The organism is Pseudomonas abieticivorans, from assembly GCF_023509015.1.
In the GTDB taxonomy this organism is placed as follows: domain Bacteria; phylum Pseudomonadota; class Gammaproteobacteria; order Pseudomonadales; family Pseudomonadaceae; genus Aquipseudomonas; species Aquipseudomonas abieticivorans.
The window spans coordinates 2777407-2834220 of the sequence record NZ_CP094975.1 but is presented as its reverse complement, the minus strand read 5'-3'; the positions used below and the strand labels follow the sequence as shown (position 1 = coordinate 2834220).

53 protein-coding genes and 3 pseudogenes (1 of these 56 only partly in view) are annotated in these 56814 nt (G+C 61.4%); 27 read left to right on the top strand and 29 right to left on the bottom strand.

Annotated features, from left to right (window positions below; all coding sequences use genetic code 11):
- Window positions 1-148: 148 nt before the first annotated feature.
- The 3 genes from L9B60_RS12785 to L9B60_RS12775 form a co-directional block, all read right to left on the bottom strand.
- Window positions 149-1246, bottom strand: coding sequence for a polyamine ABC transporter substrate-binding protein (locus L9B60_RS12785; protein WP_249679152.1), 1098 nt, complete (start codon window positions 1244-1246; stop codon window positions 149-151).
- 156 nt (window positions 1247-1402) lie between these two features.
- Complete coding sequence (locus L9B60_RS12780; RefSeq protein WP_249679151.1) at window positions 1403-2767, bottom strand: aspartate aminotransferase family protein; 1365 nt, start codon at window positions 2765-2767, stop codon at window positions 1403-1405.
- A gap of 42 nt (window positions 2768-2809) precedes the next feature.
- Window positions 2810-4168, bottom strand: a complete 1359-nt coding sequence (locus tag L9B60_RS12775; protein ID WP_249679149.1) for a glutamine synthetase family protein — start codon at window positions 4166-4168, stop codon at window positions 2810-2812.
- Between the two features lie 663 nt (window positions 4169-4831).
- Between L9B60_RS12775 and L9B60_RS12770 the strand changes: the two genes are divergently transcribed.
- The 3 genes from L9B60_RS12770 to L9B60_RS12760 all read left to right on the top strand — a co-directional run bounded on the left by L9B60_RS12770 (window position 4832) and on the right by L9B60_RS12760 (window position 7610).
- Complete coding sequence (locus L9B60_RS12770; protein WP_249679147.1) at window positions 4832-6208, top strand: glutamine synthetase family protein; 1377 nt, start codon at window positions 4832-4834, stop codon at window positions 6206-6208.
- 172 nt (window positions 6209-6380) lie between these two features.
- Window positions 6381-6872 carry a hypothetical protein gene (locus L9B60_RS12765; RefSeq protein WP_249679146.1) on the top strand — a complete coding sequence of 164 codons (492 nt, stop codon included), beginning with the start codon at window positions 6381-6383 and terminating at the stop codon, window positions 6870-6872.
- Between the two features lie 111 nt (window positions 6873-6983).
- Window positions 6984-7610 carry a TetR/AcrR family transcriptional regulator gene (locus L9B60_RS12760; protein ID WP_249679144.1) on the top strand — a complete coding sequence of 209 codons (627 nt, stop codon included), beginning with the start codon at window positions 6984-6986 and terminating at the stop codon, window positions 7608-7610.
- Between the two features lie 55 nt (window positions 7611-7665).
- Here L9B60_RS12760 and L9B60_RS12755 read toward each other — a convergent pair whose 3' ends face one another.
- From L9B60_RS12755 to L9B60_RS12690, 14 genes are all read right to left on the bottom strand, one after another.
- Window positions 7666-8820, bottom strand: coding sequence for a glutathionylspermidine synthase family protein (locus L9B60_RS12755; RefSeq protein ID WP_249679143.1), 1155 nt, complete (start codon window positions 8818-8820; stop codon window positions 7666-7668).
- A 4-nt stretch (window positions 8821-8824) separates the two neighbouring features.
- A complete protein-coding gene (locus L9B60_RS12750) occupies window positions 8825-9538 on the bottom strand; it encodes a DUF1190 domain-containing protein (protein ID WP_249679141.1) in 714 nt (237 codons plus the stop codon).
- 19 nt (window positions 9539-9557) lie between these two features.
- The gene (locus tag L9B60_RS12745; RefSeq protein WP_249679138.1) at window positions 9558-9986 is read right to left on the bottom strand and encodes a DUF350 domain-containing protein; all 429 of its coding nucleotides are present in this window, start codon (window positions 9984-9986) and stop codon (window positions 9558-9560) included.
- A 15-nt stretch (window positions 9987-10001) separates the two neighbouring features.
- The gene (locus L9B60_RS12740) at window positions 10002-10652 is read right to left on the bottom strand and encodes a DUF2491 family protein (RefSeq protein ID WP_249679731.1); all 651 of its coding nucleotides are present in this window, start codon (window positions 10650-10652) and stop codon (window positions 10002-10004) included.
- Between the two features lie 3 nt (window positions 10653-10655).
- Entirely contained in the window at window positions 10656-11201 is a 546-nt protein-coding gene (locus L9B60_RS12735; protein ID WP_249679137.1) for a rhomboid family intramembrane serine protease, read from the bottom strand.
- A 96-nt stretch (window positions 11202-11297) separates the two neighbouring features.
- The gene (locus L9B60_RS12730) at window positions 11298-11999 is read right to left on the bottom strand and encodes a PspA/IM30 family protein (RefSeq protein ID WP_249679136.1); all 702 of its coding nucleotides are present in this window, start codon (window positions 11997-11999) and stop codon (window positions 11298-11300) included.
- Window positions 12000-12017: 18 nt separating this feature from the next.
- Window positions 12018-12674: a YjfI family protein gene (locus L9B60_RS12725; protein WP_249679135.1), complete on the bottom strand. Its 657-nt coding sequence runs from the start codon at window positions 12672-12674 to the stop codon at window positions 12018-12020.
- A 150-nt stretch (window positions 12675-12824) separates the two neighbouring features.
- On the bottom strand, window positions 12825-13040 hold the full coding sequence (locus L9B60_RS12720) for a TOBE domain-containing protein (RefSeq protein ID WP_249679134.1): 216 nt from the start codon (window positions 13038-13040) through the stop codon (window positions 12825-12827).
- A gap of 29 nt (window positions 13041-13069) precedes the next feature.
- The gene (gene ssuB, locus L9B60_RS12715) at window positions 13070-13882 is read right to left on the bottom strand and encodes an aliphatic sulfonates ABC transporter ATP-binding protein (protein WP_249679132.1); all 813 of its coding nucleotides are present in this window, start codon (window positions 13880-13882) and stop codon (window positions 13070-13072) included.
- A complete protein-coding gene (gene ssuC, locus L9B60_RS12710) occupies window positions 13879-14673 on the bottom strand; it encodes an aliphatic sulfonate ABC transporter permease SsuC (protein WP_249679130.1) in 795 nt (264 codons plus the stop codon). The genes ssuB and ssuC overlap by 4 nt, the downstream gene beginning before the upstream one ends.
- A gap of 11 nt (window positions 14674-14684) precedes the next feature.
- The gene (ssuD, locus tag L9B60_RS12705) at window positions 14685-15833 is read right to left on the bottom strand and encodes an FMNH2-dependent alkanesulfonate monooxygenase (RefSeq protein WP_249679128.1); all 1149 of its coding nucleotides are present in this window, start codon (window positions 15831-15833) and stop codon (window positions 14685-14687) included.
- 57 nt (window positions 15834-15890) lie between these two features.
- Window positions 15891-16856 (bottom strand): sulfonate ABC transporter substrate-binding protein, encoded by a 966-nt coding sequence (locus tag L9B60_RS12700; RefSeq protein ID WP_249679127.1) that lies wholly within the window; start codon window positions 16854-16856, stop codon window positions 15891-15893.
- 84 nt (window positions 16857-16940) lie between these two features.
- The gene (ssuE, locus tag L9B60_RS12695; RefSeq protein ID WP_249679124.1) at window positions 16941-17534 is read right to left on the bottom strand and encodes an NADPH-dependent FMN reductase; all 594 of its coding nucleotides are present in this window, start codon (window positions 17532-17534) and stop codon (window positions 16941-16943) included.
- Between the two features lie 181 nt (window positions 17535-17715).
- Complete coding sequence (locus L9B60_RS12690; RefSeq protein WP_249679119.1) at window positions 17716-18357, bottom strand: peroxiredoxin; 642 nt, start codon at window positions 18355-18357, stop codon at window positions 17716-17718.
- A 265-nt stretch (window positions 18358-18622) separates the two neighbouring features.
- Here L9B60_RS12690 and pmrG point away from each other — a divergent pair, with 265 nt between their 5' ends.
- Both pmrG and L9B60_RS12680 read left to right on the top strand, forming a co-directional pair.
- Entirely contained in the window at window positions 18623-19303 is a 681-nt protein-coding gene (gene pmrG, locus L9B60_RS12685) for a lipopolysaccharide core heptose(II)-phosphate phosphatase PmrG (protein ID WP_249679107.1), read from the top strand.
- A complete protein-coding gene (locus L9B60_RS12680) occupies window positions 19300-20124 on the top strand; it encodes a phosphatase PAP2 family protein (protein WP_249679104.1) in 825 nt (274 codons plus the stop codon). Before pmrG ends, L9B60_RS12680 begins: the two co-directional genes overlap by 4 nt.
- A gap of 65 nt (window positions 20125-20189) precedes the next feature.
- Here L9B60_RS12680 and L9B60_RS12675 read toward each other — a convergent pair whose 3' ends face one another.
- Entirely contained in the window at window positions 20190-21527 is a 1338-nt protein-coding gene (locus tag L9B60_RS12675) for an OprD family porin (protein WP_249679103.1), read from the bottom strand.
- Between the two features lie 396 nt (window positions 21528-21923).
- On the opposite strand from L9B60_RS12675, the gene L9B60_RS12670 reads away from it, so the two are divergent.
- From L9B60_RS12670 to tauD, 6 genes and pseudogenes are all read left to right on the top strand, one after another.
- Entirely contained in the window at window positions 21924-22886 is a 963-nt protein-coding gene (locus L9B60_RS12670) for an aliphatic sulfonate ABC transporter substrate-binding protein (protein WP_438866104.1), read from the top strand.
- A 102-nt stretch (window positions 22887-22988) separates the two neighbouring features.
- Window positions 22989-23111: pseudogene (gene tauA / locus L9B60_RS12665) on the top strand (taurine ABC transporter substrate-binding protein); the annotation flags it as partial.
- Window positions 23112-23302: 191 nt separating this feature from the next.
- The gene (tauA, locus tag L9B60_RS12660; RefSeq protein WP_249679100.1) at window positions 23303-24277 is read left to right on the top strand and encodes a taurine ABC transporter substrate-binding protein; all 975 of its coding nucleotides are present in this window, start codon (window positions 23303-23305) and stop codon (window positions 24275-24277) included.
- Window positions 24278-24404: 127 nt separating this feature from the next.
- Window positions 24405-25196, top strand: a complete 792-nt coding sequence (gene tauB, locus L9B60_RS12655; protein ID WP_249679098.1) for a taurine ABC transporter ATP-binding subunit — start codon at window positions 24405-24407, stop codon at window positions 25194-25196.
- Entirely contained in the window at window positions 25193-26026 is an 834-nt protein-coding gene (tauC, locus tag L9B60_RS12650) for a taurine ABC transporter permease TauC (RefSeq protein ID WP_249679097.1), read from the top strand. Before tauB ends, tauC begins: the two co-directional genes overlap by 4 nt.
- A gap of 14 nt (window positions 26027-26040) precedes the next feature.
- Window positions 26041-26874, top strand: coding sequence for a taurine dioxygenase (tauD, locus tag L9B60_RS12645; RefSeq protein ID WP_249679096.1), 834 nt, complete (start codon window positions 26041-26043; stop codon window positions 26872-26874).
- Window positions 26875-26950: 76 nt separating this feature from the next.
- Here the strand turns inward: tauD and L9B60_RS12640 are convergent, their stop codons facing one another.
- From L9B60_RS12640 to L9B60_RS12610, 7 genes and pseudogenes are all read right to left on the bottom strand, one after another.
- A complete protein-coding gene (locus tag L9B60_RS12640; protein ID WP_249679094.1) occupies window positions 26951-27190 on the bottom strand; it encodes a hypothetical protein in 240 nt (79 codons plus the stop codon).
- A 295-nt stretch (window positions 27191-27485) separates the two neighbouring features.
- A complete protein-coding gene (locus tag L9B60_RS12635) occupies window positions 27486-28775 on the bottom strand; it encodes a HipA domain-containing protein (protein ID WP_249679093.1) in 1290 nt (429 codons plus the stop codon).
- An 8-nt stretch (window positions 28776-28783) separates the two neighbouring features.
- Window positions 28784-29083 carry a helix-turn-helix domain-containing protein gene (locus L9B60_RS12630; protein WP_249679091.1) on the bottom strand — a complete coding sequence of 100 codons (300 nt, stop codon included), beginning with the start codon at window positions 29081-29083 and terminating at the stop codon, window positions 28784-28786.
- Between the two features lie 187 nt (window positions 29084-29270).
- A pseudogene (locus L9B60_RS12625) lies at window positions 29271-29410 on the bottom strand (aliphatic sulfonate ABC transporter substrate-binding protein); the annotation flags it as partial.
- A gap of 59 nt (window positions 29411-29469) precedes the next feature.
- On the bottom strand, window positions 29470-30507 hold the full coding sequence (gene mgrA / locus L9B60_RS12620) for an L-glyceraldehyde 3-phosphate reductase (RefSeq protein ID WP_249679090.1): 1038 nt from the start codon (window positions 30505-30507) through the stop codon (window positions 29470-29472).
- A gap of 96 nt (window positions 30508-30603) precedes the next feature.
- Window positions 30604-31941: an LLM class flavin-dependent oxidoreductase gene (locus L9B60_RS12615; RefSeq protein ID WP_249679089.1), complete on the bottom strand. Its 1338-nt coding sequence runs from the start codon at window positions 31939-31941 to the stop codon at window positions 30604-30606.
- A 2-nt stretch (window positions 31942-31943) separates the two neighbouring features.
- Window positions 31944-34094, bottom strand: a complete 2151-nt coding sequence (locus L9B60_RS12610; protein WP_249679730.1) for a TonB-dependent receptor — start codon at window positions 34092-34094, stop codon at window positions 31944-31946.
- Between the two features lie 285 nt (window positions 34095-34379).
- Between L9B60_RS12610 and L9B60_RS12605 the strand changes: the two genes are divergently transcribed.
- From L9B60_RS12605 to dsbG, 3 genes are all read left to right on the top strand, one after another.
- Window positions 34380-35408 (top strand): LacI family DNA-binding transcriptional regulator, encoded by a 1029-nt coding sequence (locus L9B60_RS12605; RefSeq protein ID WP_249679088.1) that lies wholly within the window; start codon window positions 34380-34382, stop codon window positions 35406-35408.
- A gap of 387 nt (window positions 35409-35795) precedes the next feature.
- Window positions 35796-37499 carry a protein-disulfide reductase DsbD gene (gene dsbD, locus L9B60_RS12600; RefSeq protein ID WP_249679086.1) on the top strand — a complete coding sequence of 568 codons (1704 nt, stop codon included), beginning with the start codon at window positions 35796-35798 and terminating at the stop codon, window positions 37497-37499.
- Window positions 37499-38248: a thiol:disulfide interchange protein DsbG gene (dsbG, locus tag L9B60_RS12595; RefSeq protein WP_249679084.1), complete on the top strand. Its 750-nt coding sequence runs from the start codon at window positions 37499-37501 to the stop codon at window positions 38246-38248. Before dsbD ends, dsbG begins: the two co-directional genes overlap by 1 nt.
- A 2-nt stretch (window positions 38249-38250) precedes the next feature.
- On the opposite strand, the gene L9B60_RS12590 is transcribed toward dsbG, so the two are convergent.
- Window positions 38251-39138, bottom strand: a complete 888-nt coding sequence (locus L9B60_RS12590) for a LysR family transcriptional regulator (protein WP_249679083.1) — start codon at window positions 39136-39138, stop codon at window positions 38251-38253.
- Between the two features lie 114 nt (window positions 39139-39252).
- Here L9B60_RS12590 and L9B60_RS12585 point away from each other — a divergent pair, with 114 nt between their 5' ends.
- On the top strand, window positions 39253-39981 hold the full coding sequence (locus L9B60_RS12585; protein ID WP_249679081.1) for an SDR family oxidoreductase: 729 nt from the start codon (window positions 39253-39255) through the stop codon (window positions 39979-39981).
- Window positions 39982-40091: 110 nt separating this feature from the next.
- Here the strand turns inward: L9B60_RS12585 and betT are convergent, their stop codons facing one another.
- Together betT and epsC are read right to left on the bottom strand one after the other, a co-directional pair.
- Window positions 40092-42056: a choline transporter BetT gene (gene betT, locus L9B60_RS12580; protein WP_249679729.1), complete on the bottom strand. Its 1965-nt coding sequence runs from the start codon at window positions 42054-42056 to the stop codon at window positions 40092-40094.
- Window positions 42057-42322: 266 nt separating this feature from the next.
- Window positions 42323-43262, bottom strand: a pseudogene (gene epsC / locus L9B60_RS12575) (serine O-acetyltransferase EpsC).
- Between the two features lie 212 nt (window positions 43263-43474).
- On the opposite strand from epsC, the gene L9B60_RS12570 reads away from it, so the two are divergent.
- The 12 genes from L9B60_RS12570 (at window position 43475) to L9B60_RS12515 (ending at window position 55057) form a co-directional block, all read left to right on the top strand.
- The gene (locus L9B60_RS12570) at window positions 43475-44473 is read left to right on the top strand and encodes a D-cysteine desulfhydrase (protein WP_249679079.1); all 999 of its coding nucleotides are present in this window, start codon (window positions 43475-43477) and stop codon (window positions 44471-44473) included.
- A 44-nt stretch (window positions 44474-44517) separates the two neighbouring features.
- Window positions 44518-45315 (top strand): cystine ABC transporter substrate-binding protein, encoded by a 798-nt coding sequence (gene tcyJ / locus L9B60_RS12565; RefSeq protein ID WP_249679077.1) that lies wholly within the window; start codon window positions 44518-44520, stop codon window positions 45313-45315.
- Window positions 45315-45980 carry a cystine ABC transporter permease gene (tcyL, locus tag L9B60_RS12560; protein WP_249679728.1) on the top strand — a complete coding sequence of 222 codons (666 nt, stop codon included), beginning with the start codon at window positions 45315-45317 and terminating at the stop codon, window positions 45978-45980. Before tcyJ ends, tcyL begins: the two co-directional genes overlap by 1 nt.
- A 4-nt stretch (window positions 45981-45984) precedes the next feature.
- Window positions 45985-46734, top strand: a complete 750-nt coding sequence (tcyN, locus tag L9B60_RS12555; protein WP_249679075.1) for an L-cystine ABC transporter ATP-binding protein TcyN — start codon at window positions 45985-45987, stop codon at window positions 46732-46734.
- 316 nt (window positions 46735-47050) lie between these two features.
- Window positions 47051-47770: a hypothetical protein gene (locus tag L9B60_RS12550; protein ID WP_249679074.1), complete on the top strand. Its 720-nt coding sequence runs from the start codon at window positions 47051-47053 to the stop codon at window positions 47768-47770.
- 200 nt (window positions 47771-47970) lie between these two features.
- The gene (locus L9B60_RS12545; RefSeq protein ID WP_249679060.1) at window positions 47971-49212 is read left to right on the top strand and encodes an SfnB family sulfur acquisition oxidoreductase; all 1242 of its coding nucleotides are present in this window, start codon (window positions 47971-47973) and stop codon (window positions 49210-49212) included.
- Window positions 49213-49231: 19 nt separating this feature from the next.
- Window positions 49232-50437: an SfnB family sulfur acquisition oxidoreductase gene (locus L9B60_RS12540; protein ID WP_249679059.1), complete on the top strand. Its 1206-nt coding sequence runs from the start codon at window positions 49232-49234 to the stop codon at window positions 50435-50437.
- A complete protein-coding gene (locus L9B60_RS12535; RefSeq protein ID WP_249679058.1) occupies window positions 50437-51801 on the top strand; it encodes an LLM class flavin-dependent oxidoreductase in 1365 nt (454 codons plus the stop codon). The genes L9B60_RS12540 and L9B60_RS12535 overlap by 1 nt, the downstream gene beginning before the upstream one ends.
- 39 nt (window positions 51802-51840) lie before the next feature.
- Entirely contained in the window at window positions 51841-52629 is a 789-nt protein-coding gene (locus L9B60_RS12530) for a MetQ/NlpA family ABC transporter substrate-binding protein (RefSeq protein WP_249679057.1), read from the top strand.
- A gap of 2 nt (window positions 52630-52631) precedes the next feature.
- Window positions 52632-53759, top strand: coding sequence for a methionine ABC transporter ATP-binding protein (locus L9B60_RS12525; protein WP_249679056.1), 1128 nt, complete (start codon window positions 52632-52634; stop codon window positions 53757-53759).
- Window positions 53749-54393 carry a methionine ABC transporter permease gene (locus L9B60_RS12520; protein WP_249679055.1) on the top strand — a complete coding sequence of 215 codons (645 nt, stop codon included), beginning with the start codon at window positions 53749-53751 and terminating at the stop codon, window positions 54391-54393. The genes L9B60_RS12525 and L9B60_RS12520 overlap by 11 nt, the downstream gene beginning before the upstream one ends.
- A gap of 37 nt (window positions 54394-54430) precedes the next feature.
- Entirely contained in the window at window positions 54431-55057 is a 627-nt protein-coding gene (locus L9B60_RS12515; protein WP_249679054.1) for a class I SAM-dependent methyltransferase, read from the top strand.
- Between the two features lie 22 nt (window positions 55058-55079).
- Here L9B60_RS12515 and L9B60_RS12510 read toward each other — a convergent pair whose 3' ends face one another.
- A protein-coding gene (locus L9B60_RS12510; RefSeq protein WP_249679053.1) for an efflux RND transporter permease subunit crosses the window boundary here: on the bottom strand, window positions 55080-56814 show its 3' portion. It continues 1331 nt past the right edge of the window; 1735 of the gene's 3066 nt are visible here — the last part of the coding sequence; the start codon falls outside the window, past its right edge — the gene reads right to left on this strand; its stop codon occupies window positions 55080-55082.

The window sequence follows — 56814 nt, the reverse complement described above, 5'->3', positions numbered from 1 at the left end:
CGTAGTGCCCGTGTCGGACGGCCCGGTTGGCTACCGGATGACTAAACCGGCGCGCAACTTACCTTCGATACACTCATCCGGCAAAAAGAATTTCAAAATCAGCGGGTTGGAGGGCTGTTCGAACAGCCCTCCAAACCTTAACCAGGCGTTATTTGCCCGATTTGATGGTGGTCCAGCTGCGGGTCAGGATGCGCTGGGTCGCGGCCGGCAAGTCGGCGATCGCGTACAGCTTGGCCAGCACGTCTTTGGGCGGGTACACGCCTGGGTCGCTGGTGATGTCCTTGTTCACGAGCGGCGTCGAAGCTTCGTTGCCGTTCGGGAAGCCCACGGCGTCGGTGATGTCGGCCATCACTTTTGGCTGCAGCAGGAAGTTCATGAACTTGTAGGCGCCTTCGACGTTTTCGGCATCTTTAGGGATGGCGACCATGTCGTAGAAGCTGCCAGCACCTTCTTTCGGAATGCTGTAGCTGACGTGCACCTTGTCACCGGCTTCCTTGGCGCGGGCAGCGGCTTGGTGGATGTCACCCGAGTAACCCACGGCCACACAGATGTTGCCGTTGGCAAGGTCCGAGATGTACTTGGAGGAGTGGAAGTAGGCGATCGAAGGACGCACTTTCAGGAACAACGCCTGGGCTTCGGCCAATTGCTTCTTGTCTTGCGAATCGGTGGGGTAGCCCAGGTAATGCAGCGCGGCCGGGATCATCTCGGTTGGCGAGTCGAGGAAGCTGATGCCACAGCCTTTCAGCTTGGCAGCGTTTTCCGGCTTGAATACCAGGTCCCACGAGTTGACCGGTGCATCGGCGCCCAGGGCGGCCTTGACCTTCTCTGGGTTGTAGCCGATACCGATGGTGCCCCACATGTAGGGGAAAGCGTGCGCATTGTTCGGGTCGCTGATCGACACAGCCTTGAGCAGGTCTTTGTTCAGGTTGCCGTAGTTGCTCAGCTTGGACTTGTCCAGCTCCAGGTAAACGCCGGCCTTGATCTGCTTGGCCAGGAAGTTGTTGGACGGCACCACGATGTCATAGCCCGACTTGCCGGCGAGCAATTTGGCTTCCAGGGTTTCGTTGCTGTCAAAGACGTCATAGACGACCTTGATCCCCGATTCCTTCTCGAAATCCTTGATAGTGTCTGGCGCGATGTAATCGGACCAGTTGTAGACGTGCAGCACTTTGTCGTCTGCGTGAACAACACCGGCCATCACACCCATCAGGGACATGGCGAGGAGGGTCTTGCCAAATAGCTTCATGCGTAATGCTCCAATTTTTTTTTGATTCCATCGTTCAGTAGCTGGCACATCGCTTGTAACCACACGAACCGCCCCTAGTCTGGCAAGGTCCAAGGTGCTCTTTCAATTAAAAGAACACCCGGCTGTGCATCCCCCTGCGACCACGAAGCCTAGCACTTAGCTGTTCAAAGCCTGCAACGTCAGGTCCAGGCATTTGCGCGCCTTGGTGATCAGCTCATCGATCTCCTCATGAGTGATCACCAGCGACGGTGCGATGATCATAGTGTCGCCCACGGCACGCATGATCAGGCCATTGTCGAAGCAGAACTGCCGGCAAATCATGCCAACGCCCCGCCCTTCGTAACGCGTACGCGTGGCCTTGTCTTTCACCAGTTCAATGGCGCCCAACAGCCCCAGGCCGCGAACTTCACCCACCAACGGATGATCGTTCAGCTCACGCAGACGTTTCTGCAAATACGGTGCCGTTTCTGCTTTCACTCGCTCGATAATTTTTTCGTCGCGCAGGATACGGATGTTTTCCAGGCCCACCGCAGCCGCCACCGGATGGCCGGAATAGGTGAAGCCGTGGTTGAAATCGCCGCCCTCGTTAAGCACCTTGACCACTTCGTCACGTACGATCACGCCGCCCATGGGGATGTAACCGGAGGTCAGGCCCTTGGCGATGGTCATCAGGTCGGGCTTGAGGTCGTAATAATCGCTGCCGAACCATTCGCCGGTGCGGCCGAAGCCACAAATCACTTCGTCGGCGACGAACAGAATGTCGTACTTGGCCAGGATTTCCTTGACCTTCGGCCAGTAGCTATCGGGCGGGATAATCACGCCGCCCGCGCCCTGGATCGGCTCGGCAATGAAAGCGGCAACGTTGTCCTCGCCCACTTCCAGAATCTTTTTCTCCAACTGTTCGGCCGCCCACACGCCGAAGTCGTCCGGGCTCATCTCGCCGCCTTCACCGAACCAGTACGGTTGCGGGATGTGGACGATGCCAGGGATCGGCAGGTCGCCCTGCTCGTGCATGCCCACCATGCCGCCCAGGCTGGCGCCGGCCACGGTGGAGCCGTGGTAACCGTTGATACGGCTGATGATGACTTTCTTTTGCGGCTGGCCCTTTACCGCCCAGTAGTGGCGGACCATGCGCAGCACCGTGTCGTTGCCTTCGGAGCCGGAGCCGGTGAAGAACACGTGGCTCATGCCGGCCGGCGCCAAGGTGGTGATTTCCTTGGCCAGTTCCAGCGCCGGCGGGTGGGCGGTCTGGAAAAACAGGTTGTAGTACGGCAGCTCGCGCATCTGCTTGGCGGCCACGTCAGCCAATTCATCGCGACCATAGCCCACGGCCACGCACCAGAGCCCGGCCATGCCGTCGAGGATCTTGTTGCCTTCGCTGTCCCACAGGTGCACGCCCTTGGCCTTGGTGATGATGCGCGGGCCGTTTTGCTTGAGCTGCTTGTAGTCGCTGAACGGCGCCAGGTGGTGCTCGTTGCTCAGGGCTTGCCACTGCAGGGTTTGCGAATTCTTGACGCTCATGACGCTCTCCTATCCAGGGGGCTGGCTGCAGCCCCTCGTTAATCAGACCGCGAACAGCAGGAACTCCCGTTCCCAGGAGCTGATGACGCGTTTGAAGTTCTCGTGCTCGGCGCGTTTGACCGCGACGTAGCCGATGATGAATTTCTTGCCCAGGTACTTCTCGACTGTCTTGCAGTTTTCCATGCGCTCCAAGGCATCTTCGATGGTCAGCGGCAGGCGCAGGTTGCGCCGCTCATAGCCACGGCCTTGCACGGGGGCGCTGGGGTTGATGCCCTCGACCATGCCGATGTAGCCGCACAACAGGCTCGCGGCAATGGCCAGGTAAGGGTTGGCGTCGGCGCCGGGCAGGCGGTTTTCGACGCGGCGGTTCTGCGGCCCGGCGTCCGGTACGCGCAGGCCTACGGTACGGTTCTCTTCGCCCCACTCCACGTTCACCGGCGCCGAGGTATCAGGCAGGAAGCGGCGGAACGAGTTGACGTTGGGTGCGAACAGGGGCAGCAGCTCGGGGATGAACTTCTGCAAGCCGCCGACATGGTTGAGGAACAGCTGGCTCATGCTGCCGTCTTCATTGGAGAAGATGTTCTTGCCGGTCTCGATATCGATGATGCTCTGGTGCAGGTGCATCGCGCTGCCAGGCTCGCCGGTCATGGGCTTGGCCATGAAGGTGGCGGCCACGTTGTGCTTGAGTGCGGCCTCGCGCATGGTGCGCTTGAACACCAGGATCTGGTCGGCCAGGTGCAGCGCGTTGCCGTGACGGAAATTGATCTCCATCTGCGCCGTGCCGTCTTCGTGGATCAGCGTGTCCAGGTCCAGGTGCTGCAATTCGCACCAGTCATAGACATCCTCGAACAGCGGGTCGAATTCGTTGGCCGCTTCGATAGAGAACGACTGCCGGCCGGTTTCCGGGCGCCCGGAGCGGCCAATCGGCGGCTGCAGGGGAAAATCGGGGTCTTCGCAGCGCTTGGTCAGGTAGAACTCCATCTCCGGCGCCACGATCGGCTGCCAGCCGCGGTCGGCATAGAGCTTGAGTACCTTCTTGAGCACGTTGCGCGGCGACAGCTCGATCGGGTTGCCCTGCTTGTCGTAGGTGTCGTGGATCACCTGGGCGGTTGGCTCGATGGCCCACGGCACCAGGAACACCGCGTGCTCGTCGGGGCGGCAAATCATGTCGATGTCGGCCGGGTCCAGCAGTTCGTAGTAGATATCGTCTTCTACATAGTCACCGGTAACTGTTTGCAACAAAACGCTTTCGGGCAAGCGCATGCCTTTCTCGGCGATGAACTTGTTGGTCGGTGAAATCTTGCCCCGCGTGATGCCGGTGAGGTCACCGATCATGCATTCCACTTCGGTGATCTTGTGCTCTTTCAACCAATCGGTAAGCCGGTCGAGGTTGGTGCTCATAAATACCTCAGGGGGTCTTCACGCCGCCCTTCAGGGGTCAGACGCGGGGGGTGGCTGGAGTTCCATGGTGACGATGATGCGCATAACCGAGCATAGGCGCACACGCCGGCACAGCCGCACGAATTGGCGATAAGGTGGTATGGTCATGTAGAAGGGCAAAAGCAGTGCTGGGCGCACCGAAGGGGCTATCGCTAAAGAGTTGGCCGCCCGACCCGTTAATTATATCGGTCGGACCAAGCCCATCCGACAAGGCTGGCAAGACCACTGGCATGCCTGGCGCGGCGGTGGCCACGACCCTGGCATACGTGTCGCCAATGATGTGTTCAGTCGGCAGACCGACGCGCGCGGCGCAGGCGGTCGAGCCGATTATCGGCAAGCGTGGCATGTCATCCCCCGGTATTATTGCTGTTTTGGGTTCCAATCGAGCTTAGCGTTGTTCATTTTATTACACAACACCTGCGTAAAAAATAGAACACGCCCCGCTCAAACCCGGTATTGCACAGGCTTCACACCGTACATAAATGCCCTAAAAAGCAGCAAAAATGCCTTTACGGCGCCTTTTCAGGGCAAAACCGGCCTCGCTTGACTTCAGCAATGCTTTCGGATTGACTGAAACAGCGAAAGCCCATTGATTGAAATTTTTAACAACAAAGGTGTTGCATCATGTCGGTACCCCCGCGTGCCGTTCAGCTTAATGAAGCGAACGCATTCCTTAAGGAACATCCTGAGGTTCTGTACGTCGACCTTCTGATTGCAGATATGAACGGTGTCGTTCGTGGCAAACGAATCGAACGCACCAGCCTCCATAAGGTTTACGAGAAAGGCATCAACCTGCCTGCCTCCCTTTTCGCCCTGGATATCAACGGCTCGACGGTGGAAAGCACCGGCCTTGGCCTGGACATCGGCGATGCCGACCGCATCTGCTATCCAATCCCCGACACCCTGTGCAACGAGCCTTGGCAGAAGCGCCCTACCGCGCAACTGTTGATGACCATGCACGAACTCGAAGGCGAGCCGTTCTTCGCCGACCCGCGTGAAGTACTGCGCCAGGTGGTGAGCAAGTTCGACGACCTGGGCCTGACCATTTGCGCGGCCTTCGAACTCGAGTTCTACCTGATCGACCAGGAGAACGTGAACGGCCGCCCGCAGCCGCCGCGCTCGCCTATCTCCGGCAAACGCCCGATGTCGACCCAGGTTTACCTGATCGACGACCTGGACGAATACGTCGACTGCCTGCAGGACATCCTGGAAGGCGCGAAGGAGCAAGGCATCCCGGCCGACGCCATCGTCAAGGAAAGTGCCCCGGCGCAGTTCGAAGTGAACCTGCACCACGTCGCCGACCCGATGAAGGCTTGCGATTACGCGCTGCTGCTCAAGCGCCTGATCAAAAACATCGCCTACGACCATGAGATGGACACCACCTTCATGGCCAAGCCTTACCCAGGCCAGGCGGGCAACGGGCTGCACGTGCACATCTCGATCCTGGACAAAGACGGCAAGAACATTTTCACCAGTGAGGATCCCGAGCAGAACGCCGCATTGCGTCACGCAATCGGCGGTGTGCTCGAGACCCTACCCGCGTCGATGGCGTTCTTGTGTCCCAACGTCAACTCGTACCGCCGTTTTGGCGCACAGTTCTACGTGCCGAACTCGCCGAGCTGGGGCCTGGACAACCGCACCGTGGCCCTGCGCGTGCCCACCGGCACCCCGGATGCCGTGCGCCTGGAACACCGCGTGGCTGGTGCCGACGCCAACCCGTACTTGCTGATGGCTTCGGTGTTGGCCGGCGTGCATCACGGCCTGACCAACAAGGTCGAGCCCGGCGCGCCCGTGGAAGGCAACTCCTACGAGCAAAACGAGCAAAGCCTGCCCAACAACCTGCGTGATGCCCTGCGCGAGTTGGACGACAGCGAAATCATGGCCAAGTACATCGATCCCAAGTACATCGATATCTTCGTGGCCTGCAAGGAGAGCGAGCTGGAGGAGTTCGAACACTCCATCTCCGACCTTGAGTACAACTGGTACCTGCATACCGTTTGACATTAAAAAAGCCGCCCTGTAAATGGGCGGCTTTTTTGTTGGCTTCAAAGTCCCGTCTTATAAAAAACCAGTAAAACTGGTATTTCTGACAGTAGAACGCCCCCATCGAGTGACTTAGTCTGGCAGCGTCCATTTCATATGGACTCTCAACTTGACCAAAGGACAACAACACATGGATACGTTCGCTGCGCCCCCTGCAAGCTCCGATTCAAACCAGCAACCGCTGGAATCATACGAACACACCTTGAAGGGTGTCAAACCACATCACTTTACCTGGCATAACCCGGCAGGCACCTATCTCGCCACACGCCACATCTGCCTACATGATGGTTTTGGCTGGTTTTTCTATAGTAATAACGGCGACTTTATTGAGAACAATCTAGAAGCCTTTCGATTTTTCATCCCCACCCAGCTACCCGATAAAATCGTCGACGGGCAATTTGAAGTATCGAGTGGCACCCTTAGTATTCACTACCAGCATTATGAAAAAGTTGGCGATCAGGACGGCATACGGGAATACCGCGCACTGGCAGGTCAGTGCAACGTTATGATCAATCCTGAGACGCGCATTATTCAAGGCAGTTGGAGTGCCAACTTTAACAGTTCAAGAATGCCTTGGGCCAACGGCCACTTTAAATTCGGCGTTCTTTCGCCTGACACTTAAAACGCTGCGCTGAGCACGCCGGCGCATTGCACGTAGAGATACGGTCGCAAGTTGTTCATAAATGGCCGGCCCCTCACGTACAATCCATCGGCCCGACCTACGGAGAACCCCATGACACGCGTCGCCACCCCCCGCAAACCTCGCGCCCGCAGCCAGGCAAGAATCGATTCGATCCTGGATGCCGCGCGGGTATTGCTAGCCAGCGAAGGGGTGGCGAGCCTGTCGATCTACAGCGTGGCCGAGCGCGCCGAAATCCCGCCCTCGTCGGTGTATCACTTTTTCGCCAGCGTGCCGGCCCTGCTCGAAGCCCTGACCGCTGACGTGCACGCCGCCTTTCGTGCCTGCCTGGAAGCACCCATTGACCACGAGGCGCTGCGCAGCTGGCACGACCTGTCGCGGCTGGTGGAACAGCGCATGCTGGTGATTTACGGCGAAGACGCCGCCGCGCGGCAGTTGATATTGGCGCAGCACGGCCTGAGCGAAGTGACCCAGGCCGACCGCCAGCACGACCTGGAGCTGGGCGCGTTGATGCAGCAGCTGTTTGACCGGCATTTCCAGTTGCCGGCCATGCCGAGTGATGTGGACGTGTTTGCCTTGGCGATGGAACTGGGCGACCGGGTGTATGCGCGCTCAGTACAACTGCATGACCAGATCACCCCGCGCATGGCAGAGGAAGGGATGCGGGTGTTTGATGCTTACCTGGGGCTTTACCTGCCGCCCTACCTGCCCAAACGTTAAACGGCCCGCGCACTCCTGTAGGAGCGGATTCATCCGCGAAGGGGGCGGCGGCGTTTCAGTCCAGGATCAGATGTGGAAGGAAACGGCTCGTATCCTTGGTGATCAAGCTATTGTCCTCGCGAATTCCGATGCCCGCCGCCTGATCGCCAATCACCCACGAGCCCACCAGCGTGTAGCTGTCGCCAAAGCGCGGCAGCGCGGCGAACTCCTGCAAAATAAACGGCGCGTCGTCATACGGCCCCTCCTCTCGCACCACTTGGTCGTCGGCCGTGCGCAGCTCAATGTTCGCCCCCTCGCGAGAGAAAAACGGCTTGCGCACCCAACCCTTCGGCACCGGCTTGCTCACATCGGTATCCAGGTGCGCGGCCAGCAGGTTCGGATGGCCTTTGTGCTGCTCCCACAGCAGCGGCAAAATACCCTTGTTCGACAGCACGGCTTTCCACGGCGGCTCGAAGAACTGCGTATCGGCCGCCGCCACGGCTTGGCCAAACTCCTCGTGGAAGATGAACTCCCAGGCGTGCAGCTTGAACAAGTGGGGGATCCAGCGGTTTTCCAGGTCGACGAAGCGGCCATCCAGCAGGCCGATGTCTTCCACGTCGATATGGCGCGACTCGATGCCGACCTTGCCGGCAATCAGGCGCAGGTAGTCGGTGGTCGCCTTGTCTTCCACCGAGCCCTTGATCGAGGCGAAGTAGAACGGTTTTTTGATCTGCAGCGCGGCCAATGCCTCGTGCAGGCGCGTGTCGATGCTGTTGAACTGGTCGGCACGCGCCGGGATCATGCCGCGTTCGATGCACTGCTCCAGCCAGCCCCACTGGAACGCCGCCGCCTCGTACAGGCTGGTGGGCGTGTCGTAGTTCAGCTCCAGCAGCTTGGCCGGGCCGCTGCCGCCGTAGGAGAAGTCCATGCGCCCATATAGGTGCGGGTGCCCTTCCAACCACGAGGTGCGGATCAGGTCGTAGTAGCCGGCTGGGATGCTTAGGCGATCAAGCAGCTCTTCACTGCGCACCACGCGGTCCACCAGGTCCATGCACATCTCATGGATCTCGGTGGTCGGGTCCTCCAGGTCGCGCTCGATTTGCGCGAGGCTGAACTGGTAGTAGGCGCTCTCATCCCAGTAAGGTTCGCCGTCGATGGTATGGAACAAAAACCCCAAGCCTTCGGCGGTCTGCTTCCAATCGGCACGTTCGGCAATCGCGATTTTTTTCACGCACTCACCCGCCGAAGCTGCCGCTGCTGCGCGACGAGCCGCCCCAGCCACTGCGCGCCGTGGCCTTGCTGCCAAAACCGCCGCGCGAGGTGCTGCCGGCCACCGAGACTGGCTTGTTCAGCGACGAGGTGTAGCTCGAGCCGCTGGTTTGCGCCTGCTGCGAACGCGAGAAGGTCGACCCCGAGTTCACCCGTTGGCCGAGCGTGGACGACGCATAGTCGCCGCGCGAATCGCGGTAGCGGTACACCGGCTCCGAGTAGTAGCGGCCACTGTTGTTGCTCAGCATATTGCCGATCAACAAACCGGTGAGGATGCCGTTGAAATTCATGCCACCCGAACCACCGCCGCTGCTGGCGGCCTGGGCCTTGGCCGCGTCGAGCTGGCTCTGGCTGACTTCGCCATCGGCCGCCAACTGGAAACCGCCCAGTTGCGGGATGAACTTGCCGTTGGAGTCCTGCTGGCAGTAGTTAGCGACAAAGTCTGCGTCGCAGTCGGCCTGATTGTCATAGACCGGCGCCAGGCGACGGTGCTCGGCCATGGCCGAGATGTAGGCGTCGGAACACACATCGACCGGAAACTTCTGGTCGACGCACTGCTGCACCGACTGGAAGTTGAACTGCTGCTTCACCGAGTAGCTTTTTTCCGGTGCACCGCAGCCGGCCACCGCCATGGCCACCGAGGCGGCCAGCGACAGTTGAACGTACTTGCTTCGTTTCATCCGTGGCTCCCCTAGGTGATCAGTTGGTGTTGGGCGTCATGCAAGCGGCGTTGAGCATGCCGATGCTGATGGCCACGGCTGCGACGTAAATACCGGTGGCGATTTCGCCGCGGGCGATACGGGCCGAAACACCCTTGAGCACCAGGCTGGTGACGAAAAAGCCGAGCAACTGCACAACGCCCGCGATCGCCGCCCAGATCACGAAGTCCAGCAGGCTCACCGAGTAAGTGATCACGTTGCTGGCCGGGATGGCGAAACCCACCACCGCGCCGCCAAGGGCAATGGCTGCCGCGATGTTGTTCTCGCGGATCAGCTCGAACTCCTTGTGCGGCGTCATGCGCGTGTAGATGAACTGGAACACGCCCAGGAAGATCGCCGCGCCCAGCAGGTAGATAACAAAGCCGAGCACGGCGGTGAGGTTCAGCGAAACAGAGAGCGCTTCGAGCATGGCATGTCCCTATGATCAGATGATGTGCAGGTCGGTGGAAACCAGCGAAATCCCCAGCGATGCGCTGAGGCTGACGGTGCCTTCCTGGTCTTCTTCAACCGAGAACAACAAGAATTCGCGGCGGTCGGTAAGCCCCGTATCCCGGGCGTAGAGCATGGCGCGATGCTGCACCAGGTAAGACTCGTTGGGGTTGACCACGCGCTCGCTGAGCTGCGCCAATTCGGTCTGCCCGGCCTCGGTGCCCCACTCGCGCACGAACTCCACGCCGTCCAGGTTATAGCGCGGCAGGCCGATGTCACTGTTGGGCCCGGCCAGGCGCTGCAACTCGGCATCGCTGGTGATGGTGGCGTAGCGCAGGTAGTTGAACAGGATGACGGACTCGACCTGGCCGTCCTGCTCGCCACTGGTGAGCACTTGCAGCCAGTAGTCTTCGTCATCGAAGTAGTAGCGGGTCAGCCATTGCGATTGCCCCAGGTCGACCGTGCCGACGCTGAACACCTGCTGGCTGCCGGGGATGATCACCCGGGAGTGATCGTCGAGCAGCAGCTTGAGCGAGCTGTCGAACGACACCGAACGCCCCGAAGCCAGGCCCAACGGGCCTTCCACCGGAGCTTGGGGCTTGGCGGCTGGTGCCTCCAGGCCCATGAACTGCTTGAACCAACCCATCATTTAAACTCCTTCTCGAGCCAATAGCATCCGTGCGGCAATGAACCCCGCCACCGCACCGGCGATGTGGGACTCGAACGAAACACCGTATCTTGGCAGGAAACCGTAGATCAACCCACCGTATAGCAACAAGGCCGCCAGCGCACACAACAGGTTCGCCCAGCTGTGCTGGTACCAGGCTCGCGCGAGCACGTACACCCACAGGCCGAACACCCAGCCGCTGGCGCCGACGTGGTAATAACCGCGGCCAAACAGCCACACCAGCAGGCCGCCGATCAAAATGATCAAGGCGCTGGCACTGGCAAACCGCTTGAACCCGTCACGGGCCACCAAGGCGCCCAGCACCACGAAAGGCACCAGGTTACCGATCAGGTGCAAAAACGAGCCGTGCACGAAAGGCGCGGCGACGATGCCGAGCAAACCGTGAAGTGTTCGCGGCTGCAGGCCGAAGCTGGTCAGGGAATAGCCGCTCATGAAGTTGAGCACCTGCACCACGCACATCACGCCGGCGAGCCAGAGCACGGCCTTGAAATCCTTTGCTGCGATCAATTCAGGGCCCCTTGTTGGCAGGTTCGCGGATAAATCCGCTCCTACACGGTGTTTGCCCGTAGGAGCGGATTTATCCGCGAAAAGAACGCCGCGATATTATTCAGCGGACTTCTTGCGCAACCGCTCCAGGATCGCGTTCGCGCTCCCTTCGTCCGGCACGATGCCCGCCTCCTTCAGCTTGCGCTCAAGGTCATTGCCATTCGATGTTTCGGCCAGTTGGTCCTGGGCCTCGAACTCTGCCGCGCGCTGCTCTTGCTTGGCCTGCAAACGGCTCAAGGTGCCGACCGCGGTTTCCAACTTGCCATTGGCCCCGCCGCTGGCGATGGACGCGCTGACCTGGGCCTTTTGCACGCTTTCGCGGGCCTTGGCCACGTCCACTTGCTGGCGCAGGCTTTTGATTCGCGCTTCGGCCTTGGAGATGTCCTTGCGCATTTTTTCGACGTAGCCGCCGAACTCGGTCACCTGCTTGGCTTCCAGCTCGCGCTCGTTGACCTGCACGGCGATCACTTGCGCGACCTCTGTGGCCAGATCGTTGCGCTCGGCTTTCATCGCCGCCACGGCCTTGGCTTCCAGGTCGTTGATGCGGGCGTCATATTGCGCCACGCGGTCGCTGGCCAACTTGTGCTTGGCCATGATGCTGACCAGTTCACGCTTGGCATTGGCCAGCGCGGTGTCGGCGTCACGGATTTCCTGGTCCAGGATACGCAGGGCCTGCTGGTCGACGATGGACTCGCCCACTTCAGTGGCGCCGCCGCGCAACGCCGTGAACAACTTGCTCCAGATAGATTGGGTACTCATGTCGTTACTCCTTGGCAATTAGTGAAAGAAGCTTTCGAAGGCTTCGGTGGCGCGTTGAACGTTGTCGACCAGGGTGTGCACTTCGGTCACCACGTTGGTCAGGCTGGAATTGGCGCTCAACGCACCGAACATGTTGTAGACGGTCTGGTCGTTGGGCATCACTTCGATACCGATCGAGGACAGCGGGAACAGCTCGCGGCTGCGCAGCACCGCATCGTTGAAGCTCGGCACATCCTTGATCGACTCGACGTCCACCAGAACGGTGTCGACGATGATCTGCTCGCCCACCACCGCGATGTAAATCGGCAGGCCGCCGTACTCGTTCATTTCCAGCTTGATGCTCTGCTCGGAGCCCTGGATCAGCGTCAGGCCGATTTCCTTGGACGCCACTTGCTCCAGCGCCTGCAAGGCGCCGAACAGACGCTCGATGGTCCATGTCTCGGTGGTGGTCATGTGTTCCTCCAGGTTGAAAGAGCCGGCCATAACAGGCTGGCGTAGCTGTTTTTCGACTAGCTTGAGCATCCCGCGGTTTTCCGGGAGCACCCAGGCTTCATGCTTTACATAACCGGCATCGGCCAGCCCGGAGCGCATTTTCTTCATATAAAAGCTTGAAGACTTTTTCTCCGCGGGCGGCTTTTTAACGCCGGGTTTGTCTACGCTTGCCTTGCCTGCCATAGGTTAGTTTCCGTCTCACATGTGATAACAATACACCTTCTACAGCAGCTCGCAATATCTCACGCGTGATAAAATTGTTACCAAAAATCATCGATAAAAAAAGCCCCGAAGGGCCAGGCCGTTCGGGGCTTTGCAAACACCAGGTCGCCGTTACAGCTTGGCGATCGATACCTCGGTGGATTTAACGAAGGCGATCACTTCGCTGCCAATCACCAGCTCCAGCTCTTTCACCGAGCGGGTGGTGATGACGGAAGTGACGACGCCGGAGGCGGTCTGCACGTCGATTTCCGACAGCACCGGCCCTTCGAGGATTTCCTTGACGGTGCCTTTGAACTGGTTGCGTACGTTGATGGCTTTGATGGTCATGAGTGCTTTCCTTTTTGCGGTAGGGATAGTCAGAGCGCCCAGCGCAGCTGCGTGGGCAGCGGTGCGCTCGGTTCGGGTTCGGGCGGGGTACCAGGCAATTCCAGCACACGGTTGAGCACCTGGGTTTCCAGTGCAGCCAGGCGATGTGAACCACGGGCCCGCGGGCGTGGCAGGTCGACCAGCAGGTCCAGGCCGACTTCGCCGTCTTCGATCAGGATCACCCGGTCGGCGATGGCCACGGCCTCGCTGACGTCATGGGTCACCAGCAGCACGGTGAAGCCGTGCGTTTGCCACAGGCGCTCGATCAGCTGTTGCATCTCGATGCGGGTCAGCGCGTCCAGGGCCCCCAACGGCTCATCGAGCAGCAACAGGCGTGGTTGGTGAATCAGTGCTCGGGCCAAGGCCACCCGCTGCTTCTGCCCACCGGACAAGGCCGCCGGCCATTCGTTGGCACGCTCGGCCAGGCCCACCGCTTCCAGTGCCTCCAGCGCTTGTGGGCGCCAGTTGCCTTTAAGGCCCAGGCCGACGTTATCGATGATCTTCTTCCAGGGCAGCAGGCGCGCCTCCTGGAACATCAGCCGGGTGTCGTCACGCGATTCGCTGAGCGGTGCGGAGCCGGCCAGCAGCGCACCGCGGGTGGGCTTGTCGAGCCCGGCCAGCAGGCGCAACAGGGTACTTTTGCCACAGCCGCTGCGGCCGACGATGGCGACGAACTGACCGGCTGGAATGTGCAAGTCGATGTCGCGCAGCACCTGGCGCTCGCCAAAGGCCTTTTGCACATTTTGCACGGCCAGCGGAATGCCGCGCAGCAGGCGTGGCGGTCGCTCGTTGAGCACGGTCATGCCGCACCTCCTTTGACAACTTGGTACGCCGGGTGCCAGCGCAACCAGACACGCTCAAGGCCGCGGGCGGCCAGGTCGGCAAGCTTGCCCAGCACCGCGTACAGAATGATCGCGACCACCACCACGTCGGTCTGCAAAAACTCCCGGGCGTTCATCGCCAGGTAGCCGATGCCGGAGCTGGCCGAGATGGTTTCGGCAACGATCAGCGTCAGCCACATCAAGCCCAATGCAAACCGCACGCCTACCAGGATCGATGGCAAGGCGCCCGGCAGGATCACCTGGCGGAATAGGCTGAAGCCGGACAAGCCATAGCTGCGCGCCATCTCGACCAGCGCCGGGTCGACGTTGCGGATACCGTGATAAGTGTTCAGATAGATCGGGAACAGCGTGCCCAAGGCCACCAGGAAAATCTTCGCCGACTCATCGATGCCAAACCACAGGATCACCAACGGGATCAGCGCCAAGTGCGGCACGTTGCGGATCATCTGCATGGAACTGTCCAGCAGGCGCTCGCCCCACTTCGACAAGCCGGTGACAAAACCGAGCACCAGGCCCAGGCCGCCGCCAATGGCGAAGCCCACCCCGGCGCGCCAGCCACTGATGGCCAGGTGGGTCCAGATATCGCCACTGCGCACCAGTGCCACGCCTGCCTCGACCACCGCGCTGGGTGCCGGCAGGATGCGCGTAGACAGCCAACCGGCACTCACCGACAACTGCCAGACCGCGATCAACAGCACCGGCAGCGCCCAGGGCGCCAGCCGATACAGAACATTAGTGCCTATACGACTCATGCGTGCGGCCCTCAGCCTTGCGCGGCGGCTTTGGGCAGGATGTCGTTGGCGACCATCTCACCAAACGGGCTGACGTAGCTGGCGCCTTGCGGCACTTCGGGGCGGTTCACGTCCAGGTGCGGGAACAGCAATTCAGCCACGCGATAGGACTCTTCCAGGTGCGGGTAGCCGGAGAAGATGAAGGTGTCGATGCCCAGTGCCGCGTACTCCTTGACCCGCGCCGCCACGGTTGGGCCATCGCCCACCAGCGCCGTGCCGGCACCGCCGCGTACCAGGCCAACCCCGGCCCACAGGTTGGGGCTCACTTCCAGGTTGTCCTTGCTGCCACCGTGCAGGGCGGCCATGCGCTGCTGGCCTACCGAGTCGAAGCGCGACAGCGACGCCTGGGCGCGCTGGATGGTCTCGTCATCCACATGGGAGATCAGCTTCTCGGCGGCCTGCCAGGCTTCGGCATTGGTTTCACGCACGATCACATGCAGGCGGATACCAAAGCGCACGGTGCGGCCCAATTTGGCGGCCTTGGCCCTTACTTCGGCGATTTTTTCCGCGACAGCCGACGGTGGCTCGCCCCAGGTCAGGTACATCTCGACTTGTTCGGCGGCCAGGTCCTGGGCAGCGTCCGAGGAGCCACCAAAGTACAGCGGCGGGCGCGGCTGCTGGATCGGCGGGTAGAGCAGCTTGGCGCCCTTCACGGTGATGTGCTGGCCGTCGTAGTCGACGGTTTCGCCTTCCAGCACGCGGCGCCAGATGCGAGTGAATTCGACAGAAGCCTGGTAGCGCTCTTCGTGGCTGAGGAACAGGCCGTCGCCGGACAGCTCGTCGGGATCACCACCGGTCACCAGGTTGAACAAGGCGCGGCCGCCGGACAAACGATCCAGGGTCGCGGCCTGGCGCGCGGCCACGGTTGGCGAGATGATCCCCGGGCGCAGGGCCACCAGGAACTTCAAGCGGGTGGTCACCGGGATCAGCGAGGCTGCCACCAGCCAGGAGTCTTCGCAGGACCGCCCGGTAGGGATGAGCACCCCGCCAAAGCCCAAGCGGTCAGCGGCTTGGGCGATCTGCTGCAGGTAGCCGTGGTCGACCGCGCGGGCCCCTTCGGAGGTGCCAAGGTAATGGCCGTCACCGTGGGTTGGGAGGAACCAGAAAATGTTGAGGCTCATGGAGTTGTCTCCTAAGGAAGGCTCAAGCCGGGGCGGCGCCCCGGCCTGTGGGGGTAATTAAGGTGCGGTGGCCACTTTGGCCGGCGGCGTCCAGATCACGTCTTTGATGCTCAGTTGCTTGGGGATCAACTTGAGCTGGTAGAAGCTGTCGGCGATTTTCTGCTGCGCCGCGACCACGTCTGGGCTCAGGAACTGCGCACCGAAGCCTTGGCGCTTGACGGTGGTCAGGGCGATATCAACCGGCAGGCCGAGCAGCGGCGACACTTCCTTGGCCACCTGATCGGGGTTGGCCTTGGACCATTCGCCCACGTTGCGGATCTCGTCCACCAACGTGCTGATCACTTCAGGGTGCTGTTGGGCGTAAGGCTTGGTTGCCAAGTAGAACTGGTTGTTGTCGACCAGGTTCTTGCCGTCACGCAGGGTGCGTGCCTGCAACTGTTGTTCGGCGGCGGCCTGGTACGGGTCCCAGATCACCCAGGCATCGACGCTGCCACGCTCGAACGCCGCGCGGGCGTCGGCAGGCGGCAGGAATACGGTCTGGATATCGGTGTATTTGAGGCCCGCGTCTTCCAGCGCACGCACCAGCAGGTAGTGCACGTTGGAGCCTTTGTTAAGCACGACCTTCTTGCCCTTGAGGTCTTGCACCGACTTGATCGGCGAATCCTTGGGCACCAGGATTGCCTCACTGGTCGGAGCCGGCGGCTCGTGGGCGACATATAACAAGTCGGCGCCGGCGGCCTGGGCGAAAACGGGCGGGGTTTCACCGGTCACGCCGAAATCGATGGAGCCGACGTTCAAGCCTTCGAGCAATTGCGGGCCGCCGGGGAACTCGGTCCACTGCACTTGCACGCCCTGCGCGGCCAGGCGCTTTTCCAGCGAGCCGCGGGCCTTGAGCAGCACCAAGGTGCCGTATTTCTGGTAACCGATGCGCAGGGTATCAGCCTGGGCCTGGGCAATAGCGACCAAGGAAAAAGCCGCGGCAAACAGGGCGACCAGACCTTGACGCAAAAAGACTGTGCGCATGGCGCGCTCCTTCTTGGCAAAAGTTTTTTGGCTGCACCTGCTTGCCCGTTGGCGGGCGAGTAAGGCCAGTAAAGCGATGTCGGTTCAGATGCTCCAGCGAGCGCTCAGCAACCGTTCATTCAGGATGCCAGGGTCCAGCGGCTTGGGCCGCCGGGCCATGTCATTGCGAAACTCTTCCAGGGCCCCGTACAGGCGCTGTTCCAGCGCGGGCGCCAACTGCGCCGCGGCACTGCCTTCGCCGTAGGCGATCTGGCTGTCGTCAGCAAAGATCCCCTGCAGCATTTCCTGGGCCTTGAGCGCGGCCAACACCGGCTTCAAGGCGTAATCCACCGCCAGCATGTGGGCGATGCTGCCACCGGTAGCGATCGGCAGAACCACCTTGTGGCTCAGCGCACGCTCGGGCAGCAAATCGAGCAAGGTTTTCAAGGCACCGGAAAACGACGCCTTGTAGATCGGCGTGGCCACCAGCAAACCGTCCGCCTTTTCTACCAATTCCAGGAAGTGGAGCACCTGCGGGCTGTCGAAGCGCGCATGCAGCAAGTCTTCGGCCGGGAAGTCCCGTACCTGAAACGTCACCACTTCTACGCCTTGACGCTGCAACCACTGCCCTGCCCGTTCAAGCAACACACCGGAGCGCGAGCGCAGGCTAGGACTGCCACCCAGGGATACCACGAGCATTTCGGCACTTCCTTCAAAGAGATGGGCAGACCTTAACAGCCTACTCATATATCCATAAATCATATTTATTCATTTGGTTATTCCTTGAATGAATATGAGCGAATGCGCAAAAAAAGGGGCCGTATGCGCGGCCCTAAACCCTGTCATGGCGATCTTCAATTTCGTTTTCAGGCGCGGGCAGTTATTCGCGGTTCGGTTGCGGGGTCAGTCGCAGGTAGGGCTTCACCGCACGGTATCCCTTGGGGAAGCGGCGCTTGATCTCTTCCTCATCCTTGAGCGACGGCACGATCACCACTTCGTCACCGTCCTGCCAGTTGGCCGGGGTCGCGACCTTGTGGCTGTCGGTCAACTGCAGCGAATCGATCACTCGCAAAATCTCGTGGAAGTTACGCCCAGTGCTGGCTGGGTAAGTGATGGTCAGGCGCACTTTCTTGTTCGGGTCGATCACGAACAGCGAGCGCACGGTCAGCGTGTCATTGGCATTGGGGTGGATCAGGTCGTACAGGTCGGACACCTTGCGATCGGCGTCGGCCAAAATCGGGAAATTCACCGTGGTGTCCTGGGTTTCGTTGATGTCCTCGATCCACTTGTGGTGCGAATCCACCGGGTCGACCGACAGCGCGATGGCCTTCACGCCACGCTTGGCGAATTCATCCTTGAGCTTGGCGGTAAAGCCCAGCTCGGTGGTGCACACCGGGGTGAAGTCGGCGGGGTGGGAGAACAGCACGCCCCAGCTATCGCCCAGCCACTGATGGAAACGGATCTTTCCAGCGCTGGAATCCTGTTCGAAATCGGGGGCGATATCGCCGAGTCTGAGGCTCATGTGCAGCTCCTTGGGCTGAGTTCGTATGGCCTCACTGTGCAGGGTTTCTTAACTATTTAAAAAGAATAAATATCGATTTATTTATACCTTTATGGAATAAAAAATATTTGTACCAACACCCCCTCCATTCATCGCTGATTTGCAACATCAACCCTGCATCATTTCATTTTCACAGCTATTTCACTTCTTTTTGACGCTTAACAACCCAGTCTAGGCCCGCAGCTGGCCAAGCGGCCCAACCCAGCTACCCCGGAGATTTCCCCTGGTGGAGTCAGTCCTTAAAAAGTACACGACCCGTTACCCGCTCAGCACCGCCTGGTTGCGGCGCCAGCGACGTGTGGGCGCGGCCGTGCTGGCCTGCCTGCTGGTGGCGCTGTCGGTGACCTGGCTGCTGGGGCCGGCAACACCGGCCAACCTGGCCCACGCCAATGCCCTGCAATTGGCCCATCTGCACGACGCCTGGGCCAAGGGCGAAGTCATCGTGCTGGTACGCCACGCCGAGCGGTGCGACCACTCCAGCGCCCAGTGCCTGGGCCAACCTGATGGCATCACCGTGCGCGGCATGCAGTCGGCCAGCAACGTGGCGCCCTACTGGCAGCGCATGAACCTGGCCACCACCGACATCTACACCAGCCCCATGACCCGCGCCGAGCAAACCGCCCACTACATGTTCGGCCAGGCCAATACCGCCCAGGACTGGCTGTCCACCAGTTGCAGCAAAAGCATGATGCAAACCGTGCTGGCGCATAAAACCAACCAGCGCAACCTGATCGTGGTGACGCACAGCGAGTGCATCGCACGCTTTGAAAGATCGCTGGAACTCAGTGACTCAGACGAACCAGGCTATGGTTCAGCCCTGTTCGTCACGGTCAATTCACAAGACGAAAGCGTGGCGCCGCTCGGCCGCATCAATGCCGAGGATTGGAACAAGGTCATCCATAATTGAATGCAGATGAAAGCCTGAACACCTCAAGCCCGGCTCGACAGCGCGGGCTTTTCTATGCCTGGAATCTAGGGTTGCCACTGTTGTGCGCCGTGCTCACTTTCGTGGTGTTCGACCTCACCTCGCTGGACAGATGGTTCGGCGACCAGCTCTATCAGTTGGGTGGCCAGCACTTCCCGCTGCAGTCCAACGGCCTGTTCGAACACTTCACGCACAACTGGACGTCGATTATCCCGGACACCACCAGCACCCTGGCGATCATTGGCTCGTTGTTATCGTTTGTATGGCCGCGCTTCAAGGCCGATCGCCACAGCAAGGCCATCGCTTTTCTTGAACGGGTAAAAATGGTCCCGGTGCTGCAATTCATCACCCGTCACCGGCGCGATTTTCTGTTCGTGGTGGTGGCTTTCGCCATCGACTCCGGCATGACCCGCTTTCTCAAAGTGCACACCAATATCTACTGCCCGGTGCAAACCCTGCCCTACGGTGGCACTCAGGAAATGATGCACTGGTTCGAGAATTTCAGCCTGCTGCACGAACCCAAGGGCACCGGCCGTTGCTGGCCGGGCGGCCACGCCGTCACGGGTTTCAGCATAGTCGCGCTGTACTTCGTGGCGCTGCGCCAACGCTGGCAGCATGCGCGCAAGGTGTTGTACGTGGCGCTGGCAATGGGCGTGGTGTACGGCACCATCCGGGTTTTTCAGGGCATCCACTTCATGTCCCACACCCCTTGGGGGATGATCATGGTGTGGCTGTGCACCCTGTTCACGGCGCTGGCGTTCTATGGGCGCAAGCGGCTGCAGCAACCGGCCCTGCAACGCTGAACCACAGGCAATAAAAAGCCCGCCGAGGATGGGGTCCAGGCGGGCTTTTTAATTTCAGCTACGACTTACATGAAGCTGTAGGTGTAGTTGAAGATCAAGCGGGTTTGGTCGGTATCGCTGGCGCCAGTGGCGTTGGTACGGTAGGTACCTTGACGCAGGCTGGTGCCGAAGCCTTTCAAGTAGCCGGTTTGCACGACGTAGTCGATACGCATGTCGCGTTCCCACTCGCTTGCATCGCTGCCAGTACCGCTGGTGGCCTTGATGTCGTCGCCATGCAGGTAAGCTACCGAAGCCTTCAGGCCGGGAACGCCCAGGCTGGCGAAGTCATAGGTGTACTGGCCGAACGTGGTGTTCTCACCGGCACGGGCGAACTGGTTGACCATGCTGTCGGTGAACAGGTAGAAGCTCGAACCGCCGTTGCCTTCCAGGCTGCTGGTGGAACCGTCTTTACGCACGTTGCCTTCACCGGTCCAGACGAAACCACCGTCATCGCTTACACGCTGATGGCCCAGCAAGATTGCGTGGCTGCCCAGGGTGTAGGTGAACATGGCGGACCAGGTGGTGTTGTCCACTTCGCCAGCGTGCTTGGCGTAGCCGCCGTTGTTGTTGAAGGCGTAGCCGGTTTCACCGTTTTTGCCGTCGGAGCTGCTGTCGAAGTAACGCAGGTCAGTCTTGAACGACTGGCCTTCGCTGATCGGCAGCACGTGGACCAGGCCCAGGAAGTTCTGCTTGTAGTAGTCCTGCAGGTTCGAGTAGTAGTACTGAACCAGCAAGTCCTTGGTGATTTTGTAGTCCAAGCCGCCGTACTGGAACTTGTTGCTGTCACGGAAGCCACCAGCAACGGCCAGGCCGGTGCTGTTGCTCGAAGCACGACCGTAGGCATGTTCCAACTGACCTGCGTTGATGGTCAGGTTGTCGATTTCCTTGGAAGTGATGGTCGCGCCATCAAACGTCTGCGGCAGCAGACGACCATCGTTGGAAACCAAAATTGGCAGGTTTGGCGCCAGAGCACCACCCACGTGAGCTTCGGTCTTGGAAACACGCGCCTTCACGTTAGCCGAGGCACGGGCCCAGTCGCTAACCGAAGAACCGTCGCTGTCGCTTGGGAAGAAGGTGTTGTTGTCAGGGTGGGTGCCCTTGCCGCCATCAAGGTGGATGCCCCACAACGCTTGGGCGTCAACACCAAAACCAACCACGCCTTGAGTGAAACCAGACAGATAGTCGAGCTTGAAGCCCTGAGCTGTCTCATTCTGGTTCGAGCTGTTGTGCTCACGGTTGTCGTTGTTGAAATACATGGTGCGCGAGCTGACGGACAGTTTGCTGTCTTCGATAAAACCAGCTGCACCAGCTTGCTGAGCCAGAACCCCAACCGCAACGGCGAGTGCCACTTTGGACTTGAACATTGTTTTGCTCCTGTAACGATTCTAATTTTTGTGTTCTTTGGCGCCGGATCTTCTGTCCGGTCTGCCACAGATGCGCGATTAGCACCAAAACGTGACTGGTGAGTCAACGCCTTCCGGTCGGGTTGCGACCAAGGTCTAACGACGTCCTTTTCTGGGCATGCAGGGTAAATTCAAATTCACATTTCGAAAAAGAATTGTTTCAGCCATTTTAAGATTAAAAAGGAATAACTGGAACTTTTACCCAAACTTATGGCCCTGAGACGCTATCGGCCCATAAGCTAATTACTAAATAGTCTTTGCAGAGTATTTTTTAGATCGATTAGCTTTGCATCCACCGGTCAACCGGACAATTCGTTCCCATACCCCCATTTCCGCCATCGGCGGGCGAGGTGTTCGATGTCCGCTGGCACACCCACAGTGAAATCATTTTTACAAAGCAGCCTGGCCGCTGCGCTTTTTGTCATCTTCGCCGTGCCGGTGCAGGCCAACGAAACGCTGCGCATCGGCTACCAGAAATCCTCCACCCTGATCACCTTGCTCAAGACCCAGGGCACCCTGGAAAAGCAGCTCGCCGAACAGCACATCGACGTCAGCTGGCATGAATTTCCAAGCGGCCTGCCGCTGCTGGAGTCGCTGAATGTGGGCAACGTCGACATCAGCGCCGACGTGGCCGACACCGTGCCGATATTCGCGGCAGCGGCTGGCGCCCACCTCACCTACTTCGCTCGCGAAACCCCGTCGCCGGAAGCCCAGGCGATCGTCGTGCAGAACGACTCGCCGATCAAAACCCTGGCCGAGCTCAAGGGCAAGAAGGTCGCCGTGACCAAGGCCGCCGGAAGCCACTACCTGCTGATCGCCGCCCTGAACAAAGCCGGTTTGAAATTCACCGACATCCAGCCTGCCTACCTGACGCCCGCCGACGGCCGCGCCGCCTTCGAGAACGGCAAGGTGGATGCCTGGGTCACCTGGGAACCCTTCCTCACCGGCGTAGAGCGCCAATTGCCAACCCGCGTGCTGGCCGGCGGCACCGGGCTGGCCCAGTACCAACGCTACTACCTGACCAGTAACGCCTTCGCCAAAGACCACCCGCAAGTACTCAAACTGGTGTTCACCGAGCTGCAGAGAACCGGCCAATGGGCCAAGGCCAATCCGCGCCAGGCAGCCGAGATCCTAGGCCCGCTGTGGGGCAACCTGGACACCGCCACCGTGGAAGCGGCCAACCTGCACCGCAGTTACCAAGTGGTGCCGGTAAAGGCCAACGAACTGGGTGAACAGCAAAGCATCGCCGACGCCTTTTTTGCCGCAGGGCTGCTGCCCAAAGCGGTCGATGCCAGCACCATCGGTATCTGGCACCCCTGAATTCCGTACGCACACGTCAAGGCAGCCCCCTCATGGCCAAACACCTTTTCGCCCGTCGCTTGTTCGCCACCGCCGCCCTGCTGGGCCTAGGCCACCAGCGCGTTGCTGGACGGCGGCACGGCCAAAGCCATTGCGCAAACGGCGCAGTTTTTGAAGGAGCAAGGCAAGGTGGAGAGTGTCTTGCCGGACTACTCACCGTACGTCAGCGCCCCCATCCTCGTGTAGGAGCGGATTTATCCGCGAAGCCCACGCCTCGGGTGTACCTGTGGCACCGCGTTGGGCTTTTCGCGGATGCTCCTACATGGACGGCGTACAGGCCGAATAAGCTAATGCAAATAAGTTATTTATTTACAGATTCTTAGATCATTTAGTCTTCTGCTCAGCGGCTAACCGGCCGTCTGACCAGGAGCTCCACCATGTTCGCGCTCAAACCCCTTCGCCTGCTTGCGGCGCTGTCGCTGGCCGGTGCTTCGTTCCTGGCCCAGGCGGCCGACTTCACCGTGGCCTACCAGACCACCGTCGACCCAGCCAAAGTCGCCCAGGCCGATGGCGCGTACGAAAAAGCCACCCAATCGAAAATCAGCTGGCGCAAGTTCGATGGCGGCGCCGAAGTGATCACCGCCGTGGCCTCGGGCGACGTACAGATCGGCTACGTGGGGTCCAGCCCCTTGGCTGCAGCCGCTACTCGCCAACTGCCGGTCGAAACCTTTTTGATCGCTACCCAGATCGGCGCCGCCGAAGCACTGGTGGCGCGCGACGGCTCGGGCATCAATTCGCCACAAGACCTGATCGGCAAGAAGATCGCCGTGCCGTTCGTGTCCACCGGGCATTACAGCCTGCTGGCCGCGCTCAAGCAGTGGAAGATCGACCCGGCCAAAGTCACCATCCTCAACCTGGCGCCACCGGCCATCATCGCCGCCTGGAAACGTGGCGACATCGATGCCACCTACGTTTGGGACCCCGCCCTGGGCGTGGCCAAGGAAAACGGCAAGGTGCTGATCACTTCGGGGGAATTGGCCAAGCTCGGCGCGCCGACCTTTGATGCCTGGATCGTGCGCAAGGACTTCGCCGCCAAGCATCCGGAAATCGTCAAGGCGTTTGCCAAGGTCACCCTGGATGCCTACGCCGACTACCGCAAAGACCCGAAAGCCTGGCTGGCCAACCAAAGTAACGTCGACAAGCTGGTGAAGCTGTCCGGCGCCAAGGCGGCCGACATCCCGTTGCTGCTGCAGGGCAACGTCTACCCGCTGGCGGCTGACCAGGTGACTGCGTTGGGTGCACCCACCACCCAAGCCATTACCAACACCGCCACGTTCCTCAAGGAGCAAGGCAAGGTCGACGCGGTACTGCCGGACTACGCCCCGTACGTCAGCGGCAAATTCATCGAATAACCCATCGCTTCGCTCGTGTGGTGCGGATTAATCCGCGAAAAGCCCGCCGCAGTTATTCAGACATACCGCGGCGCGCTTTTCGCGGATAAATCCGCTCCTACAGGGGTGGCGCACAGGAGCACCCTACATGGCCCTGCTACAACTGGAGCGCATCAGCGCACAGTACCCCGGCGCCGCCGAACCGGTACTGGCCGACATCTCCCTGAGCCTGGGGCCCCAGCAACTGCTGGTGGCGCTGGGCCCTTCGGGCAGCGGTAAAACCTCATTGCTCAACCTGATCGCAGGCTTCGTCGAACCCAGCGCCGGGCGCATCACCCTGGACGACGTACCGGTCAAAGGGCCCAGTGCCGAACGCGGCGTGGTGTTCCAGGACGACGCGTTGCTGCCCTGGCAAGACGTGCTGGCCAACGTCGGCTTCGGCCTTGAGTTGGCCGGTATCCCCCGCGCCCAACGCGAAACCCGCGCCCGGGAAATGCTCGCGCTGGTCGACCTGGCCGGCTTCGGCGGCCGACGCATCTGGCAGCTCTCTGGCGGGCAGAAACAGCGCGTGGGCCTGGCCCGTGCCCTGGCCGCCGACCCGCGCGTGCTGTTGATGGATGAACCCTTCGGCGCGCTGGACGCCTTCACTCGCGAGCAGATGCAAGAGCTGTTGCTGCAAGTGTGGCAACGCACCGCCAAGCCGGTATTCCTGATTACCCACGACATCGAAGAAGCAGTGTTCCTGGCCACTGACCTGATCCTGCTGGCACCCAACCCAGGCCAGATCGTCGAGCGCTTGAGCCTGGATTTTGGCCAACGCTATGGCGCCGGTGAGTCGGCCCGTTCGATCAAGTCCGACCCGCGTTTTATCGAAACCCGCGAACACGTGCTCGCCCGCGTGTTTTCCCAACGCGCCACCCTGCGCCAGGAGCCGGCATGAGCAGCTACGAACTACCCGCCGCGGCCGAAGCTCGGCCTAAAGTGATCATCCCGCTCAAGCGCAGCCTGAGCACCCGCTGGATCAGCGCGCTGACCCTGGCCACCCTCGTGCTTATCTGGTGGGGCGTGACCGCTGCAGGCCTGATCGAGCCGTTGTTCTTGCCACCGCCCTCGGCGGTGCTGGAAAAAGGCTGGCTGCTGGCGACCAAGGGCTACATGGAATCGACCTTGTGGCAGCACTTGGGCGCAAGCCTCAGCCGTATCGGCCTGGCGTTGGGTTTCGCCATCCTCACGGCAATCCCGGTAGGTATCGCCATCGGCCACAACCGCATCGCCCGCGGCATCCTCGACCCATTGATCGAGTTCTACCGGCCAATCCCACCGCTGGCGTACCTGCCGCTGATCGTGATCTGGTGCGGCATTGGCGAGCTGTCCAAGGTACTGCTGATCTACCTGGCGATCTTTGCCCCGATCGCCATCGCCACCGCCACCGGCGTGCGCACCGTCGACCCGGCCAAATTGCGCGCCGCGAAGTCACTGGGCGCAACCCGTGCGCAACTAATCCGCCACGTAATTTTGCCCAGCGCCCTGCCCGACATCCTCACCGGCGTGCGCATCGGCCTGGGCGTGGGTTGGTCGACCCTGGTAGCCGCCGAACTGATCGCCGCCACTAGCGGTTTGGGTTTCATGGTGCAATCGGCGGCGCAGTTTTTGGTCACCGACGTGGTGGTGCTGGGCATCCTAGTCATCGCCCTGATCGCCTTCGCCATGGAAATGGGCCTGCGCGCCCTGCAACGCAAACTGGTGCCGTGGCACGGCCAGGCCCATTGAACATCGAGACGAACATGAGCTTGAAGATTACCCAGCTGAACCCGGCCATCGGTGCACAAATCAGCGGCGTGGACCTTTCCCGCGACTTGCTGCCAGGCCAGCGCGAGGCCATCGCCCAGGCACTGCTGGACCACCACGTGCTGTTTTTTCGCGAACAGCCAGTGACGCCGCAACAACAGGCGCGCTTTGCCGCGCAATTCGGCGACCTGCACATCCACCCCATCTACCCCAACGTGCCGGAGCAGCCGGAAATCCTGGTGCTGGACACCGCCGTCACCGACGTGCGCGACAACGCCATCTGGCACACCGACGTGACCTTTTTGCCCACCCCGGCCATGGGCGCCGTGCTCAGCGCCAAGCTGCTGCCGGCTTATGGCGGCGATACCCTATGGGCTAGCGGCATCGCCGCCTATGAGGCGCTGTCGCCCCCTTTGAAAACCCTGCTGCAAGGCCTGACCGCCACCCACGACTTCACCAAGAGCTTCCCGTTGGAGCGCTTCGGCAGCACAGCTCAAGACCTGGCTCGCTGGGAAGAAGCCCGGCGCAAAAACCCGCCACTGAGCCACCCAGTGGTGCGCACCCACCCGGTCAGCGGGCGCAAGTCGTTGTTCGTCAGCGATGGCTTCACCACCAAGATCAACGAACTGGAACCGGCCGAAAGCCAGGCCCTGCTCACCTTCCTCTTCGCCCATGCCACCCGCCCGGAGTTTTTCATCCGCTGGCGCTGGCAAGAAAACGACGTGGCGTTCTGGGACAACCGCAGCACCCAGCATTACGCCGTGGATGACTACCGCCCGGCACGACGGGTGATGCAGCGGGCGACCATCCTGGGGGATGCGCCGTTTTGACGGACCCCTTCGCGGATGAATCCGCTCCTACGGGCCATGTAGGAGCGGATTCATCCGCGAACCAGACGCCGCAACGCTACTCAATCCCCTCCTGCGCAACCTCCAGCACCTCGCACCCCTCCTGCAACAACTGATAAGCCACGTCTGCGACCACGCTGAGGTCTTTACCCTCGGCGCAACGGGCGTTCATGCGGGACAGGCTTTCCATCAGGTTGCGGATGGATTGGAAACGGCGGTCGGCGAACTCGATCAGTTCGCGAGGGGTGGCGTGAGGGTTTATGAGGAGGACGCGGGTTGGAACGTCGTGTTCGGTCATGATTGCTTTCCTTGGATGCGATAGCCACCTTCGTTGCAGACGATTGGGTGGCAGCTGTGTGCAGGCTTGCAAACCGGTCCAAGTAGCCGGCAGATCCGAAGACCTCCCACACACAGCTGCCATAACGCATCAGCAGACAGGGTAGCCTGCTGTGCAGTTATGGGACTGATCTCTTGGACGGGATGCAAGGCCCGGTCGTTGATCTGTCGACGACGGGACGGACTATAAGCAGGTCAGGAAGGGGGAGCTAGATACGGGTTTCCGGGAATGCTGTAGGAAGTTTCCCGAAGAACGGCTACAGCGCCTGGGCACACATATCTCGAATGATGACGTAGACGATTGCACGCAAGCACCGCATTTCGCCTGCAAAGGTCGCGGCCAGTTCAGGACGCTGCTCAAGCAACTTCCCGTTCCCTTGCTCAACCTCGGTCAGAAGCTGCTCGGCTTGCTCTTTTATCGCTTTACCCATAGCCGCGAGCTGACGCGTTGCCGTGGCCTGCGATAGCCCCATGACTTGCCCCGCCTCGATAAGACGAGCGGCCGTCTGATCGACCATTCGGGATGTGCCTTGAATGGGCCAGGCCATCTCCACTTGGCTTGGCCAGCGTTGCTTGTCAAACGTGGCCGTCTCGTAAACGGCAGTACTCAATAAGTCGTAAAAGGGCGCCAACTCGACATCATCGCCCGTCATCAAAAAACTCAGGTTTTTCAAATGCGCATCGGTATTACCGATCAGTACGTTGAACAATACCCAACGGTAAAGTGCCTGGGTGGTTGCAAGGCGCATGGTGCAGAGCTGGACGATTTCATTCAGTTTCGGGATGCTGCCAGCGGAGTATTTGAAGGCACGGTCCAACTGCAATAACTGGCAGGCATCAATGCTGTGCAAACGCTCCCAGTGCGTTTGCGCAAAACGACGATCAAAGCGCTCGATTAAATAGACCGGCTCCGGAACATACCGCCGGACGACAGGTGGCACGTTAAGACCTACCCGTCTTGCAAGGGTCATAACAAACCACTCGTTGATCACCGAATGGGCATACTCTTCAGACGGGTGGTCAGGCTTCAGAATGTGCGTGGAGGGCATGCTGCCGGTGGGCTCCCACAACTCACCATCCTTCAATACGATCGCCACCTTGTGCTGGGCACCGGCCAGCGACATGCGCTTTTGTGCCTGCTCGGCCAAAGGCACGTGCGGCATTTCCCGGATACGCCTCGAAAGCTCCTCGTCCGTCAATGGCTCAAGACTGCCAGGCGCCTGCCCCTGCCCAGGTGACAAAAGGGTGAGAGAGCCCGCCGACTCGGCCCCAAAACAGGCCAGCAAACCAAAGGCATCCTCGACCGTTACCCGCGCAGCCTTGGCGATCAGGATACGTTGGCCCTCTTCGGGCAAAAGATTATCAAAGTACCACTGCACAGGGCGTACGGAGCTGCCGTCGATAATCGGCTCTTTCTGCAAGGGCAGGCTCGGTGCTATTGGGTAATGATCCGGTGAGGCAAGCCATTGGGCGCTGTACGAAAGGCGCCACAAACCGTTTTGCTCGGACAGCGTGCCAACCCAAGCTTCATTGGTCCAGACCTCCAACTCGCGACTCAAAAGCGAGGCCCCGCAGGTTTGGCTGTAAGCTTCGTAGCGTCGTACTTAGCCATATTCAGCAGGGTCTGCTGGGCAACGGAGTCTGGCACCTCGACGCTCAGCTTCAAACCCAACGCCTCTAAAGCCTGGAATACCTTGCCCCACTGCACCGCTTCACCGCCACGCTCAACCTTGCTCAGAAAATTTTCACTGATGCCAATCATGCCTGCTGCATCGTCCTGTCGAATTGACATGGCTTTGCGGCTGGCTCGCATGATCAAACCCAGTGAATCTGCGGTTTTTACTGGAAGCAACATTCCCAGAATCCTCATGTTCGTGCGGTTTATGCATAAACTCATTAGTTTGACGACCAAATCCTTACAACCGTGAGGTTTTACGCTTGGCAGCACTAATTTCAGAGTAAATACTCACGATCATGCGGATTTTGTGAGGGTAGCAGCAAATTGCGACATAGTCCCCACGATCATGAGGATTAACCGCAGCCTTACCGTTGGCCAAAAGGCGGCTATGCCCCTGGCTCAGCGCCAACGATGAATACGGGTCCCCCAGGCATCCACGCTGCCTTGCTCGAATGCCGCGCGCGCATCGGCCGGGCTCAGGTTGTGGGAGCTGGAGCCTTTCTGTTAGCCGATGCGCAAGGTGGAAGGGGTTGCGGGGCGCGTTAACGCCCCCGGTTTAGCGGTTACTCGGCCGTGGAGGGCTTTTCCCACAGGTTGATGCCGCCTTCGACGGCGAAGCGGTCGATCTGCGCCAGTTCTTCGGCAGTAAACGAAAGGTTTTTCAGCGCCCCAACGTTCTCGATGATCTGCTCGGGCTTGCTGGCGCCGATCAGTGCCGAGGTCACGCGCGGGTCGCGCAGGGTCCAGGCCAGGGCCAGTTGCGCCAGGCTCTGGCCGCGCCGTTGGGCGATCTCGTTGAGGGCGCGGATGTGCGCCAGGTTGCTTTCGGACAGGTGCGACTGCAGCAGCGAACCACCGCCCGGCTTGTTCACCCGCGCATCCTTGGGCACGCCGTTGAGGTACTTGTCGGTCAGCAGGCCCTGGGCCAACGGGGTGAAGGCGATCACGCCGGCACCCAGTTCATCGGTGACGTCGAGCAGGTCTTTTTCCACCCAGCGGTTGAGCAGGTTGTAGGCCGGTTGGTGGATCAGCAACGGCACTTTCCATTCCTGCAGCAGCTTGGCCATCTCGCGGGTTTTAACCCCCGAGTAGGACGAGATGCCGATGTACAGCGCCTTGCCCTGCTGTACTGCAGTGGCCAGGGCGCTGGCGGTTTCTTCCAGCGGGGTGTCGGGGTCGAAGCGGTGCGAATAGAAAATGTCGACATAGTCCAGGCCCAGCCGTTGCAGGCTCTGGTCCAGGCTGGCCAGCACGTATTTGCGCGAACCGCCACCTTGCCCGTACGGGCCAGGCCACATGTCCCAGCCGGCTTTGCTGGAGATGATCAACTCGTCGCGGTAGTGCTTGAAGTCTTCGCGCAGCAGGCGGCCGAAGTTGATCTCGGCACTGCCGTAGGGCGGGCCGTAGTTGTTGGCCAGGTCGAAGTGGTTGATGCCCAGGTCGAAGGCAGTGCGCAGCAAGGCGCGCTGGGTATCGATGGGTGTGCTGTCACCAAAGTTGTGCCACAGGCCCAGCGACAGCGCTGGCAAGACCAGGCCGCTGCGGCCTACGCGGCGGTAGGGAATAGACTCGTAGCGATTTTCGGCAGCAATGTAAGTCATCAAAATTCCTTTCTTGTTTGAGGCTTTTGATCCTGTGGGAGCCGAGCTTGCTCGCGATGACGGCCTTGAAGACGCCGTCGCGGGCAAGCCTTGCTCCTACACGTGAGTGGCGAATTGATTGATGGGCTTTTTAAGGCCCAGGTTCTCGCGCAAGGTCTTGCCTTCGTACTCGGTGCGAAACAGCCCGCGGCGTTGCAGCTCGGGTACCACGTGGTCTGCGAAATCCTCCAGGCCACCGGGCAAATGCGGCACCAGCACGTTGAAGCCATCGGCCGCACCCTGCTCAAACCACTCCTGCAACTGATCGGCAATCTGCGAAGGGGTTCCGATCAGGCTGTAATGCCCGCGCCCACCGGCGATTTTGCGACCCAATTCGGCCAGGCTCAAGTTCTCGCGCCCGGCCAGTTCGGTCAGCAGCTTCTGCCGGCTCTGCTGGCCACTGTCGGTCAATGGCAGCTCTGGCAACGGCCCGTCCAGCGGGTAGCCGGACAGATCGAAGTTACCGAGCATACGCCCTAGCAGCGCGACGCCCACTTCGGGTTCGACCAACGCTTGGAATGACTCGAATTTTTCCCGCGCCAAGGCTTCGGTTGCACCGACGACCACGAACACCCCAGGCATGATTTTCAACGAATCCTCGTCGCGCCCATACTCCGCCAGCCGGCCTTTGATGTCTGCGTAGAACGCCTGGGCATTGGCCAACGAGGTTTGCGCAGTAAAGACCACTTCAGCGGTTTGCGCGGCCAGGTCGCGACCGGTTTGCGAGGCGCCCGCCTGCACGATCACCGGCCGACCCTGGGGCGAGCGTGCGACGTTCAGCGGGCCCTTGACCTGAAAGTGCTCGCCCTTGTGATTGAGCACATGCAGGCGGGCCGGGTCGTAGTATTGGCCGCTGGCCTTGTCACGCGTAAACGCATCGTCCTGCCAGCTGTCCCACAAACCGGTGACCACTTCATGGAACTCCCGCGCCCGGCTGTAGCGCTCGGCGTGGCCGATGTGTTGCTCGCGGCCGAAATTCAGGGCCTCGGCCGCAGCGTCACTGGTGACCAGGTTCCAACCCGCGCGGCCAGCGGACAGGTGATCAAGCGAGGCGAACTTGCGCGCTACGTGGTAGGGCTCGTTGTAGCTGGTGGTTACCGTGCTGATCAAGCCGATGCGCTCGGTGACCGCACTCAGCGCCGAGAGCAGCGTCAACGGCTCGAAATGGTCGGAGCGGGCCATGCGGCTGGCGATGTCACCGGTGGCCGCCGCCACGCTGTCAGCGATAAACAACGTGTCGAAACGCGCCGCCTCGGCCACCTGCGCCAGGTGCTTGTAGTGGGCGAAATCAAGGCCGGCATCGGCCGGGACATCAGGGTGCCGCCAGGCCGCCACGTGGTGCCCGGTGGCCATCAGAAACGCGCCCAGTTTCAGCTGTCGTGGTGCCTGGCTCATGCTTAGAAATCCTTGCGTACTTGAATGCCGAAGTAACGTTCATCGTCACGCGGGACCGCGCGGTAGATGTAGCCTGTGCCCGAGGCCAGCAGCGGCGAGTAGGACTTGTCGAGCAGGTTCTTGCCCTGCAGCGACACGCGCCAGCCATTGCTGTAGTCGGCCAGGGCGATGCTGGCGTTCCAGATGCCATAGGCGCCCTGTTTGGTGTCCGGGTTCTGGCTGATGTCGTACTGCACTTCGCTTTGCCAGTTGTAATCGGTGCCCAGTTCGATATCCAGGCCGTTGTCCAGCGGGATGTCGTAGTCGGCGCGCACGTAGGTTTTCCAGTCCGGGCTGAACGGCAGGGTCTTGCCGTTGACGTTGCACGAGGCGGCGGCACCTGCTGGGCAACTGAACTGGTCAATGCGCGCCTTGGTGTAGGCCAGGGCACCGGAGAATTTCAGGTTTTGCGTGGCCTGCACGGCGAAGTCGGCTTCCACGCCTTCGGTGCTCACGCTGCCGGCGTTGATCAGGCGGGTCACGACTTGCCCCGCCACGGTGTCGTAGAAGTTGGCCTGGTAGTTGTCGTAATCGCTGTGGAACACCGCCACGTTGGTGGTCACACGGTTATTCCAGCTGGTGGCTTTAACGCCCAGTTCCCAGGTGTTGGACGTTTCCGGCTTGAGTGCGTCGGTGTCACGCGGCTGCATGTTGAAGAACACGTTGTAGGCCGGGCCCTTGTAGCCACGCGAGTAGGTCAGGTAGCTGGTGACCGAGTCGGTCAGGTCGTACTGCACGCCCAGGCGGCCGGACCAGCCGTCTTCGTCGGTACTGCCCGAGCTGCTGGTGCTCGGCTGGATACCACTGACGGTGGTGGCAGAGGTGCTTACCCGGCGGTGGTCGTATTCCAGTTCGTCATGGGTATAGCGCAAGCCGGCGATGCCACGGAACCTGGACGTAAAGTTGAGCGTGGTTTCGCCGAATGCCGAGTAACTGTTGCTGGTGGTGCCGTAGTTGGCGATGCCCTGGTTGGTTGCCGTCGGCGTGATCAGGGTGCGCTGGTAGGTTTCGTCGTCCTTGGCGTGCATGTAGTACAGGCCGGCCACGTACTCCAGGAACTCGCCTTTTGGCGAAGCCAGGCGCAGCTCTTGCGAGTATTGGTCGTAGCTCAGGTCGCCCTTGTCCTGGGTACCGGGGAACGCCGTGCTGATGGTCGCCAGGCGGTCGCCGTCCTGCCACTGGGTGTTGTCCCAGCCGCGCCAGGCGGTGATCGACGTCAGGGTGTAGTCGCCCAGGTTCCAGTCCATCTGCGCCGACAGGCCCTTGTTGGTGTCGTCGACGTGGGTGCGGTAGTCGCTCTCGATGTTGCGGTTGTGGTTGCTGGCGTTGACCGGGGCCAGGGCATTGGCGAACGCCGTGCTGCTGGTGCTGCTGATCACGCCGTTGGGTGCGTCGCTGGCCGACTGCATGTAGTCGGCTGCCAGGGTCAGCTTGAAGTCTTCGCTGGGGGTGAACTCCAGTTTGCCGCGCACGCCCTTGCGGTTGTAGCCGTTGACTTCCTGGCCGTTGGCCTTGTTGTCGACGTTGCCATCGTAGTTGCCGATCAGGGTAGTGATGTTGCCCTTCAGCACACCCGGGATCAGTGCGCCGCCAATGCCGAAGCGGGTGCGGCTTTCGTTACCCTGGTAGTAGGATTGTTCCACGTAGCCGTGGGTTTCTTCGGTCGGCGCCTTGGTGATGATGTTCAGTACGCCGGCCGAGGCATTCTTGCCGAACAGCGTGCCCTGCGGGCCACGCAGCACTTCGATGCGCTCCAGGTCCAGCAGGTCGAGGGTGGCCATGCCGGGGCGGCCGTACACCACGCCGTCGACCACGGTGGCCACGGTAGGCTCCACGCCCGGGGAGGTGGAAATGGTGCCCACGCCGCGGATGAACAACGAGGTGTCCTTGTTAGACGCGCCGGTACGGAAGTTCACCGTGGGGATCTGTTGGACGATGCTCTCGATGCTGGTGCGGTTCTCGCGGCCCAGTTGCTCACCGTCCACCACTGATACCGCCACTGGCACCTTTTGCAGCGATTCCTCGCGACGGGTGGCGGTCACCGTTACCGATTTGAGCACCGGTTCCTGGGCGGTATCGCTGGCGTTTGCCTCGCCAGCAAACACGTCGCTCATTGGTAATACGGCGCCCACGGCCAAGGCCAGCGCGGTGATCTTGAAGCCTTCCCCAATTCTGTTTTGCATGTGCCTGCCCTGCTCGAATGTATGCCCTGGCCGCCGCGGTTCTACGACCACTGCGCCTGAAGATTCGCAAACCGGTGTGTTGGGCATTCGCTCGAGCGAGTAGCAGACAATTCACGTTGTTAGCGCTAACATTGGTAGTATCGACAACGGGCCGATAGACCGTCCAATACTGAAAAATTACTTTTATATTCTTTTTCGTTAGATAGGGGCCCGGTTTTGAGTGATGACAAGCAACGCAAGCGGCGCGGCGCCGGCCGAGTAACGCTGAGCACCGTCGCCAAGCAGGCCGGCGTTTCCGCGATCACCGTGTCGCGTTACTTCAACCAGCCCGAGCAGGTTTCGCCAGAGCGTCGCGAGCGCATCGCCACGGTGGTGAATGCGTTGGGCTACGTGCCCAACCTGGTGGCCGGTGGCTTGGCCTCGGCGCGAGGCAAGATCGTCGGTATGGTGATCCCGAACATCTCCGGGCCAATATTCGCCAACACCATCCAGGGCTTCAGCGATACCTTGAGCCGCCACGGCTACCAGTTGTTACTGGCCTCGAGTTACTTCGATATCCAACAGGAAGAAAGCGCGGTGCGCGCGTTTCTCGGCTGGTCGCCGGCCGCGTTGGTATTGACCAGCCACTTCCACAGCGAAGCCACCGAAAAAATGATCGCCGAGGCCGATGTGCCGGTGGTCGAGACCTGGGACTACCGACCTGAACGCAGCCCGCTGCAGATTGGTTTTTCCCACGTGGAAGTCGGCGTGAGCGCCGCACGCTACCTGTATGCCCAGGGTTACCGGCGCATCGCCTTCGTGCAGAACAGCGCGTCGGGCGACTTCAGCGCTTTGGAGCGGCGCGATGGTTATGCCGCGACCATGACCGAGCTTGGCCTGCAACCCTGGGTATTTGCCCCCCAGGCAGGCCTGGCGCCGTTCGAGGCTGGCAAGCAGGCGATGACCGAGCTGATGGCCGCGCCCCAACCACCGGATGCGATCGTCTTCGCCAACGATAACCTTGCAGCCGGGGGGCTGCTGGCAGGCCAGCGCGCAGGCCTGCGCATACCCCAGGACTGCGCCGTGCTGGGGTTTGGCGATTATCCGTTTGCGCAAATGCTGATGCCGAGCCTGAGCACCATCAAACCTCCGGCCTTGGAGATTGGCGTGCTGGCAGCGACGCGGGTGCTGGAAAGCCTGGCCGGCGGCACGCCACAGCGCCTGAACCTGCTCGACTGCCAGCTCATCGAACGCGAAAGCGCATAACCCAAGACGACGACCTGCAGGAGCGGATTGATCCGCGATGCAAGTGATGCTGAGCCCGGCCGCCCGCGCGGCCTTTCGCAAGCAAGCTTGCTCCCACATTGGCTGCAACGTGCCGCATTCTGTTGGAAGGGCGTTGAGCACTTTGCAACAACTGTGGGAGCAAGCTTGCTTGCGAATGGGCGCCAGAAAACCCCAGCCACACTATTTGTCTGTAGGCGCAAATTGATCCGCGAAAAGAATACTGCGGTGTGCCAGGCAAGCGGTGGCGGCTTCGCGGATAAACCTCCTACAGGGGCGCGGCCATTGGGCGTGCAGGACGCCCATAATCTCCGGTTAATGACCACCGGACATACTCGGCCTTTCGAGATTTTCGACAGGCCTTTACCCATGAAACTATTCGCCCTATGGGCCATGCTGCTGTTTTCCACCCTCGCCCAGGCGGCGTTCCCACTGGCGGTGGAGCCCAGGTTCCTGCCCGCCGACCGCGCCTTCAGCCTGAGCCATGAAACCCTGGCCAGTGGCGAGCAGCGCTTGCACTGGGACATTGCCCCCGGTTACTACCTGTACAAAAACCGCCTGCTGTTCGGCGAGCTGCCGGCCGACCAACATCCCGCGCTGCCCGAAGGCATCGCGCACCATGACGAATTCTTTGGCGAGCAGCCAGTGTATCGCGACAGCCTGGAACTGACCCTGCCGGCAACCGCGAGGGGCCAGGTGAAACTGAGTTGGCAAGGCTGCGCCGACGCTGGCCTGTGCTACCCGCCGCAAACCCAGGTCATTGACCTGGGCGGCGCTGCCGTTGCCCCCCAAGCCAGCGACCAAGCGTTGGCCAGCGGGCTGCAGGGCCGGACGCTGGGCTTGAGCTTGCTGGTGTTTTTTGGCCTGGGCCTGCTGCTGGCCTTTACCCCTTGTTCACTGCCCATGTTGCCGATATTGGCCGGCGTGGTGGTGGGCAGCGGCGCCAGTACCCGGCGCAGCGTGTTGCTGGCAAGCAGTTACGTGGTCAGCATGGCCCTGGTGTACGCCGGCATGGGCGTGGTGGCGGCGCTGTTGGGCGCCAACCTGCAGGCGACACTGCAACAACCCTTGGTGCTGGGGGCCTTCGCCGCGCTGTTCGTACTGCTGGCACTGCCGATGTTCGGCCTGTTCGAGTTGCAACTGCCCAGCGCTCTGCGCGACCGCCTGCAACAGGCCGGGAGCCGGCAACGCGGCGGCAGCCTGCTGGGCGCAGGCGTGCTCGGGTTGTTTTCCGGTGTGCTGGTAGGCCCCTGCATGACCGCGCCACTGGCCGGCGCCCTGCTCTACATCGCGCAGAGCGGTGATGCGCTGAAGGGTGCACTGGTGCTGTTCGCCATGGGCCTGGGCATGGGCTTGCCCCTGGTGGCGCTGGTGACGGTCGGCCAACGCCTGTTGCCCAAGCCCGGTGCCTGGATGAACCTGGTCAAGGGTGTGTTCGGCTTGCTGTTTCTCGGCACGGCCCTGCTGGTCGTGCGCCCGGTGCTCGACCCCGCGACCTGGTTGCTACTGGCTGCCCTGCTGACGCTGGGCGCGGCCACGGCATCGGCGATTAAAGTCAGCCATCGCCTGGTCGGCACCACGGCCGCGACAATGCTCGGCCTTTGGGGTGTGCTGATGCTGGTCGGCGCCGCCGGCGGCTCGGATGACCCGTTGCAACCCCTCAAGGTCTATACCGGCCAGGCGGCTGCGACTTCGACGAACAACCCACCTGTCGCTCAGGTCGACCAACCCCAGGCGCTGCAGGCAGAACTGGACGCCGCCCAAGCGGCCGGCCAGTGGGTGCTGCTGGACTACACCGCCGACTGGTGCGTGAACTGCAAGGTCATGGAAAAAAACATCTTCCAGCACCCGCAGACCCAAGCCGCGCTTGCTCAGGTACGCCGCCTGAAAGTCGACGTCACCCACGATACCCCCGCCAGCCGCGCCCTGCTGGACCGCTACCAAGTGGTCGGCCCACCCACCCTCATCTGGCTAGGCCCTAACGGTGAAGAACGTCGCGCCCAACGCATCACCGGGCTGGTCGACCGCGCCACTTTCCTGGCCAACTGGAACACTACCAAGGATCAAGGTTGATGAAACGACTCCTGCTCACCCTGGCACTGTGCACCCCGGCACTGCATGCCGCCCCCCTGCCCGCGCCCATCAAGGCCTTGCAGGATCAAGGCCTGACCTTTCACGGCGAATTCGACGCGCCCGCCGGCCTGAAAGGTTATGCCGCCCAATACCAGCAACAAGGCGTGGCGGTTTACCTCACCGCCGACGGCAAAAACACGCTGGTCGGCAACCTGTACGACGCCCAGGGCAAGGACCTGAGCGCCGAGCCGCTGGACCGTCTGGTGTTTGCCGAAATGGACAAGGCCAACTGGCAAAGGCTGGAAAACAGCACCTGGATCGCCGACGGCAAGGCCGATGCGCCGCGCATTGTGTATGTGTTCAGCGACCCCAACTGCCCGTATTGCACGATGTTCTGGAACCAGGCCCGGCCATGGGTGGACGCAGGCAAAGTGCAGTTGCGCCACATCATGGTCGGCATCATCCGCGCCGACAGCGCCGCCAAGGCAGCCGCCATGCTCACCAGCAAAGACCCTGCCGCAGCGTTGCAGCAGCATGAAAAAGCCGGCAAGCAAAGCACGCTCACGGGCCTGGATAAAATCCCGGCGAACGTCGAAGATCAATTGGCAGCCAACCTGGACCTGATGACTGACCTGGGTACACCGGCCACTCCGGCGATTTTCTATCACAACGACAAAGGGCGGGTGCAGCAACAACAGGGGGCGCCACGCATGGATCTGCTGGAGTCGATTCTGGGCAAGCACCCCTAGCTTCAGGCCTTGGCAAACACCTCGCCCAACCAATCCACAAACACCCGCACCCTGGGCGACATATGCCGGTTGTGCGGGTACAACACCGACACGGGCATCGGCGGCGGTGCGAAGGCCGGTAGCACTTCGCACAACAAGCCTTGCTGCAATTGCGTTGCTACCCGGTAACGGGGTACCTGGATCAAGCCGATGCCGGCAATGGCCGACGCGGCGTAGATTTCGGTGCCGAACACCGAGATGGCGCCAGGGATCTCGACCTCCAGTGCCTCGCCCGCCACGGTGAATTCAAACGGCAGCGCCTTGCCCGTGGCCCTGGACAGGTAATTCACCGCCCTGTGCCGGGCCAGGTCCTGCAGGGTTTGCGGTTCGCCGTGCTTGCGCAGGTACAGCGGGCTGGCACAGGTCACCTGGGCCAGCGTCGCCACGCGTTTGCCGATCAGCGATGAGTCGCCCAAGGTACCTGCGCGCAACACGCAATCCACCCCTTCCTGAATCAAGTCGACAAAGCGATCGGCCTCGCTCAATACCAACTCGATGTCCGGGTACCGCGCCATAAAAACCGGTAACGCCGGGATCACGAAGTTCTTCGCCAATGTCCCTTGCAGGTCTACCCGCAAACGACCTTTGGGCGCTACCTGCCTGAACGCCAGCTCGGCCTCTTCCAGCTCCGCCAGCAATTGCACGCAGCGGGCGTAGTACGCCTCACCATCCAGCGTGGGCCGCACGCGGCGAGTACTCCGTTCCAGCAAGCGAGTGCCCAGCCAGGCTTCGAACTGGTTCATGCTGTGGGTCAAGGTGGCGCGGGGGATGTTCAGGTCGTCGGCAGCCTGGGTGAAACTGCTGCGCTCGTAGATGCGCACGAAGATCTTCATGGCTCGAACCTGATCCATCGTGGCTCCTGGATTGTTGGCGGATATTGAACAGTAAAGACGACTCTGCGGCATTTATCGCCTTGGGTAAACATGTGAACCTCTGCCCATCCCCACCCGACAGAGGTTCGACCCATGACTAAAGTTGCCATCATCACCGGCGCCTCCCGTGGCATCGGCGCCGCCATTGCCCGCCGCCTGGCCGCCGACGGTTTCGCCGTCGCCATCAACTATGCAAGCAGCGCCCAGGAAGCCGAGCAATTGGCTGGCGAACTTCAAGCAAAGGGCCAGCGCGCCGTCGCGATCAAGGCCGACGTGGCCAGCAGCACCGATGTGAAGCGTCTGTTTGATGAGGTTGAGGTGCAACTGGGCAAGGTCGACGTGCTGGTCAACAACGCCGGCATCCTCAAGACCCAGCCGCTGGTCGACACCAGCGACGAAGCCTTCGAGCAAACATTCGCCGTCAACACCCGCGGCACCTTCAACACCTTGCGTGAGGCCGGCACGCGACTGAATCACGGTGGGCGTATCGTCAACTTCTCCAGCACGGTGATGGCCATGAACCTGCCGGAGTACGCGATCTACACCGCCAGCAAGGCCGCGGTGGAATCCTTCACGCATATTTTCGCCAAGGAACTGCGCGGCAAGCAGATCACCGTCAACGCCGTGGCCCCAGGCCCGGTGGCAACCGAACTGTTCTTGCATGGCAAGAGCGAAGAGCTGATCCAGCATTTCGCGAAAATGCCGCCCCTGGAACGCCTGGGCCAACCGGAAGACATCGCCAGCGTTGTGAGCTTTTTGGTCGGGAGCGATTCCGGTTGGGTAAACGGCCAGATAGTGCGCGCCAACGGCGGCCTGGCTTGAGCCTATCCCTGTAGGAGCGGATTTATCCGCGAAAAACGCGCCGCAGTTTATCTAGGCTACCGCGGCGGCCCCTTCGCGGATGAATCCGCTCCTACAACGGGGGCAGGGTATCAGCGCACCATGTGCAAAAACTGCATGTGCCGCTCGTACTGGTCCAGGATGTCGTTGATCACCTGCTCCTTGCTGTAGCCCACCAGGTCGTAGTCCTGGCTGCCTTCGCTCAGGTGCACCTCGGCGCGGTAGTAGCGGCGGTTTTTCAGCTCTTTGGTGCCCATGCCACCACGGGCAAAGGAAGGCGTGAAGTAACCCCGCATCTGCACTTGGTAGATAAATGGGCGCTCTTCGCCATGGCCGACTTCCAGGCTGACCTGGTCATGGCTGAGGTCTTCCTGGGTCACCACGTTCAGGCCTTTCTCGGTAAATACCGCCGAGACGTCTTCGATCGCCGGGCGCACCACGGTGTCCATGTACCGATACACCTCGTCGCGCGACGGAAAGTGCACCGCCTGGCTCAAGCGCTGCCGCCAACCACCACGGCCACGACGCGTGGAAGTGGGCACCGGTGCCAGTGAATACAGCTGGGCAATCTTGCGTTGCGACTCCAGGTAAAACGCCTTGTGCAGCCCCCACATCATCGCCAGCAAGATCAACGAGAACGGCAACGAGGTCAGCACCACCGCCGATTTCAACGAGTCAATGTTGCCGGCGAACAACAGCGAGCTGGTGACCAGGGCCGTCATCGCGCCCCAGAACACCCGCAGCCATTTCGGCCCGTCTTCGTCGGCGTTGCCGCCCTTGGCCGACAGGGTGGACAGCACCACGGTGCCTGAGTCTGCGGACGTCACGAAGAACACGAAGCTGATAAACACCGTGACCGCGATCACCGTACGGCTCCAGGGGTAGGTTTCCAGCAGCAGGTAAAGGGTTTTCGAAGGGTCATCCAACGCCGACTGGCCCAGGGCGACCATGTTGTGGCCCAGCACCATGTCGATGGCGCTGTTGCCGAAGATCGACATCCACGCCAGGGTGAAGCCCAACGGGATCAACAGCACGCCGAAGACGAATTCGCGGATGGTACGCCCGCGCGAGATACGGGCGATGAACAGCCCCACGAACGGCGCCCAGGCGATCCACCAGGCCCAGTAGAACACCGTCCAGTTGCCCAGCCAGTCGCTGGGTTTGTCGTAGGCGTAAACGTCGAAACTCTTGGTGGGCAATGCGCCCAGGTAGTCACCGATGTTCTGGATCAAGGTGGTGAGCAAGTGCTGGGTCGGCCCGGCGAACAGCACGAACAGCAGCAGCGCGCAGGCCAGCAGCATGTTGATGTCGGACATCACTCGCACGCCCTTGTCCACGCCGGACACCGCCACGATGATCGCCGCCCCCATCATCAAGGTAATCAGGATGACCTGAACCCACTGGGTATGCGGGATGCCGAACAGGTAGTCCAGGCCGGAGTTCAGGTGCAGCACGCCAAAGCCCATGTCGGCACCCAGGCCGAACACCGTGGCAATGATGCCGAAGCCATCCACGGTGTAGCCAATGGGCCCGTTGATGCGCTTGCCGATCAGCGGGTACAGCGCCGAACGCAGCGCCAGTGGCAGGTTATGCCGGTAGGCAAAGTACGCCAGGGCCATGCCGACGAAGGCAAACACGCCCCAACCATGCAGGCCCCAGTGTAAAAACAGCAACTGCATGGCCTGGCGCGCCGCCGCCGGTGTACCGCCCTCGCCTTGTGGCGGGGTGAGCATGTGGGTGAGCGGCTCGGACACGCAGAAGAAAAACAGGGTAATGCTGATGCCCGCGGCGAACAGCATGCCGGCCCACGACAGGTAGCTGAACTCGGGCTCGTCGTGGTCGGCACCGAGCTTGATCTTGCCGTAGCCGGACAAGGCGGTGACCACCACGAAGACCAGATACAGCGTCATCGCGAGCATGTAGTACCAGCCGACCGTGTTGGCCGCCCAGCTTTGCGCCGCCAGCAGCCAGTCGCCGGCCTGTTGCGGGAAGCTGATGACAATGACGCCGAACAGCAGGATGAAGGTGGCCGCGAAATAGAAAACCGGCGGATTCATGCGGACATTGCCGCTGGGGTTGGCGGAAGAGGCACTCATTGGGCGAGCACCTGATGTGGCGAGATAGGGGCTGAATAGAGCGTTTTCAGCAAGGGTTGGCCTCCTGTTGAACGCAAGTTGCGCATCGGTTTTTACTTGAACGAGCATTCAATTTAAACATGGATGGGGGGTTCAAGGCCAATTGGGTGTCGCCTGCTTCGCGGATGAATCCGCTCCTACACGGCCTGTAGGAGCGGATTCATCCGCGAAAATCCCACCACGAATCTTTATTTTTGCGTCCCATCATCATGCTGCAAATTGGCCTGCGTCAGGTTGCTGCCCGGCGCCACGTTGCGGGTCAGCCAGACGTTGCCGCCAATGGTCGAGCCCTTGCCAATGGTGATGCGCCCAAGGATTGTAGCCCCTGCATAGATCACCACATCGTCCTCGACGATCGGGTGGCGCGGGTGGCCTTTTTGCAACTGCCCATTCTCGTCCGCCGGGAAACGCTTGGCCCCCAATGTCACGGCCTGGTAGATGCGCACGCGCTCACCGATGATCGCTGTCTCGCCGATCACTACGCCCGTCCCGTGGTCGATGAAGAAACTGGGGCCGATTTGCGCGCCGGGGTGGATATCGATACCGGTGGCCGAGTGCGCCAGCTCCGAACTGATCCGTGCCAGCAGCGGCAACCCGGCGCGGTACAGGTGGTGGGCCAGGCGGTGGTGGATTACCGCGAGGATGCCGGGATAACACAGCAGCACTTCATCCACGCTGCGCGCCGCCGGGTCGCCGTGGTAGGCGGCCAGCACATCGGTATCCAGCAGGCTGCGCAGGCCTGGCAACGCTGCCGCGAACTCCTTGATCAGGCTGACGGCGCAGGTTTCGGCACCGGTAGGGTCGCGGCCTTCCTGGCGCGCGATGTAGCGCAGCTCCAGCCGCGCCTGCACCAGCAAGGCATTCAGCGCTGCGTCCAGGGTATGCCCGACGTAAAAGTCTTCGCTTTCCTCGCGCAAATCCACCGGGCCCAGGCGCATGGGAAACAACGCGCCGCACAACTGCTCGAGAATGGTCCGCATGGCCTCGCGCGAAGGCAGTTCACGGCCACCCTGCTCTCCAGTGCTGCGCCCGTTCAGCCGGCGCCATTGCTCACGAGCGGTGCGCAACTGGCCGACGATACGCCTGCAATTGCCAATGGCCGTTCTGCGCTTGCGGTTTATCACTCACGTGGCTACTCCTGCCTGTGGCAGCTCTGACAGATGGCCGCCTAAATGGCGGTCACTCTACGGTAAATTTTCCTAAGCCAAAAAGAACGGATTCTGCCGAGGATTTCTTATCTGAACATAAGCGACGGCTATCCGTTCCGTAGCGTCGCCACGGGGTTGCTCGGGATTCGGTGGGTGCCTATAGTCACCATTCACTCTACCCGTGGACCGCTCATGATCACGCAACAGCTCGCTCGTTTCCCCCGCCTGGATTTGCTCGGTGCCCCCACGGCCCTGGAAAAACTCACGCGGCTCTCGGAATGGGCCGGGCGCGACATCTACGTCAAGCGCGATGACACCACGCCCCTGGCGCTGGGCGGCAACAAGTTGCGCAAGCTTGAGTACCTGGCCGCCGACGCCTTGGCGCAGGGCGCTGACACCTTGATCACCGCCGGTGCCATCCAGTCCAACCACGTGCGCCAGACCGCCGCGCTGGCCGCCAAGCTGGGCCTGGGTTGCGTGGCGCTGCTGGAAAACCCCATCGCCACCCAAGACCAAGCCTACCTGGGCAACGGCAACCGCCTGCTGCTGGAGCTGTTCGATGCCAAGGTCGAGCTGGTGGAAAACCTGGACCACGCCGACGAACAATTGCACGCCCTGGCCGAGCGCCTGCGCAACAGCGGCCACAAGCCCTACCTGGTGCCGATTGGCGGCTCAAACGCACTGGGTGCCCTGGGCTACGTACGCGCGGGCCTGGAGTTGGCCGAGCAGATCAAAACCCTGGGCATCGACTTTGCCGCCGTGGTGCTGGCCTCCGGCAGCGCCGGTACCCACAGCGGCCTGGCGTTGGGCCTGAGCGAAAGCCTGCCGCAGCTGCCGGTAATCGGCGTGACCGTGTCACGCACCGACGAAGCTCAGCGGCCCAAGGTACAAGGCTTGGCTGAACGTACCGCCGAACTGCTGGGCGTGCCCTTGCCGGCCAGCCTGAAGGTAGAACTGTGGGACGAGTTTTTCGCGCCGCGCTACGGTGAACCGAACGCTGGCACCCTGGCGGCGATCAAACTGCTGGCAAGCCAGGAAGGGCTGCTGCTGGACCCGGTCTACACCGGCAAGGCCATGGCCGGCCTGCTCGATGGCATCGGTCGTCAACGTTTCGATGACGGCCCGCTGATTTTCCTGCACACCGGTGGGGCGCCGGCGTTGTTCGCCTATCCCGGCGTGTGGTCGGCTTGATCGACCTCGCGTCGCATACCTAAAAAACATCAATGGGGCTTCACATGACATTTTCCGCGTTCCGTCGAAATCTGCTGATCAGCAGCCTGGGCCTGGTGCTGGGCACCGCGCTGATGGGCCAGGCCGTGGCCGGCGACCAACTGCAAAAAATCAAGGACGCCGGCACTATCAGCGTCGGCCTGGAAGGCACCTACCCGCCGTTCAGCTTCGTTGACGACAGCGGTAAACTGGCCGGCTTCGAAGTGGAGTTCTCCGAAGCCCTGGCCAAGGAGCTGGGCGTGAAAGCCAAGCTACAACCGACCAAGTGGGACGGTATCCTCGCAGCCCTGGAGTCCAAGCGCCTGGACGTGGTGATTAACCAGGTCACTATCTCTGAGGAGCGCAAGAAGAAGTACGACTTCAGCGAGCCCTACACCGTCTCCGGCATCCAGGCCCTGACCCAGAAGAAAGACGCCGGCAAGATCGCCAGCGCCAACGACCTGACCGGCAAGAAAGTCGGCGTGGGCCTGGGCACCAACTACGAGCAGTGGCTCAAAGAGAATGTGCCGGGCGCCATCATCAAGACCTACGACGATGATCCCACCAAATACCAGGACCTGCGCGTTGGCCGTATCGACGCCATTCTGGTCGACCGCCTGGCCGCCTTCGAGCTGATCAACAAGACCAACGACACCATGGCCGTGTCGGGCCCGCCCTTCTCCCGCCAGGAAGCCGGCGTGACCCTGCGCAAAGGCGAACCGGAACTGCTGGCGGCGATCAACAAGGCCATCGACAAGCTGAAAGCCGACGGCACCCTGGCCAAGCTGTCGCAGAAGTACTTCAACGCTGATGTCACCAAATGATTGAAGAAAGCCTGAAACTGGCGCTGGACTCAGCGCCATTTTTGCTCAAGGGCGCGCAGTACACGGTCATCCTCAGCCTGGGCGGCATGTTCTTTGGCCTGCTACTGGGCTTTGGCCTGGCCTTGATGCGCCTGTCGCGCCACTGGTTGCCACGCTGGGTTGCGCGGGTGTACGTGTCGTTCTTCAGGGGCACGCCCTTGCTGGTGCAGTTGTTCGTGATTTATTACGGCCTGCCGCAACTGGGGATCGAACTGGACCCGCTGCCGGCAGCCTTGATCGGCTTCTCGCTGAACATGGCGGCCTATGCCTGTGAAATCCTCCGTGCGGCGATCAGCTCGATCGATCGCGGCCAGTGGGAGGCCGCTGCCAGCATCGGCATGACCCGTGGCCAAACGCTGCGCCGGGCAATCCTGCCCCAGGCAATGCGCACGGCCTTGCCGCCGTTGGGCAACAGCTTTATCTCGCTGGTAAAGGATACCGCCCTGGCCGCGACCATCCAGGTGCCGGAGCTGTTCCGCCAAGCCCAGTTGATCACTGCCCGTACTTTTGAAATCTTCACCATGTACTTGGCCGCCGCCTTGATCTACTGGGTGCTGGCGAGCGTGCTGTCGGCATTGCAAAACCGCTTGGAACAGCGGGTCAATCGTCACGATCAGGAGAATTGAAGCCATGATTGTGGTGGAGAAACTGACCAAGCAATTTAACGGGCAAACGGTGCTCGATGCGATCGACCTACAGGTCGAAGCCGGCGAAGTGGTGGCCATCATCGGCCCCAGCGGTTCGGGCAAGACCACCTTCCTGCGCTGCCTCAACCTGCTGGAAACCCCCACCCGTGGGCAGATCCGCATGGGCTATATCACCATCGACGGCGGCAAGCCCCTGGCCGCGCAGCAATCGCTGATTCGCAAGTTGCGCCAGCAGGTAGGTTTCGTGTTCCAGAACTTCAACTTGTTCCCGCACCGTACCGCGCTGGAAAACGTGATCGAAGGGCCGATCGTGGTAAAGAAGGTGCCCCGCGCCGATGCCCTGGCATTGGGCCGCAAGCTATTGGCCAAGGTAGGCCTGGCAGGCAAGGAGGATGCCTACCCGCGTCGCCTGTCCGGCGGGCAACAACAGCGCGTGGCCATCGCTCGGGCACTGGCAATGGAGCCGCAGGTGATCCTTTTCGATGAACCCACCTCGGCGCTGGACCCGGAGTTGGTGGGCGAAGTGTTGGCGACGATTCGCGGCCTGGCCGAAGAAAAGCGCACCATGGTGATCGTCACCCACGAAATGAGCTTTGCCCGTGACGTGGCCAATCGCGTGGTGTTTTTCGACAAGGGCGTGATCGTCGAACAAGGTGAGGCGAAAGCGTTCTTTGCCAACCCAAAGCAAGAGCGTACCCGGCAGTTCCTCAGCAAGTTCCTGAACCAACATTAATGGTCTGGAAGTTTAAGCTGCACGCTACAAGTTGGCCGCGGTCAACTTGTAGCTTGTAACTTCAAGCTTGCCGCCCGAGGAAGTTCTGCCTTGGTGGCGTTTTACTTATTGTTCAGCTTTTCCTCACTCATTATTCGATCGTCCTTCATAAAACGACCTGCGCAACGTAGGACTACTCTGAAGAAGCCTGTAGCAGAGACCATGACACCCCCTTCTCCTTGACACCCGGCAGTGCAAAAACTATCTAACTACCACGCCTTACATTCAGCGCGACGTACACTTTTTGAAACTTGCACCTGCCCTCAAGGAGAACATGATGTCGTCGACATTCAATGGATTCGAATTATTGCCACCTGGTTTGCCACAACTGTCCCACGACGGTATTGGCTTGCTGGCTGCCAGCCATCTTGTTGTCAGAATCGAGCCTTACGCCTGCATGGAAGAAGGCGACCTGCTGGAACTGTTTTGGGGGGAGCGTTTCGTGACCTCGCGGTTTCTGAACTGCACCGACGTCGACTACCCGATTTTCATGCGGGTGCCGGAGAGTTTTGCCGAAAGTGGCGTGGCGCACATCCACTACCAGGTCATGAAAATCGGCATCAGCCCGCTGATTTCGCCGGTTGCCCACGTCACCGTGAAACTTGACTGCCCCGGAGGTATCGCCGCGGGTAGCGAAGAGAACCAATACCTGGCACCTCTCAGCCTGCCGGTGCCCGTGAAGCAGTGCGGGGTTTCCCTGAGCCACATCAAGCGCGGCGTGCCGGTGGCGATAGAGCCCTACCTGAACATGGCCGAAGGCGACGCCATCACGCTGCGCTGGGGCGACCTGCGCCTGGACCTCCCGGCCCTGCAAGGCCGCGACGTAGACAACATCGTGCATGCCCGGGTACCCAAGGCCATGGTGCTGGAGGGCGGCCGGGACGAACGGCTGGAGGTGACCTACTGCGTGATTGACCGGGTGGGCAACGCTTCTGGCTGGGCGCCGGCCTGCAACGTGCGGGTGTTCTGCGCGCCCATGGAACTGGAACTGCGATGACTTCTATGCATATTCCCAAAGGTTAGTTTATTTAATATTTATACACGTTTAGGGTATATACACCGGACCACCGGACAAACGCATTTTCGCCGCAGCACTCAAGCGCGGCGCTATTCATGACGTGAGGAAGGTATGGTCAGGAACACAATCACCCCAGTGCGCATCGCCAGGGCATTGAGTACAGCCACGGAGCAGTACTGATGCCGGGCCTTGCGCAAACCCTCGTCCAGAGTGACCTGGACATCGCCCCGCCATTACTGCCCGCCAAGGTGCTGAGCAACGACGCCCAAGCCTTGCAGGCCGCCTACGAATTGGCCGCGACCGCTCGCTTGCAAGCCGCCCAACGCGACCGCCAGCGCACGCTGCCGTGGGCCGAAATCGAACAATTCACCCGCAGCGGCCTGGGCAGCATCAGCGTGCCACGCGCATTCGGCGGGCCACAGGTGTCGTTCGTGACGGTGGCCGAGGTGTTCCGTATTGTCTCGGCCGCCGACCCGGCGCTGGGGCAGATCCCCCAGAATCAATTCGGCATCCTGCACCTGTTGCAGGGCGCCGCCACGCAGGCCCAGCAGGCGCTGCTGTTCCAATCGGTGCTCGATGGCTGGCGGATCGGCAATGCCGGCCCCGAGCGCGGCACCAGGAACACCCTGGAGCTCAAGGCACGCATTACCCGCCAGGGCGATGGTTTTGTTATCAGCGGCCAGAAGTTCTACTCCACCGGCGCCCTGTTTGCCCATTGGGTAGCGGTCAAGGCGCTGAACGAGGATGGCAACCAGGTCATGGCGTTCGTGCGTCGTGGTAGCCCGGGGCTGCGTATCGTTGATGACTGGTCGGGTTTTGGCCAGCGCACCACCGCCAGCGGAACCGTGCTGCTGGACAATGTGCAGGTCGATGCCGCGCGGGTGGTGGATAACTGGCGCCTGAGCGATACGCCGAACATCCAGGGTGCCGTGTCACAGCTGATCCAGGCCGCCATCGATGCCGGCATCGCTGAAGAAGCGATCAATGACGCCATCGAATTCGTCCGCGAACGCTCGCGCCCCTGGGTCGACGCCAAGGTTGAACGCGCCAGCGACGACCCCTATGTGATCGCCGACGTCGGCCGCCTGAAACTGGAGCTGCATGCCGCCCAGGCGCTGTTGCGCAGGGCCGGCCAAGTGCTGGACCAGGTCAACGCCGCGCCCATCGACGCCGCCGCTGCCGCCCGCGCCTCCATCGCCGTGGCCGAAGCCAAGGTGCTGACCACCGAGATTGCCCTGCAGGCCAGCGAAAAACTCCTGGAACTGGCTGGCAGCCGCGCCACCCTGGCCGAGTTCAACCTCGACCGGCACTGGCGCAACGCCCGCGTGCACACCCTGCACGACCCGGTGCGCTGGAAATACCACGCCGTGGGCGCCTATCACCTCAACGGCACGTTGCCCGCGCGCCATTCCTGGATTTGACCAGACCTCTGGAGAACACATGAGCTCATTGCCACAGTCCTGGGGCCCGGCCAGCGTCATCCGTACCGACGCCCAGGCCCTTGAAGTCGCCACAACACTAGCCCAGCAACTGCGCACCGAGAGCCCGCTGCGCGACCGCGAACGGCGCCTGCCCCTCGCGGAACTCGCGCTGTTCAGCCAGTCGGGCCTGTGGGGCATCAGCGTGCCGAAAGCTTTCGGCGGCGCGGGCGTGTCCAACGTCACCCTGGCCAACGTGATCCGCATCATCAGCCAGGCCGACGCCTCGCTGGGGCAGATCCCGCAGAACCACTTCTACGCGTTAGAGGTGCTGCGGGTAAACGGCAGCGCCGCGCAACAGCAACGCCTGTTCGCCGAGGTACTGGCTGGCCAGCGCTTCGGTAATGCCCTGGCAGAGCTGGGCACCAAAACCGCCCACGACCGCACCACCTCGCTAACCTGCGACGGTGACGGTTACCGCATCAACGGTCGCAAGTTCTACGCCACCGGGGCCCTGTATGCCCAACGCATCCCCACTTCGGTGGTGGATGAGCAGGGCGTGCAACAGTTGGCCTTCGTCCCGCGCGACAGCCAGGGCCTGGAGGTCATCGACGACTGGAGCGGCTTCGGCCAGCGCACCACCGGCAGCGGTTCGGTGCAGTTCGATAACGTATTTGTCGACGCCAACGACGTGCTGCCCTTCCAGTCGGCATTCGAACGCCCTACCCCGGTGGGCCCGCTGGCACAGATCCTTCACGCGGCCATCGACACCGGTATTGCCCGCGCCGCCTATGAAGATGCCCTGCATTTCGTGCGCAGCAAGACCCGGCCGTGGATTGATTCGGGCATCGACCAAGCCGTCGACGATCCGCTCAGCCTGAAAACCTTCGGCCACTTGGCTATACGCCTGCACGCCGCCGAAGCCCTGCTTGAGCGCGCCGGCCAATACCTGGATCTGGCTCAGCGCCAGACAAATGCCGAAACCGTGGCCGCAGCCTCTATCGCCGTTGCCGAAGCCCGCGCCATCAGTACCGAAGTCTCCCTCGCCGCCGGTTCCACCCTGTTCGAGCTGGCCGGCAGCCAGGCCACCCTCGCCGAGCACGGCCTGGACCGGCACTGGCGCAACGCCCGCGTGCACACCCTGCACGACCCTGTGCGCTGGAAGTACCACGCCATTGGCAACTACTACCTCAACGACGAGAAGCCGCCACTGCGAGGGACTATCTGATGAGCACTAAAAAGATCTTGCTCAATGCCTTCAACATGAACTGCATCGGGCACATCAACCACGGTCTGTGGACCCACCCGCGAGACAATTCCGACCAGTACAAAACCATCGAATATTGGACTGAACTGGCCCAACTGTTGGAGCGCGGGCTGTTTGACGGGCTGTTCATCGCCGACATCGTCGGGGTGTATGACGTTTACGAAAACTCGGTCGACGTGCCGCTCAAAGAGGCCATCCAACTGCCGGTCAACGACCCTCTGTTGCTGGTTTCGGCCATGGCGGCCGTCACGCGCAACCTGGGGTTCGGCTTGACCGCCAACCTCACCTACGAGGCGCCTTACCTGTTCGCCCGGCGCATGTCCACGCTGGACCACCTGAGCCGTGGCCGGGTGGGCTGGAACATCGTCACCGGCTATTTGGACAGCGCCGCCAAGGCCATGGGCCTGAGCGAGCAAGTGGAACATGACCGCCGCTACGACCAGGCTGACGAGTACCTGCAGGTGCTCTACAAGTTATGGGAAGGCAGCTGGGAAGACGACGCGGTGCGCAACGACCCGGCGCGGCGCGTGTATGCGCAGCCGGGCAAGGTGCACAAGGTCGACCACCAGGGCGAGTTCTACCAAGTGCAGGGTTACCACCTGTGCGAACCGTCCCCCCAGCGCACCCCAGTGCTGTTCCAGGCCGGCAGTTCCGAGCGCGGCCTGGCGTTTGCCGGGCGTCACGCCGAGTGCGTGTTCATCAGCGGCCAAACCAAGGCCTCGACCAAGAGCCAGGTCGACAAGGTACGCGCCAGTGCCATCGCGGCCGGGCGCCGACCTTCAGACATCAAGGTGTTCATGGGGTTGACGGTGATCGTTGGCGCGACAGAGGAACAAGCACGGGCCAAGCACGCCGAGTACCTGGAGTACGCCAGCGCCGAGGCTGGCGTCGCGCACTTCTCGGCCTCCACCGCCATCGACTTCTCGCAATACGCATTGGACGAGCCGATCCAGTACGTGAAAAGCAATGCCATCCAGTCGGCCACCAACCACCTGAAGAACAACGACTGGACGCGCCGCAAGCTGCTCGACCAGCACGCCTTGGGCGGGCGCTACATCTGCCTGATCGGCTCGCCGCAGCAGGTCGCCGACGAGTTGATCGCCTGGATCGACGAAACCGGCCTGGACGGCTTCAACCTGGCCCGCACCGTGACCCCGGAAAGCTACGCCGACTTCATCGACCTGGTGGTGCCGGAGCTGCAGCGGCGCGGGCGTTACAAAACGGCGTACGACACCGGCACCTTGCGCCAGAAGCTGTTCGAAGCGGATGCACGCTTACCGGCCCGGCATATTGCCAATGAATTCAGGCACGCCTTCGCGAATTAATCCGCGAAGCCCCACCCTTAATATTTCTGGAAACACCCCATGAAAATCAAGTCCCTGCTACTGGCCCTGGGCCTGTTCGCCGCCACCGCCCACGCCGCCGACGCACCGCTCAAGGTCGGCACCACCGCTGCCTTCGCCATCCCGCTGGAAGCTGCGGTAGAGGAAGCCGGTAAACAAGGCCTGAAAGTCGAACTGGTGGAATTCACCGACTGGATCGCACCTAACGTCAGCCTGGCCGCCGGCGACATCGACGTGAACTACTTCCAGCACATCCCGTTCCTGGAGAACGCCAAGGCCGCCGCCGGTTTTGACCTGGTGCCCTATGCCCCCGGCATCATCAACAACGTCGGGCTCTACTCCAAGAAGTACAAGAGCTTCGCCGAGTTGCCCCAGGGCGCCACCGTGGCCATTGCCAACGACCCGATCAACAGTGGTCGCGGCCTGCAACTACTGGCCAAGGCCGGCTTGATCAAGCTCAAGGACGGCGTGGGCTACAAGGCCACCGAAGACGACATCATCGACAACCCCAAGAAATTGAAGATCCTCCAGGTAGAAGCCGTGCAACTGGTACGGGCCTATGACGATGCCGACCTGGTGCAGGGCTACCCGGCCTACATCCGCTTGGCCAAGACCTTCGACGCCACCTCTGCCCTGCTGTTCGACGGCCTGGACCACAAGGAATACGTGATTCAGTTCGTGATCCAGCCCAAAAGCAAGGACGACCCACGCCTGGCCAAGTTCGTCGACATCTACCAGCACTCGCCCGTGGTTCGCGCGGCGCTGGATAAAGCTCATGGCAAGCTGTACCAAGCTGGCTGGGAAGGCTGAACATGAGTCGCGCAAGCGCTCAGCGCCTACCCGACCAAGGTCCGTCCAGGCCGTCGGCTGACCAGCCCGTGCTGCATCCGGAGTTGGCTAACGCCCACGTGCGTTTTATCAACCTGGGCAAGACCTACCCAGGCGAGCAAGGCCCGGTGCATGCGTTGCAGGGCATCGACCTGACCGTGCAGCGCGGCGAAGTCTTCGGCATCATCGGCCGCAGTGGTGCGGGCAAATCGTCGCTGATCCGCACCATCAACCGCCTGGAACAGCCCAGCAGCGGCCGCGTGTTGATCGATCAGGTGGACATCGGCGAGTTCGACGAAGACCGCCTGGTGGACCTGCGCCGACGCATCGGCATGATCTTCCAGCACTTCAACCTGATGTCGGCCAAGACCGTGTGGCAAAACGTCGAGCTGCCGCTCAAGGTAGCCGGCGTGCCCCAGGGCGAGCGTCACCGCAAGGTCAACGAACTGCTGGAGCTGGTGGGTTTGAAGGACAAGCACCACGTGTACCCGGCGCAGTTGTCCGGCGGGCAAAAACAGCGCGTGGGCATTGCCCGGGCGCTGGTGCACGACCCTTCGATCTTGCTTTGCGACGAGGCCACCTCGGCGCTGGACCCGGAAACCACTGCGTCGATCCTCGGACTGTTGCGCGACATCAACCAGCGCCTGGGCCTGACCATCGTGCTAATCACCCACGAAATGGCCGTGATCCGCGAGATCTGCGACCGCGTGGTGGTGCTGGAGCGCGGCAAGGTGGTCGAGCAAGGGCCGGTGTGGCAAGTATTCGGCAACCCGCAACATGAGGTCAGCAAAACCTTGCTGGCGCCCTTGCAGCATGGCTTGCCGGCCGAGTTACGAGAGCGTTTGCACGACTACCCCGTGAGCCCCAATGCCGCCCTGGTACTGGGCCTGCGCCTGACCGGCAGCGACGGCCAGGCGCCGGACCTGTCGGCGTTGTTCCACAGCCTGGGCGGGCGCGTCAGCCTGTTGCAGGGCGGCGTGGAACGCATTCAGGGCCATGCCTTGGGCCAGTTAGTGATATCAATCGCGCAGTCGCCACTGAACCGCGAACAATTGGTCGAGCGCGCTGCGCTCTGGGCGCAACAGGTGGAGGTGCTGGGTTATGTGGCTTGAACGTTTGTGGCAAGGCATTCTCGATACCTTCCTGATGGTCGGGGTGTCGTCGGCCCTGGCGTTGGTGCTGGGCATTCCGTTGGCGGTGATCCTGGTCACCAGCAGCAAGGGCGGGATCTATGAAGCCCCGGCGCTGAACCGCGTGCTGGGTGCCTTCGTCAACCTGTTCCGCTCCATTCCCTTTTTGATCTTGATGGTGGCGCTGATACCGTTCACCCGGCTTATCGTCGGCACCACCTACGGTGTCTGGGCCGCCGTGGTGCCACTGACCATCGCTGCCACGCCATTTTTTGCACGCATTGCCGAAGTCAGCCTGCGCGAGGTGGACCATGGCCTGATCGAAGCGGCGCAGGCCATGGGTTGCCGCCGCTGGCACATCATCTGGCACGTGCTGCTGCCCGAGGCTCGGCCGAGTATCGTCGGCGGCTTTACCATCACCCTGGTGACCATGATCAATTCCTCGGCCATGGCCGGCGCAATCGGTGCTGGCGGCCTGGGCGACATCGCCTACCGCTACGGCTACCAACGCTTCGACAGCCAGGTGATGTTCACCGTGATCGTATTGCTGGTGGTGCTGGTGGCGTTCATCCAGTTTGGCGGTGATCGGCTGGCCAAGGTGCTGAACAAGCGCTGAGGTATGATGGGCCATCAATCTACACCCGGCCCCCGCTATGACCCTCAAGCCCGAAGACCTGCAACAGATCACCGACACCACCGTCGGCCACTACAACCAAGTGGCCGACGACTTTCGCGAAGGCACCCGCGACCACGACGTGAGCCAGAACATCGAGGCGTTGTTGCGGCACATTCAGGCGCCAGCGCCGGTGCACGTCCTCGACTTCGGCTGCGGCCCGGGTCGCGACCTGCGCACGTTCACCCGCCTGGGCCACATCGCCGTGGGCCTGGATGGCTCCGAGCGCTTCGCCACCATGGCCCGCCAAGACAGCAGCTGCGAAGTGCTGCACCAGAATTTCCTGCAACTGGACCTGCCCGCTGGCCGCTTCGACGGCATCTTCGCCAACGCCGTGCTGTTCCACATCCCCCGCCAGGAACTGCCCCGCGTACTGGGCCAATTGCATGCCACGCTGAAAGACGGCGGCGTGCTGTTCAGCTCCAACCCACGGGGTGATAACCAGGAAGGCTGGAATGGCGAACGCTATGCGTCATACCACGACCTGGCGGCGTGGCAGGCACTATTGACGCAAGCGGGCTTTGTGGAGCTTGAGCACTACTACCGCCCGGCAGGCTTACCGCGGGACCAGCAGCCTTGGCTGGCCAGTGTTTGGCGCAAGGTTTGAGGTCAATGGCCGACCCTGCGCGCTATAACGCCTTATTGCGCTCGGCCTCACTAGGCTCCTTGATCTTGTACCAAGCCACATAAAGCGCCGGCAGGAACATCAGCGTCAGCACCGTTGCCACGATGATGCCGCCGATCATGGCGTAGGCCATCGGGCCCCAGAACACTTCGCGGGCGATGGGGATCATGCCCAGGCTGGCCGCCGCAGCGGTCAGCAGGATTGGCCGGCGGCGGTGCTGGGTGGCTTGCATCACGGCGTCCCATGGCTCGTAGCCGTCCTTCTCATAGAGGTCGATCTGGGTCACCAAAATCACCGAGTTGCGGATGATGATGCCGATCAGCGCCAATATCCCCAGGATCGCCACGAAGCCCATCGGCGTGCCGGTGGGCACCAGCGCCAGCACCACGCCGATCAGGCCCAAGGGCGCCACGCTCGCTACCAGGAACATCTTCTGCACGCTGTGCAGCTGGATCATCAGGAACGTCGCCATCAGGAAGATCATCAACGGTACCACCTTGGCGATCGGCCCCTGCGCCTTGCCGCTTTCTTCCACGGTGCCGCCGGTGGCGACCTTGTAGCCAGCGGGCAGGCCGGCGGCGAATTTATCGATCTGTGGCTTGAGCTGCTTGACCAGGTCGGTGGGCTGGATCTCGTCGCGCACCGCCGCCTTGAGGGTGATGGTCGGCTTGCGGTCGCGGCGCCACACCAACGGTTGTTCAAGCTCATAGCGCACGGTGGCGAAGGCCAGCAGCGGAATCGAGGTGCCACTGGGCGTGACGATCTGCAGGTTTTGCAGGGTGTCTGGCGAGCCGCGCTCGGCATCTTCGGCGCGCCCCACCACGTTCACCAGGTAAATATCATCGTTGACCTGGGTCACCGCCGAGCCGCTGACGATACTGTTCATCAACTTGGCCACGTCTTCGGAAGACAGCCCCAACTGGCGGGCCTTGTCCTGGGCGATGTCGATGCGCAGCACCTTGCCTGGCTCGTTCCAGTCGTAAATCATCTCGCCAATGTGTTGGTTCTTGTCCAGCAGGGTCGCCAGGTCAATGGCATGCCTGCGCACTTGGTCGATGTTTTCACCGCTGACCCGATACTGGATCGGCCGCCCCACCGGTGGGCCCATCTCCAGCGCCTGCACGTAGCTGCCGACACCGACGAAATCTTGTCGCAGGCGTTTGCGCAAGCGCTCCATCAACGCACCGCGCTCCTCCAGGCCCTTGCTGACGATCACCAATTGGGCGTAGTAGGGGTTCTCCAATTGCTGGTCCAGCGGCAGGTAGAAACGAATGGCGCCTTCGCCAATGTAGGTGCTCCAGCGCACAATGTCCGGGTCGCCCTTGAGCGTGGCTTCCAGGCGGTCGACCGCCTTTTGGGTTTCGGCAATCGAGGCGTTTTGCGGCAGGTTCAGGTCGACGAGAATCTCGGGGCGGTCGGAGGAAGGGAAAAACTGGTTTTGCACGAAGCGCATGCAGAACACCGACAGGGCAAAGATCACGACCGTGAAGATGATCGTGGTCCAGCGGTGGCGCATGGAAAACAGCAGGCCATGGTTAAACACCTTACCGATGCGCCCGGGCTCATCGGAATGCTTCTTGATGTTCTGGCTGAGGATGTGCACGCCGATCACCGGCGCGAACAGCACCGCCACCACCCACGACACCAGCATGGCCACGGCGATTACCGCGAACAGGGTGAAGGTGTATTCGCCCGCCGAGCTGGCGTTCAAACCGATGGGCACAAAGCCTGCCACCGTG

What these genes read in the sequence shown, in the direction of transcription:
- dsbD (WP_249679086.1), top strand. Translation starts at nt 35,796, where the DNA reads ATGAAACTATTCGCCCTATGGGCCATGCTGCTGTTTTCCACCCTCGCC.
- L9B60_RS12740 (WP_249679731.1), bottom strand. Translation starts at nt 10,652, where the DNA reads ATGGGTTGGTTCAAGCAGTTCATGGGCCTGGAGGCACCAGCCGCCAAG.
- L9B60_RS12700 (WP_249679127.1), bottom strand. Translation starts at nt 16,856, where the DNA reads ATGCGCACAGTCTTTTTGCGTCAAGGTCTGGTCGCCCTGTTTGCCGCG.
- L9B60_RS12770 (WP_249679147.1), top strand. Translation starts at nt 4,832, where the DNA reads ATGTCGGTACCCCCGCGTGCCGTTCAGCTTAATGAAGCGAACGCATTC.
- L9B60_RS12745 (WP_249679138.1), bottom strand. Translation starts at nt 9,986, where the DNA reads ATGCTCGAAGCGCTCTCTGTTTCGCTGAACCTCACCGCCGTGCTCGGC.
- tcyJ (WP_249679077.1), top strand. Translation starts at nt 44,518, where the DNA reads ATGACATTTTCCGCGTTCCGTCGAAATCTGCTGATCAGCAGCCTGGGC.
- L9B60_RS12540 (WP_249679059.1), top strand. Translation starts at nt 49,232, where the DNA reads ATGAGCTCATTGCCACAGTCCTGGGGCCCGGCCAGCGTCATCCGTACC.
- L9B60_RS12550 (WP_249679074.1), top strand. Translation starts at nt 47,051, where the DNA reads ATGTCGTCGACATTCAATGGATTCGAATTATTGCCACCTGGTTTGCCA.
- L9B60_RS12750 (WP_249679141.1), bottom strand. Translation starts at nt 9,538, where the DNA reads ATGAAACGAAGCAAGTACGTTCAACTGTCGCTGGCCGCCTCGGTGGCC.
- L9B60_RS12675 (WP_249679103.1), bottom strand. Translation starts at nt 21,527, where the DNA reads ATGTTCAAGTCCAAAGTGGCACTCGCCGTTGCGGTTGGGGTTCTGGCT.
- L9B60_RS12760 (WP_249679144.1), top strand. Translation starts at nt 6,984, where the DNA reads ATGACACGCGTCGCCACCCCCCGCAAACCTCGCGCCCGCAGCCAGGCA.
- ssuE (WP_249679124.1), bottom strand. Translation starts at nt 17,534, where the DNA reads ATGCTCGTGGTATCCCTGGGTGGCAGTCCTAGCCTGCGCTCGCGCTCC.
- L9B60_RS12515 (WP_249679054.1), top strand. Translation starts at nt 54,431, where the DNA reads ATGACCCTCAAGCCCGAAGACCTGCAACAGATCACCGACACCACCGTC.
- L9B60_RS12785 (WP_249679152.1), bottom strand. Translation starts at nt 1,246, where the DNA reads ATGAAGCTATTTGGCAAGACCCTCCTCGCCATGTCCCTGATGGGTGTG.
- mgrA (WP_249679090.1), bottom strand. Translation starts at nt 30,507, where the DNA reads ATGACTTACATTGCTGCCGAAAATCGCTACGAGTCTATTCCCTACCGC.
- L9B60_RS12670 (WP_438866104.1), top strand. Translation starts at nt 21,924, where the DNA reads ATGTCCGCTGGCACACCCACAGTGAAATCATTTTTACAAAGCAGCCTG.
- L9B60_RS12725 (WP_249679135.1), bottom strand. Translation starts at nt 12,674, where the DNA reads ATGGCAGGCAAGGCAAGCGTAGACAAACCCGGCGTTAAAAAGCCGCCC.
- L9B60_RS12730 (WP_249679136.1), bottom strand. Translation starts at nt 11,999, where the DNA reads ATGAGTACCCAATCTATCTGGAGCAAGTTGTTCACGGCGTTGCGCGGC.
- L9B60_RS12525 (WP_249679056.1), top strand. Translation starts at nt 52,632, where the DNA reads ATGAGTCGCGCAAGCGCTCAGCGCCTACCCGACCAAGGTCCGTCCAGG.
- ssuB (WP_249679132.1), bottom strand. Translation starts at nt 13,882, where the DNA reads ATGACCGTGCTCAACGAGCGACCGCCACGCCTGCTGCGCGGCATTCCG.
- tauA (WP_249679100.1), top strand. Translation starts at nt 23,303, where the DNA reads ATGTTCGCGCTCAAACCCCTTCGCCTGCTTGCGGCGCTGTCGCTGGCC.
- L9B60_RS12585 (WP_249679081.1), top strand. Translation starts at nt 39,253, where the DNA reads ATGACTAAAGTTGCCATCATCACCGGCGCCTCCCGTGGCATCGGCGCC.
- ssuC (WP_249679130.1), bottom strand. Translation starts at nt 14,673, where the DNA reads ATGAGTCGTATAGGCACTAATGTTCTGTATCGGCTGGCGCCCTGGGCG.
- L9B60_RS12610 (WP_249679730.1), bottom strand. Translation starts at nt 34,094, where the DNA reads ATGAGCGACGTGTTTGCTGGCGAGGCAAACGCCAGCGATACCGCCCAG.
- betT (WP_249679729.1), bottom strand. Translation starts at nt 42,056, where the DNA reads ATGAATCCGCCGGTTTTCTATTTCGCGGCCACCTTCATCCTGCTGTTC.
- tauC (WP_249679097.1), top strand. Translation starts at nt 25,193, where the DNA reads ATGAGCAGCTACGAACTACCCGCCGCGGCCGAAGCTCGGCCTAAAGTG.
- L9B60_RS12720 (WP_249679134.1), bottom strand. Translation starts at nt 13,040, where the DNA reads ATGACCATCAAAGCCATCAACGTACGCAACCAGTTCAAAGGCACCGTC.
- L9B60_RS12570 (WP_249679079.1), top strand. Translation starts at nt 43,475, where the DNA reads ATGATCACGCAACAGCTCGCTCGTTTCCCCCGCCTGGATTTGCTCGGT.
- L9B60_RS12630 (WP_249679091.1), bottom strand. Translation starts at nt 29,083, where the DNA reads ATGTTGCTTCCAGTAAAAACCGCAGATTCACTGGGTTTGATCATGCGA.
- tauD (WP_249679096.1), top strand. Translation starts at nt 26,041, where the DNA reads ATGAGCTTGAAGATTACCCAGCTGAACCCGGCCATCGGTGCACAAATC.
- ssuD (WP_249679128.1), bottom strand. Translation starts at nt 15,833, where the DNA reads ATGAGCCTCAACATTTTCTGGTTCCTCCCAACCCACGGTGACGGCCAT.
- L9B60_RS12640 (WP_249679094.1), bottom strand. Translation starts at nt 27,190, where the DNA reads ATGACCGAACACGACGTTCCAACCCGCGTCCTCCTCATAAACCCTCAC.
- L9B60_RS12765 (WP_249679146.1), top strand. Translation starts at nt 6,381, where the DNA reads ATGGATACGTTCGCTGCGCCCCCTGCAAGCTCCGATTCAAACCAGCAA.
- L9B60_RS12520 (WP_249679055.1), top strand. Translation starts at nt 53,749, where the DNA reads ATGTGGCTTGAACGTTTGTGGCAAGGCATTCTCGATACCTTCCTGATG.
- L9B60_RS12615 (WP_249679089.1), bottom strand. Translation starts at nt 31,941, where the DNA reads ATGAGCCAGGCACCACGACAGCTGAAACTGGGCGCGTTTCTGATGGCC.
- L9B60_RS12780 (WP_249679151.1), bottom strand. Translation starts at nt 2,767, where the DNA reads ATGAGCGTCAAGAATTCGCAAACCCTGCAGTGGCAAGCCCTGAGCAAC.
- L9B60_RS12535 (WP_249679058.1), top strand. Translation starts at nt 50,437, where the DNA reads ATGAGCACTAAAAAGATCTTGCTCAATGCCTTCAACATGAACTGCATC.
- L9B60_RS12690 (WP_249679119.1), bottom strand. Translation starts at nt 18,357, where the DNA reads ATGAGCCTCAGACTCGGCGATATCGCCCCCGATTTCGAACAGGATTCC.
- tauB (WP_249679098.1), top strand. Translation starts at nt 24,405, where the DNA reads ATGGCCCTGCTACAACTGGAGCGCATCAGCGCACAGTACCCCGGCGCC.
- L9B60_RS12545 (WP_249679060.1), top strand. Translation starts at nt 47,971, where the DNA reads ATGCCGGGCCTTGCGCAAACCCTCGTCCAGAGTGACCTGGACATCGCC.
- L9B60_RS12530 (WP_249679057.1), top strand. Translation starts at nt 51,841, where the DNA reads ATGAAAATCAAGTCCCTGCTACTGGCCCTGGGCCTGTTCGCCGCCACC.
- tcyN (WP_249679075.1), top strand. Translation starts at nt 45,985, where the DNA reads ATGATTGTGGTGGAGAAACTGACCAAGCAATTTAACGGGCAAACGGTG.
- L9B60_RS12590 (WP_249679083.1), bottom strand. Translation starts at nt 39,138, where the DNA reads ATGGATCAGGTTCGAGCCATGAAGATCTTCGTGCGCATCTACGAGCGC.
- L9B60_RS12775 (WP_249679149.1), bottom strand. Translation starts at nt 4,168, where the DNA reads ATGAGCACCAACCTCGACCGGCTTACCGATTGGTTGAAAGAGCACAAG.
- dsbG (WP_249679084.1), top strand. Translation starts at nt 37,499, where the DNA reads ATGAAACGACTCCTGCTCACCCTGGCACTGTGCACCCCGGCACTGCAT.